Annotated in this window: 54 protein-coding genes and 1 pseudogene; 33 read left to right on the top strand and 22 right to left on the bottom strand. The window is 70.1% G+C overall.

Features of this window, described 5'->3' with window-relative positions; genetic code table 11:
- Positions 1 to 88: 88 nt before the first annotated feature.
- Both AB0B96_RS06475 and AB0B96_RS06470 read right to left on the bottom strand, forming a co-directional pair.
- Entirely contained in the window at positions 89 to 1216 is a 1128-nt protein-coding gene (locus AB0B96_RS06475) for an ArsA family ATPase (RefSeq protein ID WP_362896884.1), read from the bottom strand.
- Positions 1213 to 2217, bottom strand: coding sequence for an ArsA-related P-loop ATPase (locus tag AB0B96_RS06470; RefSeq protein WP_362896883.1), 1005 nt, complete (start codon positions 2215 to 2217; stop codon positions 1213 to 1215). Before AB0B96_RS06470 ends, AB0B96_RS06475 begins: the two co-directional genes overlap by 4 nt.
- Positions 2218 to 2619: 402 nt before the next feature.
- Between AB0B96_RS06470 and AB0B96_RS06465 the strand changes: the two genes are divergently transcribed.
- The 4 genes from AB0B96_RS06465 to AB0B96_RS06450 all read left to right on the top strand — a co-directional run bounded on the left by AB0B96_RS06465 (position 2620) and on the right by AB0B96_RS06450 (position 5215).
- On the top strand, positions 2620 to 2775 hold the full coding sequence (locus AB0B96_RS06465; protein ID WP_012887236.1) for a DUF4177 domain-containing protein: 156 nt from the start codon (positions 2620 to 2622) through the stop codon (positions 2773 to 2775).
- Positions 2772 to 3230, top strand: coding sequence for a RidA family protein (locus AB0B96_RS06460; protein WP_350942478.1), 459 nt, complete (start codon positions 2772 to 2774; stop codon positions 3228 to 3230). The genes AB0B96_RS06465 and AB0B96_RS06460 overlap by 4 nt, the downstream gene beginning before the upstream one ends.
- 354 nt (positions 3231 to 3584) lie before the next feature.
- Complete coding sequence (locus AB0B96_RS06455) at positions 3585 to 4421, top strand: NUDIX hydrolase (RefSeq protein ID WP_362896882.1); 837 nt, start codon at positions 3585 to 3587, stop codon at positions 4419 to 4421.
- Entirely contained in the window at positions 4418 to 5215 is a 798-nt protein-coding gene (locus AB0B96_RS06450) for an MBL fold metallo-hydrolase (protein ID WP_350942480.1), read from the top strand. Before AB0B96_RS06455 ends, AB0B96_RS06450 begins: the two co-directional genes overlap by 4 nt.
- Before the next feature lie 130 nt (positions 5216 to 5345).
- On the opposite strand, the gene AB0B96_RS06445 is transcribed toward AB0B96_RS06450, so the two are convergent.
- Positions 5346 to 6068, bottom strand: coding sequence for a Crp/Fnr family transcriptional regulator (locus AB0B96_RS06445; protein WP_362896881.1), 723 nt, complete (start codon positions 6066 to 6068; stop codon positions 5346 to 5348).
- Between the two features lie 45 nt (positions 6069 to 6113).
- Between AB0B96_RS06445 and nth the strand changes: the two genes are divergently transcribed.
- Both nth and AB0B96_RS06435 read left to right on the top strand, forming a co-directional pair.
- On the top strand, positions 6114 to 6833 hold the full coding sequence (gene nth, locus AB0B96_RS06440; RefSeq protein WP_362896880.1) for an endonuclease III: 720 nt from the start codon (positions 6114 to 6116) through the stop codon (positions 6831 to 6833).
- Between the two features lie 211 nt (positions 6834 to 7044).
- Positions 7045 to 7638, top strand: a complete 594-nt coding sequence (locus AB0B96_RS06435; protein WP_362896896.1) for a CoA pyrophosphatase — start codon at positions 7045 to 7047, stop codon at positions 7636 to 7638.
- Here the strand turns inward: AB0B96_RS06435 and AB0B96_RS06430 are convergent.
- Entirely contained in the window at positions 7588 to 8136 is a 549-nt protein-coding gene (locus AB0B96_RS06430; protein WP_362896879.1) for a HEAT repeat domain-containing protein, read from the bottom strand. The two genes, AB0B96_RS06435 and AB0B96_RS06430, sit on opposite strands and share 51 nt — an antisense overlap.
- Before the next feature lie 72 nt (positions 8137 to 8208).
- On the opposite strand from AB0B96_RS06430, the gene AB0B96_RS06425 reads away from it, so the two are divergent.
- On the top strand, positions 8209 to 9408 hold the full coding sequence (locus AB0B96_RS06425; protein ID WP_350942484.1) for a MarP family serine protease: 1200 nt from the start codon (positions 8209 to 8211) through the stop codon (positions 9406 to 9408).
- Between the two features lie 87 nt (positions 9409 to 9495).
- Here AB0B96_RS06425 and AB0B96_RS06420 read toward each other — a convergent pair whose 3' ends face one another.
- The 4 genes from AB0B96_RS06420 to acs all read right to left on the bottom strand — a co-directional run bounded on the left by AB0B96_RS06420 (position 9496) and on the right by acs (position 14074).
- Positions 9496 to 9936: a DUF309 domain-containing protein gene (locus AB0B96_RS06420; protein ID WP_362896878.1), complete on the bottom strand. Its 441-nt coding sequence runs from the start codon at positions 9934 to 9936 to the stop codon at positions 9496 to 9498.
- Complete coding sequence (locus tag AB0B96_RS06415; RefSeq protein ID WP_362896877.1) at positions 9933 to 10856, bottom strand: alpha/beta hydrolase; 924 nt, start codon at positions 10854 to 10856, stop codon at positions 9933 to 9935. The genes AB0B96_RS06420 and AB0B96_RS06415 overlap by 4 nt, the downstream gene beginning before the upstream one ends.
- Positions 10853 to 11320, bottom strand: coding sequence for a phage holin family protein (locus AB0B96_RS06410; RefSeq protein WP_350942487.1), 468 nt, complete (start codon positions 11318 to 11320; stop codon positions 10853 to 10855). The genes AB0B96_RS06415 and AB0B96_RS06410 overlap by 4 nt, the downstream gene beginning before the upstream one ends.
- Positions 11321 to 12088: 768 nt before the next feature.
- Positions 12089 to 14074 (bottom strand): acetate--CoA ligase, encoded by a 1986-nt coding sequence (gene acs / locus AB0B96_RS06405; protein ID WP_362896876.1) that lies wholly within the window; start codon positions 14072 to 14074, stop codon positions 12089 to 12091.
- A gap of 599 nt (positions 14075 to 14673) precedes the next feature.
- On the opposite strand from acs, the gene AB0B96_RS06400 reads away from it, so the two are divergent.
- The 8 genes from AB0B96_RS06400 to AB0B96_RS06365 all read left to right on the top strand — a co-directional run bounded on the left by AB0B96_RS06400 (position 14674) and on the right by AB0B96_RS06365 (position 22135).
- The gene (locus AB0B96_RS06400) at positions 14674 to 15465 is read left to right on the top strand and encodes an oxidoreductase (protein ID WP_362896875.1); all 792 of its coding nucleotides are present in this window, start codon (positions 14674 to 14676) and stop codon (positions 15463 to 15465) included.
- A gap of 1067 nt (positions 15466 to 16532) precedes the next feature.
- The gene (ssd, locus tag AB0B96_RS06395) at positions 16533 to 17579 is read left to right on the top strand and encodes a septum site-determining protein Ssd (protein ID WP_350942490.1); all 1047 of its coding nucleotides are present in this window, start codon (positions 16533 to 16535) and stop codon (positions 17577 to 17579) included.
- The gene (locus AB0B96_RS06390; protein WP_362896874.1) at positions 17576 to 18892 is read left to right on the top strand and encodes a TadA family conjugal transfer-associated ATPase; all 1317 of its coding nucleotides are present in this window, start codon (positions 17576 to 17578) and stop codon (positions 18890 to 18892) included. Before ssd ends, AB0B96_RS06390 begins: the two co-directional genes overlap by 4 nt.
- The gene (locus tag AB0B96_RS06385; protein WP_362896873.1) at positions 18853 to 19593 is read left to right on the top strand and encodes a type II secretion system F family protein; all 741 of its coding nucleotides are present in this window, start codon (positions 18853 to 18855) and stop codon (positions 19591 to 19593) included. The genes AB0B96_RS06390 and AB0B96_RS06385 overlap by 40 nt, the downstream gene beginning before the upstream one ends.
- 680 nt (positions 19594 to 20273) lie before the next feature.
- Entirely contained in the window at positions 20274 to 20831 is a 558-nt protein-coding gene (locus AB0B96_RS06380; protein WP_362896872.1) for a type II secretion system F family protein, read from the top strand.
- A 128-nt stretch (positions 20832 to 20959) separates the two neighbouring features.
- Positions 20960 to 21352 carry a DUF4244 domain-containing protein gene (locus AB0B96_RS06375; RefSeq protein ID WP_362896871.1) on the top strand — a complete coding sequence of 131 codons (393 nt, stop codon included), beginning with the start codon at positions 20960 to 20962 and terminating at the stop codon, positions 21350 to 21352.
- Positions 21353 to 21411: 59 nt separating this feature from the next.
- Entirely contained in the window at positions 21412 to 21744 is a 333-nt protein-coding gene (locus AB0B96_RS06370; RefSeq protein WP_362896870.1) for a TadE family type IV pilus minor pilin, read from the top strand.
- Between the two features lie 7 nt (positions 21745 to 21751).
- Positions 21752 to 22135, top strand: coding sequence for an Rv3654c family TadE-like protein (locus AB0B96_RS06365; protein WP_362896869.1), 384 nt, complete (start codon positions 21752 to 21754; stop codon positions 22133 to 22135).
- Between the two features lie 72 nt (positions 22136 to 22207).
- Here the strand turns inward: AB0B96_RS06365 and AB0B96_RS06360 are convergent, their stop codons facing one another.
- The gene (locus AB0B96_RS06360; protein ID WP_362896895.1) at positions 22208 to 24616 is read right to left on the bottom strand and encodes a DEAD/DEAH box helicase; all 2409 of its coding nucleotides are present in this window, start codon (positions 24614 to 24616) and stop codon (positions 22208 to 22210) included.
- 263 nt (positions 24617 to 24879) lie between these two features.
- Between AB0B96_RS06360 and AB0B96_RS06355 the strand changes: the two genes are divergently transcribed.
- The 4 genes from AB0B96_RS06355 (at position 24880) to AB0B96_RS06340 (ending at position 29567) form a co-directional block, all read left to right on the top strand.
- On the top strand, positions 24880 to 25230 hold the full coding sequence (locus AB0B96_RS06355; RefSeq protein WP_030916965.1) for an STAS domain-containing protein: 351 nt from the start codon (positions 24880 to 24882) through the stop codon (positions 25228 to 25230).
- 2 nt (positions 25231 to 25232) lie between these two features.
- Complete coding sequence (locus tag AB0B96_RS06350; RefSeq protein WP_350942543.1) at positions 25233 to 25679, top strand: ATP-binding protein; 447 nt, start codon at positions 25233 to 25235, stop codon at positions 25677 to 25679.
- 875 nt (positions 25680 to 26554) lie between these two features.
- A complete protein-coding gene (locus tag AB0B96_RS06345) occupies positions 26555 to 28885 on the top strand; it encodes a sodium-translocating pyrophosphatase (protein ID WP_362896868.1) in 2331 nt (776 codons plus the stop codon).
- Between the two features lie 208 nt (positions 28886 to 29093).
- Positions 29094 to 29567: a histidine phosphatase family protein gene (locus AB0B96_RS06340; protein ID WP_350942545.1), complete on the top strand. Its 474-nt coding sequence runs from the start codon at positions 29094 to 29096 to the stop codon at positions 29565 to 29567.
- A 109-nt stretch (positions 29568 to 29676) separates the two neighbouring features.
- Here AB0B96_RS06340 and serB read toward each other — a convergent pair whose 3' ends face one another.
- Positions 29677 to 30900, bottom strand: coding sequence for a phosphoserine phosphatase SerB (gene serB, locus AB0B96_RS06335; protein WP_350942546.1), 1224 nt, complete (start codon positions 30898 to 30900; stop codon positions 29677 to 29679).
- A 116-nt stretch (positions 30901 to 31016) separates the two neighbouring features.
- Here serB and AB0B96_RS06330 point away from each other — a divergent pair, with 116 nt between their 5' ends.
- Together AB0B96_RS06330 and AB0B96_RS06325 are read left to right on the top strand one after the other, a co-directional pair.
- Entirely contained in the window at positions 31017 to 31874 is an 858-nt protein-coding gene (locus AB0B96_RS06330; RefSeq protein ID WP_362896867.1) for a GNAT family N-acyltransferase, read from the top strand.
- Positions 31871 to 32740 (top strand): lysophospholipid acyltransferase family protein, encoded by an 870-nt coding sequence (locus tag AB0B96_RS06325; protein WP_362896866.1) that lies wholly within the window; start codon positions 31871 to 31873, stop codon positions 32738 to 32740. The genes AB0B96_RS06330 and AB0B96_RS06325 overlap by 4 nt, the downstream gene beginning before the upstream one ends.
- A gap of 25 nt (positions 32741 to 32765) precedes the next feature.
- Here AB0B96_RS06325 and AB0B96_RS06320 read toward each other — a convergent pair whose 3' ends face one another.
- The 4 genes from AB0B96_RS06320 to AB0B96_RS06305 all read right to left on the bottom strand — a co-directional run bounded on the left by AB0B96_RS06320 (position 32766) and on the right by AB0B96_RS06305 (position 36119).
- Entirely contained in the window at positions 32766 to 33446 is a 681-nt protein-coding gene (locus AB0B96_RS06320; protein WP_362896865.1) for a response regulator transcription factor, read from the bottom strand.
- A 245-nt stretch (positions 33447 to 33691) separates the two neighbouring features.
- Positions 33692 to 34231 (bottom strand): hypothetical protein, encoded by a 540-nt coding sequence (locus AB0B96_RS06315; protein ID WP_362896864.1) that lies wholly within the window; start codon positions 34229 to 34231, stop codon positions 33692 to 33694.
- 84 nt (positions 34232 to 34315) lie between these two features.
- Positions 34316 to 35380, bottom strand: coding sequence for an S-adenosylmethionine:tRNA ribosyltransferase-isomerase (locus AB0B96_RS06310; protein WP_362896863.1), 1065 nt, complete (start codon positions 35378 to 35380; stop codon positions 34316 to 34318).
- A 73-nt stretch (positions 35381 to 35453) separates the two neighbouring features.
- Positions 35454 to 36119 (bottom strand): SDR family NAD(P)-dependent oxidoreductase, encoded by a 666-nt coding sequence (locus AB0B96_RS06305; RefSeq protein ID WP_362896862.1) that lies wholly within the window; start codon positions 36117 to 36119, stop codon positions 35454 to 35456.
- A gap of 124 nt (positions 36120 to 36243) precedes the next feature.
- On the opposite strand from AB0B96_RS06305, the gene AB0B96_RS06300 reads away from it, so the two are divergent.
- The gene (locus AB0B96_RS06300; protein ID WP_362896861.1) at positions 36244 to 37374 is read left to right on the top strand and encodes a GAF domain-containing sensor histidine kinase; all 1131 of its coding nucleotides are present in this window, start codon (positions 36244 to 36246) and stop codon (positions 37372 to 37374) included.
- Between the two features lie 200 nt (positions 37375 to 37574).
- On the top strand, positions 37575 to 38225 hold the full coding sequence (locus tag AB0B96_RS06295) for a response regulator transcription factor (protein WP_362896894.1): 651 nt from the start codon (positions 37575 to 37577) through the stop codon (positions 38223 to 38225).
- A 49-nt stretch (positions 38226 to 38274) separates the two neighbouring features.
- On the opposite strand, the gene AB0B96_RS06290 is transcribed toward AB0B96_RS06295, so the two are convergent.
- The gene (locus tag AB0B96_RS06290; RefSeq protein WP_362896860.1) at positions 38275 to 38994 is read right to left on the bottom strand and encodes a hypothetical protein; all 720 of its coding nucleotides are present in this window, start codon (positions 38992 to 38994) and stop codon (positions 38275 to 38277) included.
- Between the two features lie 66 nt (positions 38995 to 39060).
- Here AB0B96_RS06290 and AB0B96_RS06285 point away from each other — a divergent pair, with 66 nt between their 5' ends.
- The 4 genes from AB0B96_RS06285 to AB0B96_RS06270 all read left to right on the top strand — a co-directional run bounded on the left by AB0B96_RS06285 (position 39061) and on the right by AB0B96_RS06270 (position 42133).
- Positions 39061 to 39855, top strand: a complete 795-nt coding sequence (locus AB0B96_RS06285; protein WP_350942557.1) for an ABC transporter ATP-binding protein — start codon at positions 39061 to 39063, stop codon at positions 39853 to 39855.
- Positions 39856 to 39968: 113 nt separating this feature from the next.
- Positions 39969 to 41042: an SPFH domain-containing protein gene (locus AB0B96_RS06280; protein WP_362896859.1), complete on the top strand. Its 1074-nt coding sequence runs from the start codon at positions 39969 to 39971 to the stop codon at positions 41040 to 41042.
- A gap of 77 nt (positions 41043 to 41119) precedes the next feature.
- A complete protein-coding gene (locus AB0B96_RS06275; RefSeq protein ID WP_350942559.1) occupies positions 41120 to 41875 on the top strand; it encodes a sulfite exporter TauE/SafE family protein in 756 nt (251 codons plus the stop codon).
- A gap of 30 nt (positions 41876 to 41905) precedes the next feature.
- Positions 41906 to 42133 (top strand): hypothetical protein, encoded by a 228-nt coding sequence (locus AB0B96_RS06270; protein WP_329088968.1) that lies wholly within the window; start codon positions 41906 to 41908, stop codon positions 42131 to 42133.
- Between the two features lie 297 nt (positions 42134 to 42430).
- Here the strand turns inward: AB0B96_RS06270 and AB0B96_RS06265 are convergent, their stop codons facing one another.
- From AB0B96_RS06265 to AB0B96_RS06245, 5 genes are all read right to left on the bottom strand, one after another.
- On the bottom strand, positions 42431 to 43342 hold the full coding sequence (locus AB0B96_RS06265) for a Rieske 2Fe-2S domain-containing protein (RefSeq protein WP_362896858.1): 912 nt from the start codon (positions 43340 to 43342) through the stop codon (positions 42431 to 42433).
- Positions 43343 to 43382: 40 nt separating this feature from the next.
- Entirely contained in the window at positions 43383 to 43937 is a 555-nt protein-coding gene (locus tag AB0B96_RS06260) for an HD domain-containing protein (RefSeq protein WP_350943540.1), read from the bottom strand.
- 101 nt (positions 43938 to 44038) lie between these two features.
- Positions 44039 to 46219, bottom strand: coding sequence for a molybdopterin-dependent oxidoreductase (locus AB0B96_RS06255; protein ID WP_362896857.1), 2181 nt, complete (start codon positions 46217 to 46219; stop codon positions 44039 to 44041).
- A gap of 174 nt (positions 46220 to 46393) precedes the next feature.
- Positions 46394 to 47224 (bottom strand): hypothetical protein, encoded by an 831-nt coding sequence (locus AB0B96_RS06250; RefSeq protein WP_362896856.1) that lies wholly within the window; start codon positions 47222 to 47224, stop codon positions 46394 to 46396.
- Positions 47211 to 47471 (bottom strand): hypothetical protein, encoded by a 261-nt coding sequence (locus tag AB0B96_RS06245; protein WP_350942563.1) that lies wholly within the window; start codon positions 47469 to 47471, stop codon positions 47211 to 47213. The genes AB0B96_RS06250 and AB0B96_RS06245 overlap by 14 nt, the downstream gene beginning before the upstream one ends.
- A gap of 466 nt (positions 47472 to 47937) precedes the next feature.
- Between AB0B96_RS06245 and AB0B96_RS06240 the strand changes: the two genes are divergently transcribed.
- The 5 genes from AB0B96_RS06240 to AB0B96_RS06220 all read left to right on the top strand — a co-directional run bounded on the left by AB0B96_RS06240 (position 47938) and on the right by AB0B96_RS06220 (position 51781).
- Positions 47938 to 48798 carry a helix-turn-helix transcriptional regulator gene (locus AB0B96_RS06240; RefSeq protein ID WP_362896855.1) on the top strand — a complete coding sequence of 287 codons (861 nt, stop codon included), beginning with the start codon at positions 47938 to 47940 and terminating at the stop codon, positions 48796 to 48798.
- A gap of 36 nt (positions 48799 to 48834) precedes the next feature.
- Positions 48835 to 49053, top strand: coding sequence for a DUF397 domain-containing protein (locus AB0B96_RS06235; RefSeq protein ID WP_350942566.1), 219 nt, complete (start codon positions 48835 to 48837; stop codon positions 49051 to 49053).
- Positions 49054 to 49296: 243 nt separating this feature from the next.
- Positions 49297 to 49503, top strand: a complete 207-nt coding sequence (locus tag AB0B96_RS06230) for a DUF397 domain-containing protein (RefSeq protein ID WP_350942567.1) — start codon at positions 49297 to 49299, stop codon at positions 49501 to 49503.
- A 273-nt stretch (positions 49504 to 49776) separates the two neighbouring features.
- Positions 49777 to 50883: a CapA family protein gene (locus tag AB0B96_RS06225; protein ID WP_362896854.1), complete on the top strand. Its 1107-nt coding sequence runs from the start codon at positions 49777 to 49779 to the stop codon at positions 50881 to 50883.
- 259 nt (positions 50884 to 51142) lie between these two features.
- Entirely contained in the window at positions 51143 to 51781 is a 639-nt protein-coding gene (locus AB0B96_RS06220) for a TetR family transcriptional regulator (RefSeq protein ID WP_362896893.1), read from the top strand.
- A 49-nt stretch (positions 51782 to 51830) separates the two neighbouring features.
- Here the strand turns inward: AB0B96_RS06220 and AB0B96_RS06215 are convergent, their stop codons facing one another.
- Complete coding sequence (locus AB0B96_RS06215) at positions 51831 to 52535, bottom strand: hypothetical protein (protein ID WP_362896853.1); 705 nt, start codon at positions 52533 to 52535, stop codon at positions 51831 to 51833.
- A gap of 169 nt (positions 52536 to 52704) precedes the next feature.
- On the opposite strand from AB0B96_RS06215, the gene AB0B96_RS06210 reads away from it, so the two are divergent.
- A complete protein-coding gene (locus AB0B96_RS06210) occupies positions 52705 to 53244 on the top strand; it encodes a hypothetical protein (RefSeq protein ID WP_350942572.1) in 540 nt (179 codons plus the stop codon).
- 151 nt (positions 53245 to 53395) lie between these two features.
- Here the strand turns inward: AB0B96_RS06210 and AB0B96_RS06205 are convergent.
- Positions 53396 to 53828, bottom strand: a pseudogene (locus AB0B96_RS06205) (hypothetical protein); the annotation flags it as partial.

The following is a 53828-nucleotide window of genomic DNA, read 5'->3' as shown; positions in this document are numbered from 1 at the left end:
CCGCTACGACAAGCTCGCCGCCCACTACCGATCAGCCGTGACCATCGCCTGTCTACTGCTCTGGCTCAGGTGATCCACAAAACAGGACCTAGCGGGCGGCCAGAAGCCGACCCACCTCGCGCAGTCCTTCCAGGTCGTGCACGTCCTGCGCCATCGCGGGGACCCGCGCGACGGGCACCGTGGGATGGGCGGAGACGAAGTGCTCCTCCTCGCGCTGCTCGCGGGCGGCCAGCTGCATTCGTCCGGCGTGCAACCGCAGCACGGCCGAGGTGAGCTCGTGCTCGCCGCGCGACTCCAGGTCCTCGGCGGCGGCGGTGCTCCGCGCCCCGGACAGCATGGAGGCGGGTGAGCGGTGCACCCGGTTGACCACGAGACCCGCGAGGGGCATGCGCTCCTCGGCGAGCCTCTCCACGAAGTAGGACGCCTCGCGCATCGCGTCGCGCTCGGGCGAGGCGACGACGACGAACGCCGTTCCCGGAGCCTGCAGAAGCCGGTAGGTCTGCTCCGCCCGAGCCCTGAAACCGCCGAAGACGGCGTCCAGCGCGGACACGAACGTCTGCAGGTCCTTGAGCACCTGCGCGCCCAGCAACTTGGTCAACGCCCCGGCGACGATGCCGAAACCGGCGTTGAACAGCTTGAACGCGCTGCGTCCCCCGGCCTTGGCGGGAAGCATGAGTAGCCGGATGAGCTTGCCGTCGAGGAAGCGGCCGAGCCGCTCGGGGGCGTCGAGGAAGTCGAGGGCGGAGCGGGACGGCGGGGTGTCGACGATGATCAGATCCCAGTCGTCCGACCGCCTGAGCTGGCCCAGCTTCTCCATCGCCATGTACTCCTGCGTGCCGGAGAAGCTGGACGACAGGGACTGGTAGAAGGGGTTCGTCAGGATCTGACGGGCTCGCTCGGGGTCGGCGTGCGCCTCGATGATCTCGTCGAAGGTCCGCTTCATGTCGAGCATCATGGCGTGCAGACGGCCCTCCCCCTCGATGTCCGTGACGGGCCTGGGGGTGTTGTCGAGTTCGGTGAGCCCCATCGACTGCGCGAGCCGCCGAGCGGGGTCGACCGTGAGCACCACGGCGGAACGACCCCGCTCGGCCGCGCGCAGTCCCAGCGCCGCGGCGGTGGTGGTCTTCCCGACACCGCCGGAGCCACAGCAGACGACGATGCGGGTGTTCGGGTCGTCGATGATCGCGTCGAGGTCGAGGAACGGGGGGGTCTTCACGCTGCTCCCTGGTTGCGGATCGCTTCCGCCAGCTCGTACAGCCCGGCCAGATCCACCCCGTCGGCCAGCAGCGGCAGGTCGTAGCGAGGGCGGGCGGCCTCGTCCAGCGCCAGTCTCTCCTGCCGCTCCAGCTCGGTGCGGTGGGCGTGCTCGGCGATCTCCTCGCTCAGGGCCTCGGCCACCGTGACCGCGGCGGAGCCGCCGTCGGTGAGCCCCGCGGCCTTGAGGCCGAGTGCCAGCTCGCTCGGGTCGAACCTGCCCTCGGCGGCGGCCTCCAGGACCGGGGCGGGGAGCAGCGACTCGCGGTTCATGTTGACGAAGATCCCACCGGGCGGAAGCCCGGCGGCGCGGAGCTCGCGCAGGCCGTCCAGGGTCTCCTGGACCGGCATCTCCTCCAGGAGCGTGACGAAGTGCACGGCGGTCTCCGGGGAGGATACGACGCCGTTCACCAGGTCGGCGTGGTTCTTGATCGGGCCGACCCTCGCCAGCCCCGCGACCTCGTTGGTGACGTTGAGGAAGCGCGCGATCCTGCCCGTCGGCGGCGCGTCAAGCACGACCGCGTCGTAGACCCTCCTGCCGTTCTTGCCCTTGCGCCGGACGGCCTCGCTCGTCTTGCCGGTGACCAGGACGTCGCGGAAGCCGGGGGCGATGGTGGTGGCGAAGTCGACGATGCCGATCTTGCTGAGCGCCCTGCCCGCCCTGCGCATGCCGTAGAACAGCTCGAGATATTCGAGCATGGCCTCCTCGGCGTCGACGGCCAGCGCGTAGACGTCCCCGCCGTCGGGCGCGACGGCGATCTTGCGCTCCTCGTACGGCAGCGGTGGCAGGTCGAAGACCCGGGAGATCCCCTGGCGGCCCTCGACCTCGACCAGCAGGACCTTTCCACCACCCGCCGCGAGGGCGAGCGCGAGTGCGGCGGCGACCGTGGTCTTGCCGGTCCCGCCCTTGCCTGTGACGACGTGAAGGCGTACGCCGTCCCAATCGGTGTCGCGAGCTCTCACCCTTCGAAGGCTACCCAACCGGTACTTGACAACTCCTCGGCGCCTTCCTCCGGAGGCCGCGCACCCGCACCGTTCCCCACCCGAGGAGGGCGGACCGGCCCGGATGGCCACCCGCTCGGGAGTGCCGCCGCCGAGCGGGCGTGCGACCGTTTTCCGCTGGTTGTCGGGGTGAAGCGGGTCGCGGGCGTCGGAGCCGGACCCGGCGCGCGGCCCGGTGAACCGTACGCCGCCGTCTCGCTAATCGATCGGATGCGGAAAGTAAATATGCAGATTCTCACAGCCTTCCGGGGGGACCGTCCTGATCGTCGGTCCGGGCCCGCCCGGGGACGGGTGAGGGAGGCGAGACGCCCGAGAGGGCGCGGTGGGCCGTTCGCCGCGAGCGGTCTCGCTAATGTGTCCCGCATGACGAAATGGGAGTACTCGACGGTGCCGCTGCTGGTTCACGCGACGAAGCAGATTCTCGACAACTGGGGGCAGGACGGCTGGGAGCTCGTCCAGGTCGTGCCTGGCCCCAACCCCGAGCAGCTGGTCGCCTACCTGAAGCGGCCCAAGCAGTGACAGGCGAGGAGAGACTGGCCGAACTCGGCCTGATCCTGCCGGAGGTGGTGCCGCCGCTGGCGGCGTACGTCCCGGCGGTACGTTCCGGCGGCCACGTCCACACCTCGGGGCAGCTCCCGATCGTGGACGGCAAGCTGATGGCGACCGGGAAGGTCGGCGCCGAGGTGGACGTCGAGGACGCCTACGCGCTCGCGAGGGTGTGCGCGCTCAACGCCCTCGCCGCGGTCGCGTCGGCGGCCGGGGGATTGTCGAACATCGTGCGGATCGTCAAGGTGGTCGGCTTCGTGGCCAGCGCCCCTGACTTCACCGGGCAGCCGCAGGTCGTCAACGGCGCGAGCGACCTGTTCGCCGCGGTGCTCGGCGACGCGGGCAGGCATGCCCGCAGCGCGGTCGGCGTCGCCGTCCTTCCGCTGGACGCGCCGGTCGAGGTCGAGGTGATCGCCGAGGTTCGCTGAAGGTCGTCAGGGGGTCCGGAGTCGAGAAGGGCCCCTGGCGACCCGGTGGGCTTCGCCGGCGGCGGCTGAGGTCTCAGGATGGACGAGGCTCGGCGGGGCCGTACGGGCGCGGTGAGGGCCCGTCGGAGCCGTGTGGGCGCGCCCGCCGGGCGGGGCGGCTCCGCGGGCCGGTGACAGCCCGCCGCATGCCGGTTTTTATCCGGATGAGGCTGCATCTGTCGTAGCAAGGTTGTTTTTATCTGGGTTTAGCCGGATGGAACCACGATTGTCTGAATGGTGCCGCGGTTGTCCGGGGCGGCGGCCGTGCCACATGATGGACCTGAAACCGAGTGATGTTCTGGTGGAGGGTGTCAAATGGGCGGTATCCCGCTCCCCGGTGAGCTGGGCGAACGTGCACGCGACATTCTGGCCGGGCGGGTGGCCCCCGTCCCGGCCAGGGACGCCGCCACCGTGGTCGTCCTCCGCGAGGACGCCGGCGGGCTGGAGGTCTACCTGTTGCGGCGCAGGGCGAGCATGGCCTTCGCCGCCGGGGCCTACGTGTTCCCCGGCGGGTCGGTCGACCCGCGCGACACCGACCAGGTGATCGCCTGGGCCGGTCCCCCGCCCGCCGCCTGGGGCGAGATCTTCCGCGCGGACGAGCGGACCGCGAGGGGCCTGGTGTGCGCCGCCGTACGGGAGACGTTCGAGGAGTCGGGGGTGCTGCTCGCCGGACCGTCCGCGGAGTCCGTCGTGTCCGACACCACCGGCGACGACTGGGAGGCCGACCGGCTCGCCCTGATCGGCAAGACCCTCTCCTTCGCCGACTTCCTCGACAGGCGCGGCCTGGTCCTCCGCGCCGACCTGCTCCGTCCCTGGACGCACTGGATCACCCCCGAGGTCGAGGTCAGGCGCTTCGACACCCGGTTCTTCGTCGCGGCGCTACCGCCGGGCCAGCTCACCCGCGACGTCGGCGGCGAGGCCGACCAGGTCGCCTGGGTACGGCCCGCCGACGCGCTCGGCCAGGGCGAGACCGGCCAGATCTTCCTGATGCCCCCGACGCACCGCACGCTCACCGAGTTGAGCGCCTACGAGAGGGTGCCCGAGGTGCTCGCGGCCGAGCGTGAGATCGTGACGTTCATGCCGGAGATCGCCGAGGTGGACGGGGAGATGCGCATCGTGCTCGACGACGACTACCGGTTCGGTGCGCGATGAGCGGGTTGCGGATCCCCCTGGAGGGGCCCGACGGCGCCGGCACGGACCACGCGTTCAACCTCCTCGCCCCCAACCCCTCCGAGATGACCCTGGACGGTACGAACACCTGGGTGATCGGCCTTCCCACGGGCGCGGAGGAGGTGTTCGTCGTCGACCCGGGACCGGACGACCACGAGCACCTTTCGCGGGTCGCCGGGCACCTGGCGGGCCGCCGGGTCGCCGCGATCCTGCTCACCCACGGCCACCACGACCACAGCGGCGGCGCCGCGACGTTCGCCGGCCTGGTCGGCGCGCCCGTCAGGGCGCTGGACCCCGCGCACCGGCTGGGCGAGGAGGGGCTCGGCGACGGAGACGTGCTCACGGCCGGGGACCTGGAGGTTCACGTCGTGGGCACCCCCGGCCACTCGTTCGACTCGCTCTGCTTCTGGCTGCCACAGGACCGGGCGATCCTCACCGGCGACACGGTGCTCGGCCGGGGTACCACCGTGATCGCCTCGGACGGCGACCTGGCCGACTACCTGCGCTCCCTCGACCTGCTGCGGGCGAAGGCCGAGGGGGTCGGGGCCGAGGCGCTGCTGCCCGGCCACGGTCCGGTGCTACCCGACCCGATCGGCGCCCTCGACGGCTACATCGCGCACCGGCGGCGGAGACTGGACCAGATCCGGGAGGCGCGGCGGCGGGGCGCGACGACGCCCTCGGAGATCGTCGAGATGGTCTACGCGGACGTGGACAGGGCGCTCCGGCCCTACGCCGAGATGTCGGTCCGCGCGCAGCTCGCCTACCTCGACGACTAGAGACGGTCCTCGACGGTCGGAGACGGTCGGACCGGCCTCGGAGGGCGGTCCGCTCCGTTGGGGGACCCCGTTCGGAACGGTCCTTTTTCCGGCGAACCACCCTCCGCGCGCACTTCCTGTCTCCGCCGGGTCAGCGCGAGCGGTTGTGCAGCCGCTCCAGGTCCATGATGACCACGGCCTTGGCCTCGATGCGCAGCCAGCCTCGCTGGGCGAAGTCGGCCAGCGCCTTGTTCACGGTCTCCCGCGAGGCGCCGACCAGCTGGGCGAGCTCCTCCTGGGTGAGGTCGTGGTGGACCCGTACGCCGTCGTCGATCCGCTGGCCGAAGCGGTCGGCCAGGTCGAGCAGGGCCTTGGCCACCCGGCCCGGCACGTCGGTGAAGACCAGGTCGGCCAGCACGTCGTTCGTACGGCGCAGGCGCTGGGCGAGGGCGCGCAGCAGGTGGAGGGCGACCTCGGGGCGGCCGGTCAGCCAGGGCCGCAGGTCGTCGTGTCCGAGCCCGGCCAGGCGGACGTCGGTCAGCGCGGTGGCCGACGCCGTACGGGGACGGGGGTCGAACAGGGACAGCTCGCCGAACATCTCGCCCGGGCCGAGCACGCTGAGCAGGTTCTCCCGGCCGTCCGGCGAGGTGCGGGAGAGTTTGATCTTGCCTTCGAGCACCACGTAGAGGCGGTCTCCGGTCTCGTTCTCGCTGAAGAGGGTCTGTCCCTTGGGCAGCTCCACCTCCGAGATGCTCGTGCGCAGCGCGGCGGCGCTCTCACGGTCGAGCGCGGCGAACAGAGGGGCCTTGCCCAGCACGTCGTCGGAGTTCACAGTGCCTCCTGTTTCACGGCTCACGCAGTCATTGTGACCCATCCCGCCGCGCCACTCTCCAGAGGGCCTTGAGCGTAGGCTGTCGGAGTGCTTCGCAACGTCAGCCCCGGTGGTGAATCCCAGCTTGCCCTGGTCCGTCGAGCTCGTCGAATGGATCGGATTCTGGTGGAAACCTATCCTGACGCCCACTGCGAACTCGACTTCCGTGATCCTCTCGAATTACTGGTCGCGACGATCTTGTCCGCCCAGTGCACGGACAAAAGGGTCAATACAGTCACTCCTACCCTTTTCGTAAAATATCCTACGGCGGAGGACTACGCAGGTGCCGACCGGGCCGAGCTTGAGGGGATCATCCGGCCGACCGGCTTCTTCCGCGCCAAGACCACCAGCATCATCGGCATGGCCCAAGCCCTGTGCGAGCGCCACGGCGGAGAGGTCCCCGGCCGCCTCAAGGACCTGGTGGCCCTGCCCGGAGTCGGGCGCAAGACCGCCAACGTCGTGCTCGGAAACGCCTTCGGGGTGCCCGGGATCACCGTCGACACCCACTTCCAGCGGCTCGTCCACCGCTTCCGCTGGACCTCGGAGACCGACCCGGTGAAGATCGAGCAGGTCGTCGCCGGGCTCATCCCGAAGCGCGACTGGACGATGATGTCCCACCGCCTGATCTGGCACGGCCGCCGGATCTGCCACGCGCGCAAACCGGCCTGCGGGGTCTGCCCGCTCGCCGCGCTCTGCCCGTCGTACGGCATCGGCCCCGTCGACGCGGCCCAGGCCGCCAAGCTGGTGCGTCCAGGGCCTTTCTCGTGATCTCCCCCCTGCCCGTCGCCGGATGACCACCCGGCCTGCGTCTCCCGGTGTCTCCCCGTGTCCTCCGGTGCCTCTTGGGTGTCTCCCGGTGTCGGTGGATCCGCGAAGGCCGGGAAGCGCGGGGCGGGGCATCGTGTTGCAGAGAACCGGAGGTGTGCCCGTGGAAGAGGTCCCAGGGTGGTTGGAAACGCTGACGGAGCGGGTCACGGGGATGTCGCCCGCACCGCTGCTCCGCCCTCCGGTGTCCGGGGGGCGGCGGGCGGCGGTCCTCCTGCTCTTCGGCGAAGGGCCGCTCGGCCCGGACGTGCTGCTCATCCAGCGCAGCTCGCGCGGGCGTACGCACGCGGGACAGCCCGCGTTCCCCGGGGGCGGGGTGGATCCCGAGGACGACGGCCCGATCGGTGCCGCGCTGCGCGAGGCGGGCGAGGAGACCGGTCTCGATCCGGCGGGCGTCCGGGTGCTGGGGACCATGCCCGAGCTGTATCTGAGCCACAGCGACAACCGGGTGACCCCGGTGCTGGGATGGTGGCACACCCCCTGCGCGGTGCACGCGGCCTCGCCCGACGAGGTGGAGTCGGTGGAGCGGGTCCCGATCCACGAGCTCGTCGACCCGGCCAACCGGATCGTCCTGCGCCACCCGAGCGGTCACCAGGGGCCGGCGTTCCGGGTGCGCGGGCTGCTGGTGTGGGGCTTCACCGCGGGAGTGCTCGACGGGGTGCTCGGCGGTTCCGGCTTCGAGCTTCCCTGGGACCGGTCACGGGTCGAGGACATCCCGCCCGACGTCCTCAACCTCGCGTCCCGTTGACAGGGCGAGGCCGAGGCGGGCCCAGTCGGCCACGTCCTCGTCGGGATCGAGGGTGAGCCGCCGCAGCGCGGCCAGACCCGTCGGGTCCGGCGGGCTGCCCATGATGTTCGGCAGCGCGTACGCGGCCCCGTACCTTATCCGGGGATCGTCGTGCTCGGCGAGGGCGATCACCGACGGCAGCGCGCGGCGGTCCCTGAGATGGCCGAAGGCGATCAACACCGAGTAGAGCACCAGGCAGTCGTCCTCCCGGACGGACATGGCCCGCAACACCGGCAGCGTCCGGTCGACGAAGCCGAGCCGTCCCAGGATGTCGACCCCGAGCATCCGCTCGGCGGCGGTCTTCCCCGAGCACAACCTCCGTGCCGCGGTGAAGGTCTCCAGATCGCCGCGTTCCTGCAGCTGGGTGATCGCGCGCCAGCGTGCCGCACCCTCCTGATCGCGTTCTCGCAGCGCGGCCTCGATGAGAGACTCCACCGCCGCCCCTCCGATCATCGCCATCTGGCCACGATAACCGCAGAGAGCTCACGGAAGGGGTGCACGCGCGGGGCGGTGGCTGGATACCGTAAGGGAGTGAGCGGTGATCTCCTCGATCTCATCCTGATCGCCCTGATGGTGGCCTTCGCGGTGTCGGGATACCGCCAGGGGTTCATCATCGGGGCCCTGAGCTTTGTCGGTTTTGTCGGTGGCGGCCTGCTGGGCATGTTCATCGCCCCACCCCTCGCCGGGGCGGTGGTCGACGGCGAGACCGAGCGTGCCCTGCTCGCGATCGTCATCGTCTTCCTCACCGCCACGGTCGGGCAGTTCGCCTCGTCCACGATCGGCGCGGTGGTCCGCAGCCATGTCACCTGGGAGCCCGCCAAGGTCGTCGACGCGGTCGGCGGCACCTTCGCCAGCGCCTTCTCCGTGCTGATCATCGCGTGGCTGATCGGCTCGCTGGTGGCGTCGTCGCAGTTCACGCTGATCAGCGAGCAGGTCAACAGGTCCCTGCTGCTGAGCACGGTCGACCAGACGCTGCCCAGCGCGGCCAAGGACCTGCAGGTGCCGTTCAAGAACTTCATCAACACCTCCGGCTTCCCCAAGGTGTTCGACGCCATCGGGGGCGGCCAGCTCGTCGACGTCTCGCCGCCCGACCAGAGCGTGGCGAAGGGCAACAAGCAGCTCACCCGGGCACGCCGGGGCATCGTGAAGGTGCAGGGCGTCGCCACGAGCTGCCGCAAGCACATCGAGGGCACCGGGTTCGTCTACGCCCAGAACAAGATCATGACGAACGCGCACGTGGTCGCCGGGGTCAACCAGGGCCTGCAGGTCACCGACTACCTCAACAAGACCCACCCGGCCAAGGTCGTGCTCTACAACCCCGACCGGGACATCGCCATCCTCCACGTCCCCGGGCTCAACATGCCGATCCTGCGCTTCGACGGCACCGCGCAGAAGGGTGACGACGCGATCGTCGCCGGATTCCCGCACGGCCACGGCTACACCATGAACGTGGCCCGCATCCGGGTGCAGCAGAAGGCGAAGGGCCTCAACATCTACGAGCGCAAGTCCGTCGTCCGCGACGTGTACGCCATCCGCGGCCTGGTCCGCCAGGGCAACTCGGGTGGCCCGCTGCTCACCACCGACGGCAAGGTCTACGGTGTCGTCTTCGCCGCGGCCCTCGACCAGCAGGAGACCGGCTACGTGCTCACCGCCGCGGAGGTCGCGCCGGACGCCGAGGACGGCTCCAAGCTCTTCAACCAGGTCGACACCCAGGAGTGCGACCAGAACTAGCCCGTCGACGAGAACCCGCGAACGGCTCCCGGAGCCCTTCGCGGACCGTCACGGCCTCGCCCTCACCGCCGCGCGGAGGGGCGAACGTCAGAGAAGGGCCTCGATCCTGGCGATGGCCACCTCAGCCTCCAGGTCGTCGAGCTCGTGGGCGGTCCTGGCGATCAGCTCGTACGGCATCCCGTAGCGGCTGATCCGGTCGGCGCCCCGCACGAACAGCGTCGCGGCCCCGCGCCGGTTGCCCCGCTGCAGGTGGGTGAGGCCGACGCAGATCTGCGCCAGTCCCTGCCAGAGCTCGCGCTCCTCCTCAGGGGAGTTCTTCCAGCGGCCCTCAAGCACCTCGTGGGCATGGAACGGCCGCCCCTCGCCGAGCAGGCGGCGCGCCTCGGAGATCGCCTCCTCGGCGCTCGGCGCGTAGTCGTCGGGGATGCGCTCCACGCCCTCGGCGCCGTGGGGCAGCGGGCGGCCGAACGCGTCGCGGGGGCGCTGGTTGCGCGGCCTGCCGTCGGGATCCCGGTCGCGTCGACTCATCGGTCGGGCTCCGGGTCGGACAGCCAGGCCACGAGTTCGGCGTCGAACTCCTCGGGGCGCTCCTCGTGCGGGAAGTGCCCGGCACCCTCGATGAGCCGCCACCGGTAGGAGGCGGCGACGTAGCGGCCGGAGCCCTGGGCGGTGCGCGGCAGGATGTGCCTGTCGAGCGCGCCGTGCAACTGCAGGGTCGGCGCGTTGACCTGGGTGCGCATGGTCTTCGCGTAGCGCCACCCGTCGGGGCGGAGCTGGGAGCGGCCGAACCAGCGGTGATACTCCAGCGCGCAGTGCGAGACGTTGCGAATGCGGAACGCGTCGCGATAGGTCTTCGCCACGTCCTCCTCAGGCCAGCCGGGCCCCGACCACTGATCGAGCAGCCGCCCCACCCTGGCGCCGGAGTCGGCGGTCAGACGCCGCTCAGGAAGCAGCGGCAGCTGGAAGCCCAGCGCGTAGCGGGCCGCCCTGAACTGGCCGAAGGGCTCGGTGAACAGCGTGGTGCGGAGACGCCGGGGGTGCGGTGCCGAGACCGGGACCAGCCGCAGGACCGCCTTGGGATCCGTCACGGCCATGGTCCAGGCGAGCAGCCCGCCCCAGTCGTGGCCGACGACGACGGCACCGGTCTCGCCCAGCGCCCGGATCAGTCCTGCCGCGTCGGCGGCCAGGGTGTGCAGGTCGTAGCCGCGCGGAGGCTTGTCGCTGGCTCCATAGCCCCGAAGGTCGACGGCGACGGCGCGATAGCCGGCCGCGGGGAGCGAGACGAGCTGGTTGCGCCAGCTCCACCAGAACTGCGGGAACCCGTGGAGCAGCAGCACGAGAGGGCCCGTACCGGCCTCCACGACGTGGAAGCGGGTGCCGCCGGCGTGGACGGAACGGTGGGTCCACGGGCCCTCGATCCTGACCAGGGACTCGTCGGGCCTGCTCACTGGCTCGGTCTCACCGGGTCGCGATGGCCGCCCGTCTGGCCGGCCGTGGCCACAGCCGTGTCGAGAGCGGGGTCGTGCCCGCCGCTCTTGATGGTCTTGAGCGAGCGCAGCGTCCGCTTCATCCCGGTCAGGCCCTTGAGCCGCCGTATGCCGATGAAGACCAGCAACGCGGCCACGATCAGGTAGAACACGGTGACGATCAGGAAGGCGAGCCAGGTCCACACACCTGCGGCGACCAGGGCGTAGGCGATCGTGAAGGAGGCGAGGATCAGGCACAGGTGCGCCATGAACGCCGCGGCGCCGAAGAGCCCGGCCGCCGTACCGACCCGTTTGGCGTCGAACCTGAACTCGGCCTTGGCGAGCTCGATCTCGGCGCGTACCAGGGTGGATATGTGGTCGCTGGCGGCGGCGACCAGCGCGCCCAGTGACTCCTCCTGTGGTTCCGCGGGCGGGATATGTGTCATGGACGATCTCCTATCGAGGGCCTTTGTCGAACATCATGCTGCGCGTCGAGGTGGTCGCGCACGCACACCCGCAGCGGAACCGGCGCCGCGAGCACGCCGGGGTGATCGCGTACGTGTCATCAAATACCTGCGTCATCAAGACTTCCGACTTTAGTCCTGAGGCGGAAGGGAGGCGTGGGGCTGCACCCCTTTGGTGAGGTCTCGGCTGTTCGGTGGTGAGAACCTGCACCGCGGGTCCGCCGCCGGGCGGACGGCACGTGAAGCCGCTGCGGGACCGTCGGACCCCTGACCGGGACGGCGACCGCCGGGGCGACTCCCGCCCCCTGAGGGAAGGAGCTCCCGGTTCCCGCGGGCTACGGCGGCCTTCGGCCGTGAAGATGATGTTCAACGGGCCGGGTGCTACCCCGGCGGCGGGCCGGTGAACATCGCCGGGCCGATGAGAGTCGACGAGAAAAGGCTTCCGGGCGAGAGGGACCCCGTCACCGCGGGGACCGGCGGGAGGGCCGGGAGACGCCGCCGTCACCGGAGCCTGTTGAAGGCCCGGCGACGGCGAGGGACCACGGGGAGCCTTTCGGCGAGACCACGTGAGACCACGTGAGACCACTGAAGGTCCGCGACGGCGACGTCGAGGGACCGGGAGACCGCGTGAGTTCGCCGGAGGCCCCCGGGGAGGGCTTCTCACGAGGGCTCGGAGTGCTCAAAAGCTCCGGGTGGGCCGTGTCTTCGGCGTCTTCGGCGTCTTCGGCCCACCCGGGTGTTCCGGTCGGCTCAGTCCTCGCTCTTGGCGCTGGGCAGCTTCTCCGAGATGAGGTTCATCACCGTGCTGTCGGCGAGGGTGGTGACGTCGCCGACGCTGCGGTTCTCCGCCACGTCACGCAGGAGGCGTCGCATGATCTTTCCGGAGCGGGTCTTGGGCAGCTCGGGGACGACGAGGATCTGGCGCGGCTTCGCGATCGGGCCGAGGGCCTTGGACACGTGGGCGCGCAGCTCGGCCGCGATGTCCTCGCCCTCCTCGGCGTTGCCGCGCAGGATCACGAACGACACGATGGCCTGCCCGGTAACCGGGTCGGTCGCGCCGACCACGGCCGCCTCGGCGACCTTCGGGTGGGAGACCAGCGCCGACTCGACCTCGGTGGTGGAGATGTTGTGCCCGGAGACGAGCATGACGTCGTCCACCCGGCCGAGCAGCCAGATGTCGCCGTCCTGGTCCCTCTTGGCGCCGTCGCCCGCGAAGTACATGCCCTCGAAGCGGGACCAGTAGGTGTCGATGTAGCGCTGGTCGTCGCCCCAGATGGTGCGGAGCATCGACGGCCACGGGTCGCGGATCGCGAGGTAGCCGCCACCGCCGTTGCCCACGCTCTGGCCCTGGTCGTCGACCACGTCGGCGGTGATGCCGGGCAGCGGGCGCATGGCCGCGCCGGGCTTGCCCTCGGTGACACCGGGCAGCGGGCTGATCATGACGGCGCCGGTCTCGGTCTGCCACCAGGTGTCGACGACCGGGGTACGGTTGCCGCCGATGTGCTCGCGGTACCAGATGTAGGCCTCGGGGTTGATCGGCTCGCCGACGCTGCCCAGGATCCGCAGGGACGACAGGTCGTACTTCGCGGGGATGTCGTCGCCCCACTTCATGAACGTACGGATGGCCGTCGGGGCCGTGTAGAGCAGCGTGACCCCGTACTTCTGCACGATCTCCCAGAACCGGCCCCGGTGCGGGGTGTCGGGGGTGCCCTCGTAGATGACGCTCGTCGCGCCGTTGGCGAGAGGGCCGTACACGATGTAGGAGTGGCCGGTCACCCAGCCGATGTCGGCGGTGCACCAGTAGACGTCGGTGTCGGGCTTGAGGTCGAACACCGCGTTGTGGGTGTAGGCGGCCTGGGTGAGGTAGCCGCCGGTGGTGTGCAGGATGCCCTTGGGCCTACCGGTCGTCCCGCTGGTGTAGAGGATGTAGAGCGGGTCCTCGGCGTCGTTCGGCCGTGCCTCGTGGACGTCGGACTGCCGGTCCACGACGTCGTGCCACCAGACGTCCTTGTCGGTCTGCTCCACGTCCTGGCCGGTCCGCCGCACGACGAGGACGTGCTCGATGCCGGGGCACTCCTTGACGGCCTCGTCCACGGTCGGCTTGAGCGCGCTGGGCGCGCCACGGCGGTAGCCGCCGTCGGCGGTGACCACGAGCTTGGCGTCCGCGTCCTGGATCCGTCCGCTGAGCGCGCTCGCGGAGAATCCGCCGAACACCACCGAGTGGATCGCTCCGATCCGGGCGCAGGCCAGCATCGTGATCGGCAGCTCGGGGATCATCGGCATGTAGATCGCGACCCGGTCGCCCTTGCCGACGCCCAGCTCGGTGAGTGCGTTGGCGGCCTTGGAGACCTCGCGCAGCAGGTCGGAGTAGGTGAGCGTACGGGTGTCGCCCTCGGGCTCGCCCTCCCAGTGGTAGGCGACCTTGTCGCCGCGGCCCGCCTCCACGTGGCGGTCGACGCAGTTGTAGGCGATGTTGAGCTCGCCGCCGACGAACCACTTGGCGAAGGGCGGGTTCCACTCAAGGGTGGTGTCCCAGCGCTTCGACCAGGTCAGGCGGTCCGCCTGCTTCTCCCAGAAGGCGAGGCGGTCCCGTTCGGCCTCCGCGTAGGCGTCGGCGGTCACGTTCGCGGCCGCGGCCAGGTCGGCGGGAGGTGCGAACCGCCGGGTCTCCCGCAGCAGGTTCGACAGCGTCTCCTGGGTCTCACGCGACTTGGAACCAGGGTTCTCCGGGGCCACTACGCACTCCTCACGTACTGCTATCGACGGTCGTGTCCCACTTCACCAGGCCACATGTGTCCGCCACAAGAGGTCTAGACAGGTCTGTACCAACCGGTGATGAGGGGCCATATACGGTCAAACGCCTCATTTCTAGGGAGTTCCACCCACGGAACGCTGCGTTTTCGACACCGTAGGAATGTGGACGGCGTTGTTCAACGTGCGGTGGCGAGGTGGTGCGCCGGACGGTGCCATGCGCTCGGTGAACGGTTCGCACGCCGTGTTTCCCGAGCCGCCTCCGGTAAGCCTCCTGAGCCTCCTGAGAGAGGGCTCCCTGCGAGGGCTCCCGAGGACGGGGTGCCCCGAGGAGATGTCTTCCCGGAGGTCTCGCGAAGGCCGCCTTCTCCCGCGAAGGCGGCCTTCCGAGGAGGTCTCCGTGGGTGGCCTCTCAGCGGCGAGGTCCTCAGAAAGGGTCTTCCCGGGCGGTCTCCCACGCATCTCACGGCCTCTCAAGGGTCGTTTCCCGCGGGGAGGCTCCTCCGGACGGGCGGAGACGCGACCCGAAGTGCCGCATGGTCTGGCCGAAGTCCCGCCGAACGGCCCCGATAGGGTCGGGCAGCGTGAGCGACCCATTGGCTGTCATCGCGGGAATGCCCGGAGTGTCCGAGGCGGTCACCGACGCGCGCAAGGCCGTCGACCGGCTCTACGGGCACCGCGTGCTGCGACGTAAGAGTCCGGAGGTGTCGGCCAGATCCGCGTTGCGCGGCGCACGCGCGTCAGCGGCCCTGGAGGGCGTGGACGTGCCCCTCGAAGCCATCCCCGAGGTCACCGATCCCGTGGTACAGGGCGCGCTGCGGGTCTCGGCCGAACTCGGGCGACTCGGCGCGACCTGGCGGTCGGCGCCCCGTCAGGTGCTGGCCAGGCTGCATACGCTCGCGGCCTCGGGGCTCGTCGGAGACGGCGGGGACACGGGGGACCTCGGCCGCCCCAGGGCCGTCGCGGAGGCGCCCGACCCGCTCGGCCTGGGGGCCGCCCCCGGTCCGCAGGAGACGGTGGCACGGGTGGACGGGCTGGTCCGGCTGGTTACGGCCTCGTCGAAGGCCCCCGCCCTGGTGCTCGCCGCCGTCGTACACGCGGAACTGGCCGTGCTGCGCCCGTTCGGTACGGCGGACGGTGTGGTCGCGCGGGCGGCGGAGCGGTTGACGCTCGTGGAGTTCGGCCTCGACCCGAAGTCGCTGGTCGCCGTCGAGGTGGGCCACCTCGAACTCGGCTCCGCCTACGGGGAGGGGTTGCGGTCATATCTGAGCGGTACCCCCGAGGGCGTCGCCGCGTGGGTGCGGCACTGCGCGTCGGCGGTCACGCTGGGCGTACGAGAGGCCACGGCGATCTGCGAGGCCATGCAGCGCGGCTGACCTCGGACCGGCCGTGAGCTCAGCGGGTCGGTGCGAGGGCAGTGGGGCCGGCGGGGGCGGGGCAGTGGGGCGGCGCGAGGACACTTGCCCGCGTCCCTGAGCCCGTCCGCGCATTCGCGTCCGACCTGCCCCGGGATCGGCTCGATCGCACCCGTGGCCTGCCCGCCTACTCACTCATCGGTGCCGCTGAGTGACGACTGACCGCGCGTTCGATCACCGAACGTCACTGATTGCGGACATCCGGCGGGATCGGCCGTACATACCGACGGCGCCCCTGGTGTGGGGGCGCCGTCGCCGACATGTCCCGACCGAGTTACCAAGCGTGCACCTGATAATCGCTGAAGCGGGGCAAGCCCGATTCAGCGCGCCTCCCGCGGCTGACGGCACGTGGGTACTCGGCGGCCATGCCCGGACAACTGGTCCGTAAAACCTTTGTACGTCCGATCCGCGCAGATGGGAACCCCTGGGAGCAAGACCTTTACGGATCAGGGGACATTAATGGACGAATCCCCTCTTATATCGTTTTATGCTCCGCTGCGCATGCCCGGTGTGGCGTTCGGCGGGTGCCGTGGCACCTCGGTGGCGATTACCGAGCGTCACCGTCGTTCGTGTGTGCGTGGCGCGCGCCTCGGCGGGACCGTGTCCGGAGACTGGACCGTTGCATTAAAAAAACTGGTGGAAATCCAGGATTACTCCTCGACGGAACTCAAGTTGATCGGGCAGCATGAGGTGTTATCTCCCCAAACCGGAGTAACTGCGCAGGTCGCAACACGACCCTCTCGCTGTGCTCCGGTCGGTTGTTGAAGGCTTTCTTCCGAAACGGGACCGGCTCTACCCCCCCAGAGCCGGACCGGTTGGCGACCCCCGCTCTCTCCCCCCCGGCGGGGGTCGCCCTTTTCTTCGAGCGCCCTCTGCCCCGGCGGCATGACTTCCCGACCTTCCGGCCGACGACCGGTTATCCACAGGCTCTCCCTGTCGGCAAGGGTTATCCACAGTGCGGCGTTCGGTTTCCCCTGAAGGGGAGGTCGTCGCGGAAAGTGGAGCCCCCGCACCCCAGGGAGGCATCCGTGGACCGTCCGCTGATCATCACCGAAGACCACGATCTGCTCGACGACCTGCTTCGTGTAGCCGCCGCGGCCGGAGCCGAGCTCGACGTCGCCCACGTGCCCGCGCACGCCCGGCCTTATTGGAACCGTGCTCCGCTGGTCGTCGTCGGGGGCGACGTGGCCGACGCCCTGGCCGCGACCGGTCCGCCACCTCGCTCCCGTGTCTTCCTGGCCACCCACACCTCCGAAGATCCCGACACATGGCGCAAGTGCGTCGCGGTCGGCGCTCAGGGCGTGCTGGAGTTGCCCGCCGCGGAGCGACAGCTGGTCGACGAGTTCGCCGACGCCGTCGAGCCGCCCGCGACACCCGGCTCCGTGGTGTGTGTCGCGGGAGGGCGGGGAGGAGCGGGAGCCAGCGTCCTGGCGGGTTCGCTGGCAATGGCCGCGTCCCGGCGGCGCATCCGCACCCTCCTCGTCGACGCCGATCCGCTCGGTGGAGGTCTCGACCTCCTCCTCGGCCAGGAGGAGTCCGACGGGGCGCGCTGGTCGGACCTGGTCGCCCGTGAGGGCAGGGTGAGCCATACCGCGCTCCAGGCGGCCCTGCCGACCTTCGCCGGGCTGACCTTGCTCTCCTTTCACCGGGGCGAGGTCGATCCGATCCCGGCCGAGGCGATGCGCTCGGTCCTTGAGGCGGGCCGCAGGGGCTTCGACCTGGTCGTCGTCGACCTGCCGCGCCACCTCGACGAGGCCGCGGTGGAGGCGCTCGGACGAGCCGCCACGACCCTTCTGGTCGTCACCGCAGATGTGCGCGGCGTGCTCGCCGCCGCCCAGGTGCTCGCCGGGCTGCGCGGGCACACGGGTGAGGTGCGGGCCGTCGTGCGCAGCGGGGTCCTGAACGACGACGTGGTGGCGGCCTCGCTCGGCATCCCGCACGGCGGCAGCCTCCCCGACCAGCCTCGTCTGGCCGCCGCGCTCGAGCGGGGGGACGTCCCCCCGCTCGGCCGCCGCACCTCTCTCGGGCGGTTCTGCTTCGCGTTCCTGCACGAGTTGTTCGGGCCGGACGCGTGAAGCGGGCCGACACAGCCGTGACGGTCTCGCCGGAGCTGGTGGAGGCGGTTCGCGTACGACTGGCCCGGACGGGCGTCGAGCCCAGTGCCGCGCACGTCGCGGTCGCGCTGCGAGCCGAGCGGGCGATGCTCGGTGACGCGGAGATCCTGGCGGTGGCCCGGGTCCTGTGCGCCGATCTCATCGGGGCCGGTCCTTTGGAGCCGTTGCTGGCCGAGGCCGAGGTCACCGACGTTCTGGTGAACGGCCCGCGCGAGGTGTGGGTCGACGACGGCGGTGGGTTACGCCTGACGTCGATCGTCTTCCCGAGCGAAGACGCTCTCCGGCGGCTGGCACAGCGCCTCGCCTCCGCCGCGGGCAGGCGCCTCGACGACGCGTGCCCGTACGTCGACGCACGTCTTGCCGGAGGTGTCCGGCTGCACGCCGTCCTTCCGCCCGTGGCGCCCAACGGCACCTGCCTCTCCCTGCGGCTCCCGCCCAGACGCACCTTCACCCTTCCCGACCTGGTCGAAGCGGGCGCGATCAGGGCCGACAGCGTCTCCGTTCTCACGGCGGTGATCGAGTCGAGGCTCGCCTTCCTGGTCACGGGCGGCACGGGTACGGGCAAGACGACGCTGCTCTCCGCCCTGCTCTCCCTGGCCCATCCCGGCGAGAGGCTGCTGCTCGTCGAAGACTCGGCGGAGCTGAGACCGCTTCACCCTCACGTCGTCCGCCTTGAGTCGCGCCCGGCCAACCTTGAGGGTGCGGGTGGTGTCGGCCTGCGCGATCTCGTCCGTCAGGCCCTGCGGATGCGCCCCGACCGGCTTGTCGTCGGAGAGGTGAGGGGAGCCGAGGTAGTTGATCTTCTTAATGCTTTGAACACCGGTCATGAGGGAGGTTGTGGCACCCTGCACGCCAACACCGCGACCGATGTGCCACCCCGTCTGGAGGCGCTGGGGTGCGCGGCGGGTCTCAGCCGGGAGGCGGTCCACAGCCAGATCGCCGCCGCCTTGGACGTTGTCGTCCATCTGGTTCGTGACCGTGCCGACGGACGTCGCCGGGTCGCCGAGATCTGCATGCTGGTCCGTTGCCCTTCGGGGCTGGTCGAGGCCGAATCTGCCCTCACCTTCGCTCCGGACGGGCAGGTGACCCCCGGCCCAGGTCTGCCGGCCCTCGCGGCCCGAGCCCCCGGCGTCGCCGATTCATGTCAGGCGGTGTCCGCGTCCTGTCACCGCCGGAGGGCTTCCCCGGACGCGCCGAGTGATCCGAGTGATCGGGACTTTGACGAGCCGAGGGCGTGGTCGGTGCCACGGTCGATGTCACGGCCGACGACATGATGGCGACCGCCCTGGTCCTCGCCGCTGTGGCGGCGTGGCTATGGATGGGGGCGGACCTTGGCGCCGCTCGCCTGCGCCGGATGAGGCGGCGCCGCCCGATCGTGCAGGGTTCCCTCCACGAGAGGTTCATCGCGCGGGCACGGCCTTCCAGGCGTGCGGACGCCTGGCGGATCGCGTCGATCGAGCTGTGCCAGGGGCTCTCCGCCGAGCTGGCGGCGGGACGGACGGCGGGCGAGGCGCTGGCGCGGGCCGTGGGGGCGGCGGGCTTTCCCGAGCCCGTGGCCCTGCGCCCGCTGGTCGCGGCGGCGAGAGACGGAGGTGACGTCCCCGCCGCTCTGCTGGCCGTGGCACCCGAACACGGCGGCGAGGCGTTCCGGGGGCTGGCCGCCTGCTGGAAGGCGAGCGTGACCGCCGGGGCGGGTCTGGCCGTTCTCGTCGACCGTGTCGCCGGTTCGCTCCGAGAGGCCCAGGCTCATCGTCACGAGGTCGCCGCCCAGCTCGCCGGTCCCCGCGCCACGGCCCGGCTGCTGGCGGCTCTGCCCGTTCTCGGTCTGCTGATGGCAGCCGGTCTTGGCATGCGCCCGCTGCACTTCCTTTTCGGCGGCCCGGCGGGTGCGGGCTGCCTGGCCGTCGGCCTCGCGCTCGACGCCTGTGGTCTGTGGTGGACCCACCGTCTGGTCACTCGTGCCCAGCGGATCTGACAGCCACGTGCCCAGAGGATCTGGCCGGTGAGTGCCCCGTGCGGGTTGCCCACCACCCTCGACCTGCGCAGGTCTCCCCACATCGCCCACCCCGGGTCCCAGCACGCCTTTCGGCCGCCAACAGGGAAGGAGCTCGTCTCCCTTCGTAGCACGCCTGCCGGACAAGGCCAGACCCGCAACCTCGGGAGGGCTGAGGCCCGTGTCCAGGGGTTAGGCCCGTGTCCAGGAGTGAGGAAGGCAGGACATGAGGCCAGGGGGGTTCAGGAAGCCGTGACGTGAGGCCGACGGAGGCGAAAACCAGGACATGGAGACGTGGGCAGAACGTGGAGACGTGGGGAGGAAAGGTGATGATCATCTTGCTGGCCGTGGTGCTCGCCGGAATCGCCGGCCGACTGTGGAGCACCCGGAGAGAACAATCCGACCGGCTCCGCCATGTGCGGAGTTCACCTCACCCGGCCGGGTTCCCCGGGGTGGGGCAGCCGACTGGGTTCCCTCGGGTGCGGCAAGAGGCGGAAACACCCGCGTTTTCCTCTGCTGCGGGGACGGTCCGAGGACCTGCGGAGGTGGACCGAGGACCTGCGGGGATGCTCCGAGAACCGAGAGAGGGCACGGTCCGGGAGCCGAGGGAGAGACGACGGCCGGGCCGGGGTGAACTCGCGACCGCCGTAGCTCCAGGGCTGGTGGCGTTCCTGACAGTGGGCGGCCTGCCGGGAGTGGTCATGGGCGTCGCCGGTTTCTGGATCGCACTGGTGGTCCTGCGCAGGCGGGAGCCACCCGAAGTCCGTGAGGAACGCCGACGGCTGACTGCGGATCTGCCGCTGGCGGCCGACCTCATGGTCGCCTGTCTGCGCGTCGGTCAGCCGGTCACCGGAGCCATCGATGTCACGGTGGAGGCGATCGGGGGACCGCTGGGCGAGAGACTGGCCTGGGTGAGTGGCCAGCTGAGGCTGGGAGCCGCGCCGGAGGACGCCTGGCGGGCTCTGGCCTCCGAGCGCCCGCTCGCCCTTTTGGCCCGTGCCATGAGCCGGGCCGCGTCGAGCGGCGCACCGGTGGCCGATGTCCTCACCAGGCTCTCCGACGATTCCCGCCGTGTCGCCCGCGCCGCGTCCGCGGCGGCCGCCCAACGGGTCGGGGTCCAGGCCGTCGCTCCCCTGGGACTGTGTTTCCTGCCCGCGTTCGTCTTCCTGGGCATCATCCCCGTCGTGGCCGGTCTCGCCGGTGAGGTGCTGCTCCCTTGAGTTATCCACAGACTTTTCCCCGCCGAGAGGGGTTATCCACAGAAAAGTGGTGCCGCCTGTGGATAGACGTCCAGAAATTTCCTCATTGAGAACCCGGAAAGGCCTCCATCCGTGGATGGAGGCCTTTCGTGCTGTCTAAGGCCTTTTTCGCTTGCCGAGCTGTGGATAACCGAACGCTCTTTCCCCAGAACGTGGTTCGGGTCGGCGGCGCCTCGGGCGTATGGAGAACCCTGACGGTACCGATGCCGGGCGGTGGGTCCGGTGGAGATCTCCAGGAGGAGCAGATGGCTCGAACGAGTGCTGTTCACGCGGGGCGCGACCGGTGGCGGTGGTTGCGCGCACAGTGGGCGTTGCTGGTCGCCGGCGCGCACCGTGATCAAGGCATGTCCACCGCCGAGTATGCGGTCGGGACGATCGCCGCCTGTGCTTTCGCCGCCCTTCTTTTCAAGGTGGTGACGAGTTCCGAAGTCCAACAGATGATCACAGGTCTGATCAATCGAGCGCTCACCGTGGCCGGATGATCCTCCCGGCACCGTTGACCTCCTCCCGCCGGTCAGGTTCCCGCCGGTCCAGGGGTTCGGTGACAGCGGAGACGGCCGCGGCGCTGCCCGCCCTCATGGTCGTTCTGGGAGCCGGGCTGTGGGCCGTGGCGGCGGTCGAGGCGCGGCTGGAGTGTGTGGACGCCGCGCGAGCCGGGGCCAGGGTCGCCTCGCGCGGCGAGTCCCTTGAGCGGGTTCGGGGCGGTGTCCTGTCCGTGGCTCCGCCGGGCGCCGTGGTCACGGTGACCCGGAGCGCGGAGGTGACACGGGTGGAGGTGTCCGCGAACGTCAAACCTCGATGGGGTGCCTCGCTTCCGAGCGTGACCGTTCATGCGACCGCGGTGTCCATCACCGAGCCAGGGCTGGAACGGTAGGCCGGGCATGGCCGGTATGAGGAGGGAGAGCGCGCAGCGGGGGTCGGCGACGATCTGGACGGTCGGGCTCATGGCGCTGGTCTTCGCGGTCGCGGTGGCGGTCGTGTTCGCGGGCATGGCCAGGGTCGCGCGCCATCGGGCGCAGAGCGCCGCCGACCTGAGTGCGCTCGCCGCCGCCCGACTCGCCTTCGCGGATCCGGATCGGAGCTGCCTGAGGGCCTCCTCGCTCGCCGCGGACAACAAGGCCAGGATCACCCGCTGCTCTCTCAGCGAGGGGGGTGTCGCGGATATCGAGGTGGTCATGGAGGTCTCGCTGCCGTTGAAAGGGCCGGTGTCGATCACCTCCAGGGCACGTGCGGGACCTGTTCACATCGTTGATCCAGGACCTTGACGGCGGATCGAGCAGAGCAGCGGTGAAGGGCATCGAGTAAAGCAGCGTTGAGTAAAGGCAGCGGGGAAGAGCTCATCCGCCGTCCGTCATCCCGGCGGCTCTCCCACCTGTCACATCCGAAGTGTCCTGAGTTTTCGGGGAAAGCGGGAGCACGTCCGCAGGGTCCAGGGGGAGCGTGGAGACGTTCGTGGGCTCTTGCGGGAGCGGGGAGGTATCCGGGGGGTCCGGGAGGAGCGAGGGCATGTCCGTGGGCTCAGGGGAGAGCAGGACGGCGAGAAGCCGGAGGGCTCCGGCCTTGTCGAGAGGTTCGTTGCCGTTGCCGCACTTGGGAGACTGGATGCACGACGGGCAGCCGCGCTCGCACTCGCAGGAGGCGATGGCCTCGCGGGTGGCCGTGAGCCAGTCGCGCGCGCGGGCGTAACCGCGTTCGGCGAAGCCGGCGCCGCCCTCGTGGCCGTCGTAGACGAAGACGGTGAGCACCCCGGTGTCGGGATGGAGTTCGGTGGAGACGCCTCCGATGTCCCAGCGGTCGCAGGTCGCGAAGAGCGGCAGCAGGCCGATGGAGGCGTGTTCGGCCGCGTGCGCGGCGCCGCCGAGGTCCAGGCCCTCCTCGGCGAGGGGAAGGATCGCCGCGGTGGGCAGCGTCCACCAGACGGCCCGGGTCCGTAGCGTGCGCGGGGGCAGGTCGAGAGGTTCGTCCCCCATGAGTTCACCGCTCTGGGCTCGGCGCTTGAGATAGGCCACGACCTGGCTCGTCACCTCGACCGCGCCGAAATGGAGCTCTCCCTGACCGAGAGGGTGCGAGCGAAGGGACTCGATGACCGAGATATCGGTGACATCCCTGGCGAAGGTCGTGTAGTCGGGGGTTCCCGCCTCGACCAGCGCGACCCCCGCCTCCAGATCGAGTTCGGCCACCAGGAACGTCTCTCCCTGGTGCACATAGACGGCGCCGGTGTGCACGGCCGAGTGGGCCGAAGGTTCGTCCACGGTGCCGAGCAGCCGTCCGGTGGACATCTCGACGACCTGAATGGGCGCGGCGCCCGCCCCTCTGATGTCGGCGAGGTCGGTGGCGCGCTCCCGGCTGGTCCAGAACCAGCCTGTGGCGCGTTCCCTGAGCAGGCCGTCCCCGACCAGATCGGCGAGCACCTCCTTGGTGGTCGGGCCGAAGATGTCCAGTTCGTCGTGGGTGAGCGGGATCTCGGCCGCTGCCGCGCACAGATGGGGGCCCAGCACGTACGGGTTGCCGGGGTCGAGCACGATCGTCTCCACGGGACGGCCGAACAGGGCTTCCGGATGGTGGACGAGATAGGTGTCCAGGGGGTCGTCCCTCGCGACCAGCACCGCCAGCGCGTCCTGCCCGTCTCGCCCCGCCCGCCCGGCCTGCTGCCAGAGAGAGGCGCGGGTCCCGGGCCACCCCGCGATGAGCACGGCGTCCAGCCCGGAGACGTCGACGCCGAGTTCCAGCGCGTTGGTCGTCGCGAGGCCGAGCAGTTCGCCGGAGCGCAGGGCCCTTTCCAGGTTCCTGCGATCTTCGGCGAGGTATCCGGCCCGATAGGCCGCGACCTTGCCGGGCAGCTCCGGGGGCGCCTCCCCGTCGATGACGAGGTCCTGGAGCTTGGCCCGGGTGGTGAGGGCCACGGTCTCGGCGGCCCTGCGGGAACGGACGAAGGCGAGGGTCCGCACGTCGGAGGCGACGAGATCGGCCAGGAGATCCGCGCTCTCGGCGGTCGCGGGGCGCCGGACCGGGGCGCCACCCTCGCCGCGCAGATCGGTCAGGGGTGGCTCCCACAGTGCGAAGGTGGTCGCGCCCCGAGGAGAGGTGTCCGTGGTCACCTCGGCCATCTGGAGGCCTGTCAGGCGCTGCGCGAAGACTCCGGGCTCGTTGGCCGTCGCCGAGGAGAGCAGAAACGCCGGGCGGGAGCCGTAACGCGCGCAGATCCGGCGCAGGCGGCGCAGGATCTGCGCGACGTGGGAGCCGAACACGCCCCGGTAACCGTGGCACTCGTCCACGACGACCATTCGGAGCCGCCGCCAGAAGAGCGACCACTGAGCGTGACGGGGCAGCAGGCCGCGGTGAAGCATGTCCGGGTTGGTGAGGACGTAGTTGGCGTGCTTGCGCACCCATGCCCTCTCCTCGAAGGAGGTGTCGCCGTCATAGGTCGCGGCGCGGAGGCCGGGAGGGTCGAGCTCGCGCAGCGCGCGGAGCTGGTCGGCGGCGAGTGCCTTGCTGGGCGACAGATAGAGGATCGTGCCGCCGTCGAGCGTCGAGGAGAGTGCCGGGACCAGGTAAGAGAGGGACTTGCCCGACGCCGTCCCTGTGGAAATGATCACGTTTTGGCCACGGTGGATCAGATCCGCGGCCTCGGCCTGATGTGGCCACAGGCCGGAAATACCGAGGTTCGCCCAGCGCGTAACCAGCCGCTGGTCGACCCAGTCGGGCCATCGGGTATCACCGGCCTGACGTGCGGGAACGTGCTCCACATGGGTGACACGCGCCCGACGTGCGGGAACGTCGAGGAGGCGGCTGAGGGCGGTGCCCGCGCTGAGGGGCGAGGATGAGGGCGGGGTCACTGGTTTCCAGTCTCACATCTGTGGGCAGAGTCGCCGGGAATCGTGATTTCGTATAGACACTGAGCGTACGCATGGTTGAATGCCGCGCGTCGGGGCTTGTCGTCCGGGGGTCACCCGGTCCCAGGAAGGCATGCTCGAATCGGTACTTTCGCAGGCAAGGCGCTGGAGGATCTGTGGATCTGAAGTTGGACCACCATTCCGAGGACCGTCTCACCATCGTTGAGGTTGAGGGTGAGATCGATGTCTACACCGCGCCCAGATTGCGTGAGCTCCTGATCGACCTGGTCAACAAGGGGAATTTCCACCTGCTCGTCAACATGGAGAAGGTCGACTTCCTTGACTCCACGGGCCTTGGTGTCCTGGTCGGCGGGCTCAAGCGAGTTAGGGCGCACGATGGCTCACTGGAGCTTGTCTGCACCCAGGAGCGCATCCTGAAGATTTTCCGGATCACTGGACTGACGAAGGTCTTCGGGATCTACGCCTCGGTCGACGAGGCCAAGGAAGCTCACGGTCGAGACAAGTAGTCGTGGCTACCGTCGAGCTGACGTTCAGCGCTCTCCCCGCGCATGTGCGGACGGCACGCCTGGTGGCCACGGCCATCGCCAGGCGTACCGGCGTACAGGAGTCGTTGCTGGACGAGGTACGGCTCGCTGTTGGAGAGGCGTGCTCGCGGGCTGTGGAGGCACATCGCCTCCACTGTCCGGGAGAGCCGATCCGGATCGAGCTACGTGATGACTTAGGGCGTTTTGAGGTGACAGTCACCGACTCCGCCCCTAGTGATGAGCTGGAGCATGATCGGGCCCTTCTGGGGTTCGACGATCCGTTCGGGCAGCTTCCCGATGACCTGATGGCCGGTTTCGGCATCGCGGTCATCGCGGGGCTGGCCGACGACGTTCAGGTCTACCCAAGCCAGAAGGGCATGTGCATCCGCATGAGCTGGCCGGCGGCGACGAACGGAATGTCTCCGGTCTGAAAAGCAGACTTCGACAGCCGGGCGTGTCCATATGGACACGCCCGGCTGTTCTTGTTGGGAGTGCGCGGCCACAAGATCGTCTGTGATGACATCCGTGCCGGGGTCGCCATCCGCCCGTCTCGCCCGTCTCGCCCGTGTCGTCCGTGGTGTGGCGGTCATCGACCCGAGGTGTGTTCGTTGGAGACGTGTCCGGAGGCCGGATGATCTCGCCCCGCCAACGGGCCGCCGATGGCGCTCGCCGGGCCCGCCTCGCCGTTCGCCGGGGCTGAGAGCCGAGGCGGGGAGAGAGGCCGCCGAGACCCGGCGCGGCGACGTCGTTCCGCCTGCCTCGCCGTATACCGGGGCCGCGGGTTGGGGGCTGAGGGTGGGGAGAGGGGCCGCCGAGACCCGGTGCGGCAAGATCATCCCGGCCTGCGCCGCCGTTCACCCGGCTGAGAGTTGAGGGCGGGGGGAGGGGGCCCGGAGGATCGTCCGTGATGTCCGGTGGGCGAGCCCGGCCGTTCCCCGAGGAGATTTCAATTTCGGTCAAAACTTAACCTGGCTGTTTCTTGACTGAAACTGGGAGGAAACAGGAGCTGAGGGGTGGATGTGACGGATGAAATGACCCCATAAGCAGGTCGGCTGTCAAAGGGGGCCGCTCGTGTCGTCAATTGGGCGGGGGCAGAGGCTTCATATCCGCGTCGTCGCTGCGTAGACTCCCGGGACCGGCCAAGGTTTATCCTTCGGAGCGGCCCGTCACGCGAGCCGTACTCCGCGGGGGTCTGCAACTGGAAGCGGCACTGCCCACCATCCCGGAGTGCGCCGCCTCAGCCACCTGACAATCACCGCAGCGCACTCCGGGCAGGACGTGTTCCCGTCTTGCCAAGGAGAGTCGGATGTCTGTGCTCCATCTCGCCGCTGCGGAGCCAGCGGTTTCCCTAAGTGGTCACCACTTCACCATCGTCATCGTGGTCGCCGCCGTCGCCCTGCTCGCACTCGCCGTCGCCGGCACACTGGTGCGGGAGGTGTTGTCCGCCGACCAGGGCACCGAACGTATGCAGAACATCGCGAGAGCCGTCCAGGAGGGGGCTTCCGCGTATCTTGCGCGGCAGTTCCGGACGCTCGCGCTATTCGTCATTTTGATCCCGTTCCTGCTGTACCTTCTCCCGGCCGAGACGACCAGCGTGAGGATCGGCAGGTCGGCGTTCTTCGTCGTCGGCGCGCTGTTCTCGGCGTTGACCGGATTCATCGGCATGTGGCTCGCGGTCCGCGGCAACGTCCGTGTCGCCGCCGCCGCCCGCACGTCCGGTGAGAAGGTCGCCATGCGGATCGCCTTCCGCACCGGTGGCGTGGCCGGAATGATCACCGTTGGCCTCGGCCTGCTCGGCGCGGCCGTGGTGGTGATCACCTACGGGGGCGAAGCCCCGGCCGTGCTGGAGGGCTTCGGCTTCGGTGCCGCGCTGCTCGCGATGTTCATGCGAGTCGGCGGAGGCATCTTCACCAAGGCCGCCGATGTCGGCGCCGACCTCGTCGGCAAGGTCGAGCAGGGCATTCCCGAGGACGACCCGCGCAACGCCGCCACCATCGCCGACAACGTCGGCGACAACGTGGGTGACTGCGCGGGCATGGCCGCCGACCTGTTCGAGTCCTACGCGGTCATGCTGGTCGCCAGCCTGATCCTGGGCCGGGTGGCCTTCGGCGTCGAGGGACTGGTGTTCCCGCTGATCGTGCCCATGATCGGTGTGATCACGGCGATCATCGGCATCTTCGTCACCGCCCCGCGCGCCGGCGACCGCAACGCGATGGCCGCGATCAACCGGGGCTTCTTCATCTCGGCGGCCATCTCGGCGGTCCTCGTCGCCGGCGCGGCCTACCTCTACCTGCCGGCCAGCTTCTCCGGTCTGACCAATGTGAGCCCGGAGATCGCCGCGGTCACCTCGGACCCGCGTCTGATCGCGATCGGGGCGGTGCTCATCGGCCTGGTCCTGGCGAGCACCATCCAGATCCTCACCGGCTACTTCACCGAGACGAACCGCCGCCCGGTGCAGGACATCGGCGAGAGCTCCCGTACGGGCCCCGCCACGGTCATCCTGTCCGGCATCAGCGTCGGTCTGGAGTCGGCGGTCTACTCCGCGCTGATCATCGGAGCCGCCGTCTACGGAGCCTTCCTGCTTGGCTTCGGCAACGTCACGATCGCGCTGTTCGCCGTGGCGCTGGCGGGCACCGGCCTGCTGACCACGGTCGGCGTGATCGTGTCGATGGACACCTTCGGTCCCGTCTCCGACAACGCCCAGGGCATCGCCGAGATGTCCGGCGACGTCGAGGGCGAGGGCGCTCAGGTCCTCACCTCGCTGGACGCCGTCGGTAACACCACCAAGGCCATCACCAAGGGCATCGCGATCGCCACCGCCGTGCTCGCCGCGACCGCGCTGTTCGGAGCGTTCCGTACGGCGGTCGAGGGCGAGCTGGTGGGTGCGACGGCGAGCGTGAAGGAGGCGCTGGGCTCGTTCAGCGCGTTCAGCCTGAGCGTCGACTCCCCGAACGTGCTGGTCGGTCTGATCATCGGCGCCGCGGTGGTGTTCATGTTCTCCGGCCTGGCGATCATGGCGGTCGGCCGCGCGGCCGGACGGGTGGTCTTCGAGGTGCGCGAGCAGTTCCGTACCAAGCCGGGCATCATGGCGGGGACGGAGCTCCCCGACTACGGCAGGGTCGTCGACATCTGCACCCGCGACTCGCTGCGGGAGCTGGCGACGCCCGGCCTGCTCGCCGTCCTCACCCCGATCGCCGTCGGTTTCGCCCTCGGGTACGCCCCGCTCGGCGCGTTCCTGGCCGGTGCCATCGCCTGCGGCACGCTCATGGCGGTGTTCCTGGCCAACTCCGGTGGTGCCTGGGACAACGCCAAGAAGCTGGTCGAGGACGGCCACCACGGTGGCAAGGGCTCGCCGGCCCACGAGGCCACCATCATCGGTGACACCGTCGGCGACCCGTTCAAGGACACCGCGGGACCGGCGATCAACCCGCTCCTCAAGGTGATGAACCTCGTGGCGCTGCTGATCGCCCCCGCCGTGGTGACCTACGCCGACAACCCGACGCTGCGCATCGGCATCACGGTGGTCGCGGTCGGCATCGTCGTCGCCGCGGTCGTCTTCTCCAAGCGTCGTTCGGCGGGCATCGCCCCGACGGAGGAGAGCAACTCCGACCGGGAGCCGGAGCAGGTCTCCAGCTGAGCGAACGTTCGACGGAAACGTTCGACGGAAACGTTTGACGGAGGGGTGCACGGGCCACGTGCACCCCTTCGGCGTGTGCGGGCCACCCCGGTGGGAAACTGGCCCGTATGGAACAGCAGCCTTCCGGAGGCAAGACACTCGTCCTCATCCTGCTGGCGATGGCCGCGATGTTCGCGGTGATCGTGGGTCTGGCCGTGTGGGCGTCGCGATGACCGCGCGCACGCTCGTCGTCCTGCGCCACGCCAAGGCGGCTCACACCTCCGGCCTCGCCGACAGGGAGCGTCCCCTCACCGATGTCGGCGAGCGCGACGCCCTCAAGGTCGGCGCGGCCCTCGTCGGTATGGACCTCACCCCCGACCTGGTGCTCTGCTCGCCGTCGGTACGGACCAGGCGGACCGCCGACCTGGCACTCCCCGGTGCGGAGACCCTCATCGAACCGGCCATATACGAGGCATATCCCGACGAGTTGCTCACGCTGATCCGGCGGAGCGATCCCGAGGTGCGCACGCTGGTCCTGGTCGGCCACAACCCCGGGGTTCAGGAGCTTGTCATGCAGCTCACCTCGGCCGACGGCGACGCCGGGTTCCCGCCCGGCGCGTTCGCCGTCATCGGGGTCGACGGCGAGTGGGCCGAGCTCGACACCGGCCGCGGCATCGTCCACTGGACCCCCAGGAAGCACTGAGAACCCACGCGAGAGCTGAGACACGAGCGACCGTCTCAGCTCTTCGGCGACGCCTCGGGACAGCCGTACGGTGATCGCGTTCGCGGGTGGCCCACCCCACCGATCACGGTCAACGTTCGGCGGCGGTGACACCGTCCTCGGCGTCGGCGTCCTCCACCTCGGCGCGCGGGATGCCCAGCAGGTAGAGGATCGAGTCGAGGTAGGGGACGTTGACCGCGGTGTCGGCGGCGCGGCGGACCACCGGCTTGGCGTTGAACGCGATGCCGAGACCGGCCGCCGCGATCATGTCCAGGTCGTTGGCGCCGTCGCCGATGGCCACGGTCTGGCTGATCGGGATCCCCGCCTCGCGGGCGAAGCGCTCCAGTGCCCGCGCCTTGCCCGGCCGGTCGACGATCTCGCCGACGACCCGCCCGGTCAGCACGCCGTCGACGACCTCCAGGGTGTTGGCCGCGGAGTAGTCGATCCCGAGGTCCTCGACGAGGGCGTCGGTGAGCTGCGTGAACCCGCCGCTGACGATCGCGAACCGGTAGTCGAGCCGCTTGAGCGTCCGTACCAGCGTCCGGGCGCCGGGAGTCAGCACGAGCTCCTTGCGTACCTTCTCGAAGACCTCCTCGGAGAGGCCCTCAAGCTGCGCGACCCGGCGGCGCAGCGACTCGGCGAAGTCGAGCTCACCGCGCATCGCCTCCTCGGTGACCCGGGCGACCTCCTCCAGGCAGCCGGCGTGCGCCGCGAGCAGCTCGATCACCTCGGCCTGGATGAGCGTCGAGTCGACGTCCATCACGATCAGGCGCTTCGCCCTGCGGTGCAGGCCGGTCCGCTGCACGGCGACGTCGACCTGCTGGGCGTGCGCCTCGACGGCCAGCTCCGCCCTGAGGGTGTCGGGGTCGGCGCCGGAGAGCGAGAGCTCGATGCAGGTCACCGGATAGCTGGACAGGCGCTCGATCCGGTCGATGTTGGCACCGGCCGCGGCGATCCGCCCCGCGATCCCCGCCATGGCGGCGGGCTGCAGCGGTGAGCCGAGCACGGTGACGTCGAGCCGCCCCCTGCGCCGCTTCTCCTTCGAGTCGGAGCCGGTGGACAGCTCCACGTGGAGTCCGAGGTCCTCCGCGGCCCGCTCGACGGCGGTCCAGAGGGCCCCGAGGGTGCCGCCGGTGCCGGTCGGCGTGTCGCCCGCGTACGAGACGAGGACGCCGAGGGTGAGCCGGCCGCGGATGACGACCTGCTCCACGTCGGCGACGATGACGGGGAAGCCGGCCAGGACCGAGAAGAGGCGTGAGGTCACGCCCGGTCGGTCGGGGCCGTTCAACGTGATCAGAAGCGTGCGCTGGTTCATCGGTTCCTACGGTACTTGGCTCCGGATTCGACCGTGAATGTGGTTCATCATCCGGACGCCTGGAGTTCGCGGGTCCCTCAGGTCCCGCGTCATCTGCGGATGTCTTCATGAACCTCATGACGACCCTTCCCGTGGAGTCGCGCCTCGCCCGCTACCGTGTCGGGCTGGCCGCTACCGCCGTCGAGATGCGCGAGGCCCAGCGCCTGCGCCACCGCGTCTTCTCCGAGGAGATGGGCGCCCGGCTGGACAGTCCCATCACCGGCCTGGACGTCGATCCGCTCGACGCCTACTGCGATCACCTCCTGGTGAGGTGCGACGACACCGGTGAGGTCGTCGGCACCTACCGGCTGCTCGGCCCCCGCAGGGCCGACCGCCTCTACTCCGACTCCGAGTTCGATCTCAGCGCGCTGGCCGGTATCCGAGGGAACATGGTCGAGACCGGCAGGGCCTGCGTACACCCGGAACACCGGGGTGGCGCGGTGCTCGGGCTGATGTGGGCGGGCATCGCCCGCTACATGACGGCCGGGGGGTACGGCTGGCTGGCCGGGTGCTGCTCGGTGCCGGTGGCCGACGCGGCCGGGATCATGGAGCGGGTGCCGCTCTCACCGCCGGGCTACCGCGTCACGCCGCACCTTCCCTGGCGGGCGGGCCCGGTCTCCGGCTCTCCTCGCCGGAGAGGGAGGTCGGGTCCCTCGGCCGCCTCCGGGTCCGTGCCGGTCTTCCCGATCGGCGCCGAAACGGCGCGGTCACCGCGGGAGGACGCCTCGAAGCGTACGGCCGCCACGAGCCCCGCCATCGACCGGGGACGGGCGACGCTGCCGCCGTTGCTGCGCGGGTACGTGCGGCTGGGCGCCTGGGTCTGCGGCCCGCCCGCCCACGACCTCGACTTCGGTACGGCCGACTTCTTCGTCCTGCTCTCGATGGCCGAGGCCGACCCCCGCTACCTGCGCCACTTCCTGGGAGCCGCATCGTGAGCCCGTGGATACCCGTGGCGCCGTGCACGCCCGCCGGCTGCCTGTTCCCGCCGGGATCGAAGGCCGAGGCGCCGCGCAGGGCGCTGCGACTCGCGGCGGTCGGGCTGGTCGTCCTGGCGGGAGTGGTCCTCACGCTCGTGGCCCGTGGACTCGGTACGACGAACAGGATCCGGCTGACGAGCGCCTGGTCCCGGCTGGTGCTGCGGGCGGTCGGCGTACGGATCGAGGTAAGGCGGGGGTTCGCGTTCATGGCCGGCTCGGTCGCCGGGCCCTGTCCGGTCGTCGACGGATCGTCCGGGGCCGCTCCGCTGGTCGTGGCCAACCACGTGTCGTGGCTGGACCCGCTCGTGATGGCGGCGGTCCTGCCGTGCCGGGTGCTCGCCAAGCAGGAGGTCCGGGCGTGGCCGGTGGTCGGCCTGCTCGCGACGGGCTCGGGCGCGTTGTTCATCGACAGGGACCGGCTCTCCGCGCTGCCCGGGACCGTCGCCGACGTGGCCGCGGCGCTCGCCGACGGTCATCCGGTGGCGGCCTTCCCCGAGGGGACGACCTGGTGCGGGCGCGGGATGGGCTCGTTCAGGCCCGCCGTGTTCCAGGCGGCCCTGGACGCGGGGGCCCCGGTCAGACCGGTCGCGATCAGATATCTGGAGGGGGAGGACGTCCTGGCCAGTGGACCCGTCTATGTCGGTGACGACCTCCTGTGGGCGTCGATCCGCCGCGTGGTGGCCGTCCGGCGGTTGACGGTGGAGGTGACGATGCTGCCCCCCGTGCGGGGACGCGACCGCGGGGAGCTGGCCTGGACGGCCGAGTCGTCCGTCGCCTCTGTGCTGGTCGCCGGGGCCGCGCACGGTGTTCCCGCCGCGGCCTGATCCGATCTCGGAGCCCTGGCCCCGGCTAGGCCGAACCCAGGTATGTGATGACGGCCGCCACCCTGCGGTGGGTGTCGGGACTGTTCTCCAGGGCCAGCTTCATGAAGATCGAGTTGACGTGTTTCTCGATCGCGGAGACCGACAGGTGCAGGGCGCGGGCGATTCCTCCGTTGGACAGGCCGTGCGCCATCTCCCTGAGCACGTCCAGTTCCCTGGGGGTGAGCTCCGCGGGCGGGGGGCCGCCGCGTACCCCGCGCTTGGCCAGCAGGCCCTCCACCACCTTGGGGTCGATCACCGAGCCGCCTCCCGCCACCGACCTGATCGCGCCGAGCAGCTCGTCGATGTCACCGACCCGGTCCTTGAGCAGGTACGCACGACCCTCGGTGCCGTCCCTGAACAGATCCAGGGCGAACATCGCGTCGGAGAACTGGGAGAGCACCACGACCCCGATGTCCCGTGAGGCGGCGCGGATGCGGTGCGCCGCGTCGATGCCCTCCATTCCCGGGCGGACGAGATCGGCCGAGCCCGGCATCCGGATGTCGGTGACGACCACGCCGGGGCGCAGCCGTCTGGCGGCGTCGAGCAGGTCGTCCGCGGTGCCCACGGCGGCGACCACCTCGATCTCGCCGGAGGTCTCCAGGAGCCTGCGGGTGCCCTCACGCACCAGGTAGTGGTCCTCGGCCAGGACGACTCTCAGTTCAGCCATGGATCGCGCACCGTCCGGAACTCGCCATGGGGAGATCCTGCACGGTGCGCGGACGCCGTGTATATGAGGTTGCCCGCACTCGTCGCCGTCGCCGTCGTCGGGATCCGGGAACGGAGCCGGTGGCGGGAGCGAGCGGAACGAACCGAAACCGGTGGCGAGATCGGAACCAACCGGATCCGGACCCGGGAACGGGAGCGGAGCGGGAGAGGCGGATGATCAGCAGGTGGGAGGTACGGAACGCTTGGTCAGCGGAGCACCCGGGTCTTCACCCGCACGTACTTGATGTCGGTGCCGATGTCGATGCCGTAGATGTCGAAGGTGTCCAGCCCGCCCGCGGGGACGTCGATCGAGACCGAGCCGAAATTGGCGGTCGCGGTGCCGCGGGCACCGTTCTTCAGCCAGACCTTGACCTTGAGGGTGGCCGTTTTGCCGGGGTTCAGGGTGTCGAGCAGACAGCCCACCTCGCGCCCCGAGATCTCGCAGTACGAGCCGGCGGGCTTGCCGACGATGCGGATCTTGGAGATGTGCGGGGAGAGACGGCCGCCGACGTAGGCGATGTCGGTGTACCACTTGCCGACGTTCTTGATCTTCAGCGTGTAGACGTACGAGTCGCCCGCCCAGGCCCTGCGCGGGTAGAGGACGGTCGTCTTCAGCGGTGCGAGCGGCGGGCCCGCGACCTTCTGCGGTGCGGTGATCGGGGGGGCCGAGGCGTTCGCGGTCGCGGGGGTGAGCAGCATGCCTCCCGCCAGGGCGATGGCGGCGATGGCGGCCAGGTGCCGGCGCATTTTTACTCCAGTCGGATTTCGTCCCGTTGATTACGGATCATCATGGGAGATCCGACTTGTAAACCTCTTGCGATTGACTATCCGCTAACCGGTGATCAGGTGGACATCGCCGAATTCGTGCCAGAGATAGCCCTCTCCGAGCGCCTCCGCGTACGACCGCGAGAGCAGATCGCGGCCGGCGATCGCCGACAGCATCAGCAGGTGGCTGGAGCGCGGCTCGTGCAGCCCGGTGAGCAGGCCGTTCACCGCCCTCACTCCGACCTCGGGGGTGACGATGTGCGAGGTCCAGCCGTCCGCGGCCCGGACACGGCCGGTGGCCAGCGCGGACGTCTCCAGCGCCCTGACCACGGTCGTGCCGACCGCGATCACCCGGCCGCCCGACTCGCGAGCGAGCTCCACCTGCCGCGCGGTGGCCTCGGGCACCTCGAACCGCTCCGGATACGGTGGCTCGTCCTTCTCCGGAGACGCCACCCCCGTGTGCAGGGTGATCGGCGCGATCCCGACCCCGCGCGACACCAGGGAGGTCACCAGCCCGGTGGTGAACGGCCGCCCCGCGCTGGGCATCTCCGCGCTGCCCGGCCGCACGCCGAACACGGTCTGGTAGTCGGCGAGCGGCCAGTCCCTGTCCACGTACGAGTACCGGATCGGCACGCCGTACCGGCGGAGGTAGCCCGTGACCTCCCGGTCCAGCCTCGCCCGCCACAGCCGCGGCGTCTCGCGTCCCAGGAGCCGCAGGGTCGCCCCACCCGGCAGCGGCAGCCACTCCCCGTCCGCACCGCCCCGGTAGGGCTCACCGGCCGTCTCGGTGCTCCCGGGGCCTCCGGCGAGGCCCGTCCGCTCCCTGAGCCTGCGGAGTTCGACCAGCCAGGTACCGTCCTCACGCTCGGTGGAGAAATGCACCGCGAGCCGATCGAGCCGGACGGCCGCGGGAAGCGTGCCGGAATTGTTCACCACGAGCAGGTCGCCGGGGCCGAGCAGACCGGTAAGGTCGGCGAACGCGTGGTGCCCGATCTGTCCGGTGCCCCGCTCCGAGACCAGCAGGCGCACCCCGTCACGGGCCAGCCCTCGGGCCTCCGGGGGCTCGTGCGCCTCCAGTTCGCGCGGGAGCACGAAGTCCGCGGCCATCGCGTCCGCCACGGGCGCGCTCACGTCCCCTCCCCGTACGCACGCACGGATTCCGCCGTCGTTCTCACAGGTCCTCCTCGTTCGGTGCCCCGCCCGTTCATCCGTGCCTCACCCGGCCGCTGTCCGGGCGGTCGGCGATCAGCCGCAGCAGGGTGGGAACGACGCTTTCCGGGGCCGGGGCCTGTTCGGCCTCCTTGGCGCCGACGGCGTCGGCGAGCATGGCGGTGGACATCTCGCCCGGATCGACCCACCAGACCGCGACGTCGGGTTCCTCGACGGCCAGCACGTGGGAGAGCCGCTCCAGGGCGGCCTTGGTCGCGCCGTATCCGCCCCAGCCCTCGTACGCCTCCACCGCCGCGTCGGAGGAGATGTTCACGATCGCGCCGCGCCGCTCCCTGAGCCCGCGCAGGTTCGCCTGGATCAGTGCCAGCGGGGCCAGCACGTTGGTCTGGAACAGCTCCTGGAGCGTGTCGAGCGGGTATCCGGCCAGCGGTGGCAGCGGGACCGCGCCCAGCCCTGAGGCGTTGTTGACCAGCAGGTCCAGCCCGCCGTGTTCCTGTACGGCCCGCGCCAGCCGATCCCGGTGGGCGGGGTCGGCGACGTCTCCGGCCAGGGCGAGGGCGCCGAGCTCGTCCGCGGCGGATCGCAGCGCGTCCTCACCCCGCGCGGTGAGGACGAGCCGCCAGCCGTCGGCGGCGAGGGAGCGGGCGAGTGCCAGGCCGAGGCCGCGGGAGGCGCCGGTGATGAGTGCGGTCTTCGTCATGCCTCGACGCTAGGAGCCGCGCGCCCGCCGTACATCGGCCGCCGGACCTGGCCGGAGGTGGGCCGATGGGCTTAGGACCGATGGAGTAGGCGGCGGGCGTCCGCCGCCGCCTAGAGTCGGTCTCGTGAACTCCGAGAGCGAGGACAGGGACGCCGTGCTGCACGCGGTGAGCTCGGCCGTCCTCGCCGTGACCAGGCACCTGTCGGTGCGCGAGGTGCTCCAGGTGATCGTGCGGTCGGCGCGGCGGTTGCTGGACGCACGCTACGCCGCGCTGGGCGTGCCCGACGACCAGGGGGCGTTCGCCGAGTTCGTCGCCGAGGGCATCTCCGACGAGCAGTGGGACGCGATCGGGCCCATGCCCCGCCAGCACGGCATGCTCGGCGCGATGCTGCGCGAGGGCACGCCGGTCCGGCTGCCCGACATCCGCAGGGACCCCAGGTTCGAATACTGGCCGCGGGCCCATCCGGTGCTCAAGGACTTCCTCGGGGTGCCGATACTCGACGGGGACGAGGTGCTCGGCATCATCTTCCTGTCCAACAAGCGGGCCCCCGGAGGCTTCACCGAGGCCGACCAGCGGCTGCTCACCATGTTCGCCGCGCACGCCGCGATCGCCCTCACCAACGCCCGCCTGTACGAGCGCGGCCGGGAGCTCACGCTGGTGGAGGAGCGCACCCGGATGGCGAGGGAACTGCACGACGCGGTGACCCAGAAGCTGTTCTCGCTGCGCCTCACCGCGCAGGCCGCCGCGTCGCTGGTCGTCGACGATCCCGTACGGGCGCTGCGGGAGCTCGGCCAGGTGGAACGGCTGGCGGGAGAGGCACTGGCCGAGTTGCGCGCGGTGATCGTGGAACTCCGCCCGGCCGACCTCGACCGGCACGGCCTGGCCGAGACGCTCCGCAAGCACGTCCGTCTGCTCGACCGGCTGCACCCGGCCTCGTTCTCGTTCGAGGAGTCCCCGGTGTGCGAGCTCGAACCGGTGATCGAGGTGGCCGTCCTGCGGGTGGCCCAGGAGGCGCTGCACAACGCCTCAAGACACTCGGCTGCGCGTGTGGTCGAGGTGCGGCTGGGCTGCGAGGGCGGGCACGTGGTTCTTGAGGTGAGTGACGACGGGGCCGGTTTCGACGTGACCGCCGCCGCGGGGAGAGGGCTGGGAATCGCCTCGATGGGCGACAGGGCGCAGGCCGTCGGCGGCGACGTGCGGGTGACCTCGGAGCCGGGACGGGGCACACTCGTCCGGCTGGAGGTGCCCGCGTGACCCGTGATGCGGAGAAGGATGATCGTTCGACCCGGCGTCCGGGGGAGTCTGCCGTGGGCGGTCCCGACGATGGTCGTCCGGTCCGTCGACCGGGTGAGTCGCCGGAGTCGGCCGTACGCGGTCCTGACGGTGGTCGTCCGGTCCGTGGCCTGGGCGGGTCCTCGGGGTCGGCTGTACGCGGTCCTGACGGCGACGACCGGGTGATCCGCGTCCTGATCGCCGACGACCACCCGGTCGTGAGGCAGGGCCTTCGCACCTTCCTGGACCTGCAGGAGGATCTCGACGTGGTCGGCGAGGCCGCCGACGGCGCCGAGGCGGTCGCCCTGGTGGAGTCTCTCGCCCCCGACGTGCTGCTGCTCGACCTGAAGATGCCGGTGCTCGACGGGCTCGGCGCGCTGCTGCTGCTGGGCGAGCGAGGGCTGTCGCCGAGGGTGCTCGTGCTGACCTCGGTGAGCGACAGGGGCGACGTGGCTCCGGCGATGCGAGCGGGTGCGGCGGGCTTCCTCTACAAGGACGTCGAACCGGTCGCGCTCGTGCGCGCGATCCGGGCGGTGTACGGCGGCCAGGTGCTGCTCGCCCCCGAGGCGGCCGAGGCGATGCTGGCCGGTCCCGAACCCGTCCGGGCCGCGCGGGAGGGCGGACAGGAGGACAGGTATGTGGCGCCGCTGACCGATCGGGAGCGCGAGGTGCTCGCGTTGATCGCCTCGGGCCGTTCCAACCGGGAGATCGCCAGGCAGCTCGCGGTGGCGGAGAAGACGGTGAAGACCCACGTCTCCAGCGTGCTGATGAAGCTGGGCGTGCAGGACAGGACCCAGGCCGCTCTCTACGCGGTGAGAAACGGTCTGGCCTGACGGCGGTGTCCCGGTGGCCGGATCCTCGGACCGGCCCTCGGGCCGGCCCTCAGACCAGCTCGGTGATGGCGTGGTGGGCGACCACCCTGGCCCGGCGCACCGCGCGGTCGAGCTCACGCAGGGCCTCACCGCGTACGGCGATCTGGCCCGAGGTGAGCCCGCGGTCGTCGGCGACGCGGAGCACCGCGGCGAGGCGGGCGGCGAGGGCGGCGACCCGGTGGGCCCTGGCGGGGTAGCCGGGGGCCAGGCCGTCGTCCACGATCTCCAGCCGCCGGTGGCCCTGGGCCGGACCCTCCACGCCGAGCAGGGCGTCGGTGGCCACCCGCATCGCGCGGGTCAGCTCGTGCTCGGCCTCGGCGAGGGAGGGCAGGTCGGGGGCCGTGGTACGGGCCTCCAGCACGGTCCAGCGAACCCCGGCGTACGATGACCCGCGGCGGTCGTTTACCGGGATCAGGCCGAGACATCTGTCGGGAAGCACGGCTGTCGCCGCCTGCCCGGCCTCGATGGCCGCGGAGTTGAAAGGGGGCGGTCCGGTGAGACCGAGTGGGTCGCCCGCGACGGGAAGGGCCAGTCGCAGCGATTTCATGCCCTCGATCCGCAGGTCGGCGAGGAATCCGCGGAGGGCGAGGTCGCCGGTCTCACCGGCGACGAGTTGGGGGCCTGCCTGCCGCTCCACGCGGTCGGCGGCCTCGTCGAGGCCGACCTGTCCGGCGAGCCAGGCGTTGCCCCAGCAGACCAGGGTGGCCGAGATCGGTGAATCAGGGTGCACCGATCCACGATATGCGCTTGTCCTGCAATAGGTTTTGTTCGAGCGATTCACAAGGAGGCGTAAGGGATGGGCGGTCAGGTGCTTCGGCTACAGGACGTCACCGTCCGCAGGGACGGAGCGGTCCTGTTGCGGGAGATCGACTGGACCGTTCACGAGGACGAGCGGTGGGTCGTCATCGGCCCCAACGGCGCGGGAAAGACGACGTTGCTGCAGGTGGTCGGGGCGATGCTGTTCCCCACCGAGGGCGTCGTCGAGATCCTGGGCGAGCGGCTCGGCCAGAGTGACGTCTTCGAGCTGCGGCCCCGCATCGGGCTCGCGAGCGCCGCGCTGGCGGAGAAGGTGCCACCGGACGAGAAGGTCATCGATCTGGTTCTCACGGCCTCGTACGCCATCCTCGGCCGCTGGACGGAGGAGTACGACTCCCACGACGTGACGCGTGCCGTCGAGCTGATCGACCAGCTCGGCTGCGCCCACCTGATCCGGCGCCGCTTCAACACGCTGTCGGAAGGGGAGCGCAAGCGGGTCCAGATCGCCCGCGCGCTCATGCCCGACCCGGAGCTGCTGCTGCTGGACGAACCCGCCGCGGGCCTCGACCTGGGCGGGCGCGAAGACCTGGTGCGCCGCCTGGCGACCTTCGCGCACGACCCGAAGGCGCCGACCATGGTGCTGGTCACCCACCACGTGGAGGAGGTGCCCAGTGGGTTCACCCACGCCCTGCTGCTCCGGCACGGCTCGGTGGTGGCCCAGGGCCCGATCGACCAGGTGATGACCGCGGAGAACCTGTCGCACACCTTCAGCGTCCCGCTCACCCTCGATCGGGGGCGCGAGGGCCGCTGGTACGCGCGGGCGCACCAGCTCTGAGGGGAACCCGAGAGGTTCCGAGATCGTTTCGGTTGTTCAAAGGCCGTTGAAGGGAAAAGCAAATATCCTGCCGGGTCAAGAGTTCCACGTGACTCGACCGCCCGGGGTGGTTCATGGAAGCGCTTGTCGCCGCACTCGTCATCGTGGTCGTGGCGGCGTTCGCCGTCCATCGGATGGTTCGCGTCGTGCCGCACGCCACGGCGGGTGTCGTGGAGCGGTTGGGGCGCTACCACAGGACGCTCGGTCCCGGGCTGAACCTCGTGGTGCCGTTCATCGACCGGATCAAGGACATGGTCGATCTTCGTGAGCAGGTCGTCGCCTTCCCGCCGCAGGCGGTCGTCACCTCCGACAACCTCGTCGTCTCGGTCGACACGGCCGTCTCCTTCCAGGTGACCGACGCCCGCGCGGCGACCTACGAGATCGCCAACTTCCTGGTCGCCGTCGAGCAGCTCGTCGCCACCACGCTGTGCGACGTGGTCGGTGGGATGGATGTGGACCGCGTGCTGGCCTCCCGCGAGGAGATCGGCGCCGAGCTGCGCCGGGCGCTCGACGACGCGGCGGGCGGGTGGGGGCTGAGGGTCGGCCGGGTCGAGGTGAAGACGATCGACCCGCCCGTCTCGATCCAGGAGGCGATGGAGAGGCACTCCCGCGCCGACCACGACAGGCGGGCCGCGCTGCTCACGGCCGAGGGGGAGAAGCAGACGGCCGTCCTCGCCGCCGAGGGGCGGAGAAAGGCCGCCGTACTGGCCGCTCGCGGCGAGGCGGAGGCGACCGTGCTCAGGGCGCGGGCCGACGCCGAGGCCAGGGCGACGCGGGCCAGGGCGGAGGCCGACGCGATCGACATGCTTTTCCGCGCCGCCCGTGACGGCAGGCCCGACCCGGAGCTTCTCGCCCACGAATACCTGCGGGCGCTCCCCGAGCTCGCCAAGGGGGACGCGGGCAAACTGTGGATCGTCCCGCCGGACCTGAGACAGACCCTCGAAAGCCTCGCGGACCTTCTCCCGGACGGGGACGAGCCCTCCGGAGAGTCCGACGGAGGTGTGCCTTCGGGCGGTTCGGTCAGGGAGGACGGGCCGGGCGGACACCGACCTTCGGGCGAGGAAGAGGTGCCGGACACGTGGGAGCCCTCGGTCAAGGGAACCTCGGTCAAGGGCGGTCCCGTTAAGGACACCCCCGCCATCGGGTGATCCCGATCTCCTCCTACCATCCGGTGAGGGCCGTGCACCTGCCTATGGGCGCGAGCCTGACGAGTGAGGGGAAGCGCATGACACCGTGGGAGGCGGTCGCGATCTTCGTGGCCGGCGTCGGGGCGGGGGGCATCAACGCCGTCGTCGGTTCCGGGTCTCTGATCACGTTCCCGACGATGGTCGCGCTGGGCATGCCACCGGTCATCGCGAACGTCTCCAACACCGTGGGCCTGGTCCCGGGGTCGATGACCGGCGCGTTCGGCTACCGGGAGGAGCTGAGGGGGCAGCGCCCGCGGCTGATCAGGCTGGGGGTTCCCGCGCTGGTCGGTGCGCTGATCGGCGGGGTGCTCCTGCTGTACCTTCCCGCGGAGACGTTCGACGTCGTCGTGCCCGTCCTGATCGCTCTGGCGTGCGTGCTGGTGGTGATCCAGCCAAGGCTCAACGGCTGGCTGAGCGCCCGGCGGGAGCATCCCCATCCGCACGGCGGCCCCTGGCTCTGGGGCGGCGTTCTTGTGTGCGGCATGTACGGCGGCTACTTCGGCGCGGCCCAGGGGGTGCTGCTCATCGGGCTGATGGGCAGTTTCCTCGACGAGGGCCTGCAGCGGATCAACGCGGCCAAGAACGTACTCGCGCTGCTGGTCAACGCGTGCGCCGCGCTGCTGTTCATCGTGGTCGCGGAGGTCGACTGGCTGGCGGCCCTGATGGTGGCGCTGGGCGCCGCGATCGGCGGTTTCCTCGGCGCGAAGATCGGCAGGCGACTGCCGGCCCCGGTGCTGCGCTGGTTCGTGGTGTGCGTCGGGATCGTGGCGATAGTCAAACTGGTGTACGGGTGAACCTGCCTGCTACCGGGTACTTATTCAGGTATGAAAGGTGACAAAGTCGAGGTTGTCATCGACGCAGGAGACAGTTCCCGTACCTACGAGGTCAGCGCCACCAGAGCGGGGCGCCGCGTTGAGGTGGCCAACGCCCGAGGCGGCGTTGTCGAGGTGAGCGAGGTCACCCGGAGCGGAACGGCCGTGCGCACCGCCCGCTTCATGTCCAGCCGTATTCTCGCCCTGGTCGAACACCCCGCCGACGGCAAGCCGGCCTAGGCCGGGCCGACGGCGGTAGCCGGTTCTCGTCACGCCCGGGTGAGATGTACGGTCACGCCTGGGCGGGGCGTCCGCCCGGCCCCGGGTTCTCCGCGCCCGGACACCTCGCCGGGTTCCCGGCGAGGTCCTGGAGACGGACGCGGGTGTCCCCTCGGTTTTCCGGTCAGGTCCGCGCGACCGGGCGCGGGTGTCCCCTCGGTTTCCCGATCAGGGCTGCGCGACCGGACGCGAAGGTCACCTCGCTTTCCCGGTCGAGTCCGCGCGGCCGGGCGCGGGTTCGTCCCCGCGGGTGCCCGGTCAGGTCTGCGCGGGGCGGACCTGGAGCACCCCGTCGCGGCGGATCCGGGTCTCGAAGGACGGCTGGGGAGCGGTGGCCGGGCCGTGTACGACGGCTCCGTCGGAGAGCCTGAAGGTGCTCCCGTGCCATGGGCAGACCACGCAGGCGGTCCCCTCCTCCGAGATCAGACGCCCCTGGTGGAGCGGGCCCGCCAGGTGCGCGCACTGGTCGGCGAGCACCGTGACGTTCGCGCCGACGCGCAGCACGAACAGATCGATGTAACCCAGCCTCCGCGTCACCGGGCGCCCGTCCGGCAGGTCGCCGACGTCGCACAGGTCGTGCCAGCCCAGCGGGACCAGGTGGGCGACGGACTCGGCGTGGTTCGCCCCGGCCGCCTGCCGGTAGGCGAGGTGGCCGCCGAGGTAGCCGCCCACGCTCGCGGCCCCCAGGCCGGCGAACGACAGCACCCGCCCGGTCCGGTCGCGCCCGGCCATCCGCAGCACCAGCGAACCCGCGTAGAGCCCGAGAGCGGTCAGGTTGGCGATCGCGTGCACGAACCCCACCCGTTGCTGCTCGCGGTGGAGCGCCGACCAGTCGGTGATGCCCGCCGCCATCGCGGGCATCGCGGCCGCGAGCCCGCCCGCGACCAGCATCCGCGACGCCCGCGGATCGGAACGGGTCACGTCGAGCACCGCCGTCGCCGTCCAGAGACCCAGGCTGACGTTGGCGAGCGGTGGATGCAGCGGTTTGCCGATCGGCACCCCGTGCAGCAGGTCACGCAGCGGTCCTGGACCGATCCGCCGGCGCACGGCCTTGGCGAGCACGCGGATCGGTCTGTCGGCCTTGGGCGAGCGTTCGATCCGATCGGTGAGCTCGACCCCGGGCACCAGACGCCTGGTCCGACGCCCTGTTTTGACAGTTTCCTTCACCATTGCCCCCTCCTAGACCATAGGGACCTACCCGAGAACGGCGTTATGCACGCGCCAAATGCCCTCGGCTGACGGAGAGGGCGATGATCTCGGTGGCGTAGGCGCCCAGTGTCGCCGATCCCTCCTCGATGATTTTCACCTTCTCCAGCACCTGCTCGGCCGTCACCTTGTACAGCGACCAGGTGCCGCCCTCGTTGTGGTGGTTCGCCATGATGGGGGCGATCCGGTCGAGGGCCTTGGCGAATTTGGCCTCCGGTGTCCTGCGTTCCTCGAACTCGTCCCAGAGCTCGCGCAACCGCGCGGCCTGGTCGCAGGGGAGCAGCCCGAAGATCCGGTCGGCGGCCTTGCGCTCGATGTCCAGCTGGGCCTCGACGGCCGAGGCGTCGTAGATGAACGTGTCTCCCGCGTCGATCTCGACGATGTCGTGGACGAGCAGCATCGCGACGACCCTGTCGAGGTCGGTGCCCGGTGGCGCGTGCTCGGCCAAGACCATCGCCAGCATGCCCACGTACCAGGAATGCTCGGCGTCGTTCTCACGCCGCGACCCGTCCATGAGGGTGTTGCGGCGGACGATGCGTCTGAGCTTGTCGATCTCCATGGCGAAGGTGAGCTGAGCGTGCAGACGGTCCTGTGCTGGAGGGGTGGTCACGCGCGCAAGCCTAATGCGCGTCGATCCCGCTTTTCCGAGCGATCATGGGATCACGCCCGGCCGAGGGTGACGGGAACCCCGTTGAACACGGCGTTTCCCGAGGGTATGTCCACGACGGAATCATCTGTCAGCGTGTTCGCGTTCACTCCCGCGTGCTTGGCGGCCACCGGTTGCGAGGTGCCGGAGTGCCCCCATCCGTGGGGCAGGCTCACCACCCCCGGCATGATCGTGTCGGTCGGCTCAAGCGGCACGACCAGCTCTCCGGCGGCCGAGCGCACCACGGCGTGCTCGCCCAGCCCGAGCCTGCTCACGTCGTCCGGGTTGATCTGCAGGGTGCACCGGTTGGTCCCGCCGACCAGCGGCCCCACGTTGTGCAGCCAGCTGTTGTTGGAACGCAGATGGCGCCGCCCGATCAGCACGATCTCCGCGGGCGGGACGGCGAGCCGCTCGCGCAGCCGCGCGGCGTCCTCGACCAGCTGCGGCGGGGCGAGCTCCACCCGTCCCGAGGCCGTACGGACGATCTCCGCCAGCCGGGGCTTCAGCGCTCCCAGGTCGATGCCGTGCGGGCTCGCCAGGAGAGTGGCCAGGGAGAGTCCGTACGGTCCGAGCCTGAGCATGGCGTCCAGCCGCCTCTCCGCTCCGCTGCCACCGTCCAGGGAGGCGCGCAGCTCGGCGGGGTCCGCGCCCTCCACCGGAGATCCGGGCGTCTCGACGGCCCTTCGGAGCATCCGGTCGAGGATCAGCTCGTCGAGCAGGGCCGGATCGGCGTCCGCGCCCTGACCCGAGGCGATCATCGCCAGCCGTGCCATGATCTCGGCCTCCGACGGACGTCCCGGCTCCAGCGGCAGGACCGGCGGGGAGAACCTCGCGTAGTTGCGGACCGCGAAGGCGAGCAGCGTCAGGTCGTAGTGCGGCGACTGCGTCACGCGCGGCGGCGGCAGGATCACGTTCGCGTGCCGGGTGGTCTCGTTCAGGTACGGGTCCACGCAGACCATGAACTCCAGGTCGCGGAAGGCCCGGTCCAGCCGGGGTCCGCCCGGCGCCGACAGCACCGGGTTGCCGGCCACCACGACCAGCCCTCTGACCTGCCCCTCTCCCGGCGTCTCGATCTCGTCGGCGAGGGTGGCCACCGGGATCTCGCCGTTCGCCTCCGGTAGCCCCCGGACGCGGCTGTGCCAGCGTCCCGTGACGTACGGCCTGCTCCGGCGGCCGTTCTCCACGGCGGTCTTCGCGAACATCACCCCGCCGGGACGGTCGAAGTTGCCGGTCAGGATGTTGACGACGTCGACCAGCCACTGCGCGACGGTGCCGAACTCGGCGGTGCAGGTGCCGATGCGGGCGTAGACGGCGGCCGTCGGGGCCGCCGCCAGCTCACGTGCCAGCCGTACGATCTCCCCGGCCGGTATCCCGCACATCGGGGCCACGACCTCGGGGGCGAAGTCCCGCGCCAGCCGCCGTACCTCCTCCAGCCCGTCGATCCCGATGCCGCCGATGTCGGCGCCGACCGAGGTGAGGTCCTCGGCGAGGAGGGTGTGGACGATGCCGAACAGCAGGTAGGCGTCCATGCCCGGGCGTACGAACAGGTGCTCGTCGGCGAGGGCGGCGGTGCGGGTGCGGCGCGGGTCGACGACCACGAGTTTGCCGCCGCGTCCGCGCAGCGCCTTGAGACGGCCGGGGAAGTCGGGGGCGGTGCAGAGCGAGCCGTTGGACTCCAGCGGGTTGGCGCCGAGCATCAGCAGGTGGTCGGTGCGATCCAGGTCGGGCACCGCGATGGCCATCGGGTCGCCGAGCATCAGACCGCAGGAGACGTGCTTGGGCATCTGGTCGACGGTGCTCGCGGAGAAGACGTTGCGGGTGCCGAGGGCGCGGATCAGCGGCCCGCCGTACAGGGCTCCCGCCATGGAGTGGGCGTTCGGATTGCCGAGGTAGACGGCGAGCGAACCGCGGCCGTGGGCGTCGATCACCCTGCCGAGGCCCTCCTCGACCACGCGGAACGCCTCCTCCCAGGACGCCTCGCGCCACTCCTCACCCGTACGGATCATCGGGACGCCGAGCCGGTCGGGGTCCTCGTCGAGGCGGCCCAGGCTCGCGCCCTTGGGGCAGACGAACCCCCTGGAGAAGGGGTCGTCCGGGTCGCCCTTGACCGAGGTGACGTGTCCGGCGTCGTCGAGGGTGAGCCGGAGGCCGCAGACGGCCTCGCAGAGAGGGCAGGTCCTGTGAGCTGTTCTCATCGGCGCTCCTGGGTTCGGCGAATGAACTCATCATGGCCGTCGGTCCGGCACAGGGAAAGCCCCGGAGCGTGGCTTGGATTCACGTGGTCGTCGCGACATCTCGATCCGAGAAGTCGCGACGACCCCTTGAAACCGCCTGGGCTCCGGGGCTTTCCTTCGCGGCCGGGTGGAGGTTCACGCGGCCTGTCGTCGCCTCCCGGGAAGCTCGCCGGGTCCGGGGAACTCGCCGGGTCCGGAGAACGGGACGGTGGCGCGGTGGATGTCGGGCTCCTCCTCTGTGGTGCGGCGGGCCTGTCGGGGGTGGCCGGTCTCCGTGGTCCGACCGGCCTGCGGGGCGTGGCCGGCCTCCACGGCACGGTGGGCTTCTGCCGTATGGAGGGCGGCCTCTGTGGCACGGTCGGTCTCCGTGGCGTGGCCGGCCCGCAGGCACACCCAGTTCGTCCGCCCGTAGAGCCGGTCGAGACCCACCGGGGGACCGAAGACCTCGCCCCCACGGACGATCTCGACCGTCAGCAGGTTCCCCCACCTGAGGTGCCGGGACACCACGGCGTCGCGGGCGTAGCACGCCGCCGCGATCTCGGCGGAGAAGGCGTCGAAGTCCTCGGCGCAGGTTCCCGCCCTGGCGAGGACGAGCGCCTTCTCCCCGGCGGCGGTGGGGGTGATCCACAGGATCAGCGGCAACCGGCCGAAGCGGGTGTGTATCCCGGTCTCCGCGCACGCCCGCTGGAGGCGGTGCCGGGAGACCAGGCACCACACGTGTGCCGTCACCCACTTTCTCCCGAAGCCGGAGGCCACGGGGGTGACGGCGGCGCAGACCACGACGAGAAACGGCCACCAGTCGCCCTCGCGGAGCGAGAGGGCCACGGTGACCGTGAGGAACGAGGCGGCGGCGAGCAGCGCGACCTCCGTCCGCCAGCGCCACAGCCGGACGACGAGGCCCGCACGGCTGGGCGGCCGGCCGCCGGGGTGGCCGTAGCGGCTGCCGCGGAGATCACGCCGCGACATCGCCGCCCGCCCCCTTGTCGTGGACGGGCGCCAGGGTGAGGGCGGGAGCGGCCGTCCGCTCGGCCTTGAGGAGGTCGAACCGCGGCTCGCGGTAGTGCCTGGCCCCGAAACCGGTCCGGGTCACGCTCCAGCCGAGCCGGTAGGCCCACTCGTCCTGGTCCATGCAGAGCTCTCGGTCGGTCACATAGATCAGGTCGAGAATGAAGGTCTTGATTCCGTGGGTTCTGTTGGTACGGTGGAAGGACATAGGAGACTCCCTTCGTGGCTTTGACGCGGAGTTCTTGTGCCAACCGGGTCGGTGGCCGCCGACCCGGTGTTTTTTGTGTCCGATCAGGACACTCTCGTGAGTGCGTGCGACTTTGGGCCGTCGCCAGCCGATTACCGCTGCTCCCCCTGTCGGCCTCCCCGTGTCAACTCCGTTTCTTCGAAGACGGCGCCGTTGCCGAAGAGCCGCGTGTCTGTTTCACACCCGCGGCTCACGAATGCCCTCGAAGACGCCCTCCGGATGATCGCCGGTGGCTCCCCCGATCTTGCGAGGACCTTCCTGTTCTGATAGTCGCTCAGCATAGATTTGGCTGCAAGACTTGCCGTAAGGAAAAAAGCAATAAACTTCCGCAGATGCACTGCAACCATCAGTGTAATTTGCACTACTATTCATCGAGTTCCTGTTGAGGCCGTGACAGCCGCTCGCCCGTCATGGTGAGGAGGTCGTGATGTCGGAACGTGGCAGTCCAGCACTCCGTCAGCGCCGGTTGGGCATGGAGCTGCGCCGGCTCCGCGAAGGCCTGAACATGACGGGTGACGAGGTGTCCGGTCGCCTGGGGTGGTCGACCGCGAAGGTCAGCCGGATAGAGACCGCCAAGACGCTGGCCAAGGAGGCGGACGTCGAGGCGCTCGCCGACCTTTACGGCGTCGACGAGCGGCTCAGGGAGACCCTGGTCGCGCTACGGCGTGAAGCCTCCAGGAAGGGCTGGTGGGAGAGATATCGAAATTCCGTTCCCGATGACTACATCACGCTCATCGGGATGGAGGCGGAGGCCACTGAGATGCGTAACTGGGAACCCCAGATCGTGCCGGGGCTTCTCCAGACAGAGGAATACGCTCGTGCGGTCATCTCGGTGGGGCAGCATGCGAGCCAGGTGCCGTCGAGTTGGTTCCAGGATCGGGTCGAGGTGCGGATGGCGCGTCAGCGTACGTTGCTGTACGACTCCAGGCCGCTGACCCTGCTGGCGGTGTTCAACGAATCCGTGTTGAAAAGTCAGTACGGTGACGCTCGCGTCATGCGAGATCAGCTGCGACACCTGATCGAGGTTTCGGAGCTGGAACACGTAGATATGAGAATTCTTTCCAAGGATGTTCCGCCACCGGTGTCCACGGGACCGTTCGTGCACCTCACCTTTTCCGATTTTCCGGACATAGTCTACCTTGAATCGCTTTTCGGTGGACGGTACGTGGATGATGTGGAAAAAGTGTACGGGTATGAGCGTGCCTTTGAGCATTTGATGGAACGAGCTCTTCCAGAGGCCGGCTCGCAGGAGCTGATCAAAGAAGTAAGCGAGCATTGGGGCAGGTAGCGACCGGTCTGCCAACCGGCGACTACCGTCATTTTTATGGAAAGAAAAATGAACGCGACTGATTTCAGCGGTGCGATGTGGAAGAAGAGCGCGCACAGCTCTCCGAACGGCAATTGCGTCGAAGTGGCGACGCTGAGCGGAGGCGGCGTAGGGGTCCGGGACAGCAAGAACGGATCCGGGCCCGTGCTGGTCTTCACTCCCGATGAGTGGAAGGCATTCGTCGGCGGAGTGAAGGACGGAGAGTTCGACATATAGCAGAAGCGGCTCCAGTGCTCACCTGGAGAAAAAGAGCCGCTCCGCTGCGATTACCGCGTTTCATTGTCTCTGCTCACCGGATGGATTGACCGCCCGCCGGTGGAGCAGGGGAGAATCATCGCACACCGGGGAAGCGCGTCGGACATGGTGTCCTATCTGGACACGTCCAATACCTTGCACGTTTTCCATCACGCCTTCATTCTTAAGGTGCCCTATGGCCACCTATGGGAGAGGAGGTGAGATGTGTCCGATATTGACCAATATGGAGTGATTTGGCGAAAGAGCAGGCTCAGTGCCGCGAGTGGCAACTGCGTTGAGGTGGCTCGCCTGGCCGGCGAGGGGTTCGCGGTCAGGGACAGCAAGGACAGGCGCGGACCGGTGCTGCTCTTCGGCGGGACCGAGTGGAGCGAGTTCGTCGCGGCGGTGAAGAGCGGAGACTTCGATCTCTGAGTGACCGTCCTTTCAGGACCGGGGGCTTGCCCAACGGCGGGACAGCCCCCTTTCGTGTTCCAGGGAACAGTTCGGAACGGTCACGTGAGGCCGTAGGGCCCGCGGTCTCCGGGGAGAAACGAGCCGTGCGAGGACAGGCGGCCCCGGAACACCCTGTCCGGGGACGGCCCGCGACGCCGGGCATCGGCGACCGGCTCCGGCTTTTTCGCGGAAACGAATCCGGCGGCGCGAGTTGTGACACGGGGATGGACGAGATGGCATCCTCGGATACCGATGGACACGTACACAGCTCGCCGCCTCGCCCTGGTCGCCGCGGTCACCGCCTCAGCCGTGCTTCTCGCGGCCTGCTCCGCGGCCGAGTCGGCCGCCCCCGAACCGTCCTCCGACGCCGTGAAGAAACCCACCGAACCGGCCGAGGCCACCCCCACGCCCGAGCGTAAGCCGTACACCATCTCCTTCGGCGGGGATGTCCACTTCGAGGGCGTGCTGCGAAACCGGCTGAACGCCGATCCGAAGACCGCGCTCGGCCCGATCGCCAAGGTGCTGAGAAGCTCCGACCTGGCGATGATCAATCTGGAGACGGCGATCACCACCGGCGGCACCCCGGCCCCCGGCAAGCAGTACACCTTCCGTGCCCCGGCGACGGCGCTCACCGCGCTGAAGGCGGCCGGGGTGGACGTCGCCTCACTCGCGAACAACCACGGCATGGACTACATGCAGAGCGGGCTGACGGACTCTCTCGCCGCCATCAAACGGTCCAGGTTCCCGGTCGTGGGTGTGGGCAGGAACGAGGCCGAGGCGTACAAGCCGTGGCGGACGACCGTGAACGGCAACCGCGTCGCCATCATCGGCGCTACCCAGGTGCTGGACGCGGAGTTCATCCAGGCGTGGACGGCCTCGGGCGACCAGGGCGGCCTCGCCTCGGCGAAGAACGAGGCGAGACTGCTCCAGGAGGTGCGCAGGGCGCGCAAGAACTCGGACACCGTGATCGTCCATCTGCACTGGGGTACCGAGCTGCAGAAGTGCCCCAACGAGGCGCAGCGCGGCCTGGCGCCCAAGCTGGTCGCGGCCGGCGCGGACGTCGTCGTCGGCGGCCACGCGCACATCCTGCTCGGTGCCGGATACCTGAAGAACAGCTACGTCAGTTACGGTCTGGGCAACTTCGTCTTCTACAACTGGGGACCGGAGACCGGCAGGACCGGTGTGCTCACCTTGACGATCAACGGCCGCAAGGTGCTCAAGGACCAGTGGACCCCGGCCACCATCCAGGGCGGGGTGCCGGTCCCGATCACCGGGACCGGGCGGCAGCAGGCGGTCGCGGACTGGAAGGCGCTGCGCGGCTGCACCGGCCTCGCCGCCAGGCCCACCCGCTCCGAGTGACTCGGAGCGGGCCCGGCGGAGGTTCCGGACATCTCCCGATATTCCGGAGGAGGTGCGGAACAGGTTCCGGGCGTCTCGTGTGGCAGGAGGGCGTGACGCCGGTGGAGGAGCCAGGTGACGTCCCACCGGCACTCACACACCGCCTCACATGCGGCGTTGCGCGGTTCGTCCGGTCCACCCCGGGGTGGAGAAAACTCGTGATTGGTGAATAACTACTGACCCTGACGTGTCAGAGGGGCAAGATGGTGTGGTGTCCACCATGTCCTGCGAGGAGCACGGAGAGGCTCCACTGCGGCGCCAACCCACCCAGCGACGGAGCGCGCGACGTGTCGAGCGGATGCTCGACGCATGCGCCGACCTGCTGGACGAGATCGGCTACGACGCGCTCTCCACCACGAGGATCGCCGAGCGCGCGGGGGTCGCGATCGGTTCGGTCTACCAGTTCTTCCCCGACAAGCGAGCCATCACCCAGGCGGTGACCCGGCGCCACGTGGAGGGGTTCGTCTCCCGTATCGGCAGGCGCTTTCTGCTGGAGGACTACGAGGGCTGGTGGGACGCGGTCGACGCGATCATCGACGAGTACGTGGAGATGCACAGGACCGTGCCGGGTTTCCGGTCCCTGCACTTCGGCGACGTGGTCGACCTCAACCTGCTCGACGCCTCGTCGGAGAACAACACGGTGATCGCCGGACGGTTGCGCGGTCTCCTCCTGCAGGAGTACGGGCTGGCCGACAGCGAGGAGTTCGACCTGGCGATCCTCGTCGCGGTCGAGGCCGGGGACGCCGTGCTCAAGCTGGCCTTCCGGCGCGATCCGAACGGCGCTCCGGAAATCGTGGCCGAGGCGAAGCGCCTCATCCGGGGCTATCTGAACCGTCAGTTCGCCCGCGTCTCGGTCTGAGAGTCATCGCCCCCCTGACGAAGCGCGAGCCGCGCGAAGGGGCGAGCCGTCACCGCGCCCGTGTTCCGGGCTGAGGGAATACGGGCTGAGGGGATACGGAAGGGGAAGCCTCGACGGGGGATGTGCCGGTGCCCTCCGGCAGGCTCTCGACGCCGAGCGCGTCCGGTGCGGTGAGCGCGTCCGGCGCGGCAGGCACGTCCTCCCCCTCCCGGTGTCGTCCGCCCCGGCGTTCGAGCTGGGACCACCGCTCGGGGAAGGCGGCCTCAGGGCGCCCCTGCGCCGTCAGCCCCTGCCGCGCGGGCTCCGGTACGCCCTGCCCCGGCGTTTCCCGCCCTCGCGTGCCACGTTCCCGAGTATCCGGTCCCTGTCCCTGCGGGACGCGTTTCCTGACGACGTGTCCGCGCGCACGCGGCCGCTCGTCCTGCCGCCGTTCCGTACCCGCCACTGGAACGGGAGCGACCGCGGACAGTCCGGGTGGCCGTGTCCTCGGCTCCGCGCGAGACCTCCCCGAGGAATCACACGACTCACGGCGGGACGAGATGATCGGCTGGAGCCGCCTCTCCCGGTGGTTTCGTTCGACTTTCCTGATCCGGGCGGCGAGCCTCTCGCCACGGATGCGGTTCTCCAGGGTGACCAGCTCCCGGTGTGCCTGCCCGATCGCCTCCATCTTGACCGAGAGGTATCCGGCGGACCCGGGAACGACCACGGAGAAGGCCAGAAGGAGCATCAACGTGAACGATGTCTGCTTGGACATGCCCATCGCGACCCCTTCCCGTGACCCGCTCCTCTGTCAGTAATCGTTGGTCATATGCCCGTTTTGCTGGGAAAAAACGCGTAGCGTAGTCGTTCGTTTGCCCAAGGTAACGTTGCCAATACCTGCCGTTGGCCGTACGCGGTCGAGCGTCGCTCGGTACTCTCGCGATGTGGCGCATGTGACACGTGAGCAACTTGATCGATTGCTTGAGCAGGCACTTCTGGCCGACGATCACGAAGACCTGGCCCGGCGACTCGAAGACCTGGTCGAGACGTACGCGTCCGGCGACATATCACGGGCGGCGATCCTCGTGCTCGCCGCCGAGGAGTGGCGGCAGGCCGGACAGCCCGCCCGGGCCTTCGACTGCTTCCAGCGGGCGGTGGACGACGGCGGCGAGGTGAGCGTCGATCCCCGGGCGGGGATCGCCGACACCCTCTTCGAGCTCGAACGGCCCGACGAGGCGAGGGAGGTGATCGCGGCGATCCGCGCCGTCGGTGACGTCACCGCGGCCACCGCCCTCACGGTCGCCGAGACCCTCGTCGCCTACGGCGACCTCGGAGAGGCCCATCAGTGGGCGACCGAGGGGGCGCACCGGGCGGTGGAGGGCAGCGGCGAGCACATCGCCCTGCTCAGAACCCGCTACCGGATTCGCGTGGACCTCGGTCTCCCGGAGGACGACCTCGACGCCCTCCTGGACGCCTCGCACTGACGGCGCCCCGGTCCCGCCGACCTGACATGCGGCGGGGGAGGGCCGTGCCCCGTGAGGCACGGCCCTCCCCCGCGATGGTTCGGCGGTGGATCTATGCCGACCCGCGGGCTGATCCGCGGATCGGCGGCCGGTCCACCTGCCGGCTCCGCATTTACTCCACGTTGAGGTTCGGGAGCGTTCCCTCGGGCGCGGGAAGAACGGGAGCCGCTGCGGCGCTCTGCACCGTGGTGCCGCTCGTGCCGCCTTCCGTCGTGGCCTCGCCGGCCGCGGGAGCGTCCGGCGGCACGGGGGCCTCCGGGCGCGCGGCGGCCGGCGGCTCCACCGTGGGCATGTTCGCGGCGGGTGCGTCGGCGGTGGGTGCGTTCGCGGTCGGCATGTCCGCGGTGGGTGCGTCGGCGGGCACGTTCGCGGTGGGCATGTCCGCGGTGTGGGTGTCCGCGGTGGGTGCCTCGGTGGCGGGTGTGTCCGCGGTGGGCATGTTCGTGGTGGGTGCCTCGGTGGTGGGCGCGTCGGCGGTGGTTGCGTTGGCGGCGGGCGCCTCGGCAGCGACCGCGTCGGCGGTGGACGCCTCGGTGGAGGGCGCG

It is taken from the genome of Streptosporangium sp. NPDC049046 (assembly GCF_040649155.1).
Taxonomy (GTDB): domain Bacteria; phylum Actinomycetota; class Actinomycetes; order Streptosporangiales; family Streptosporangiaceae; genus Streptosporangium.
The sequence above is the reverse complement of the archived record's forward strand: the minus strand, read 5'-3'. Positions and strand labels throughout refer to the sequence as shown.

What these genes read in the sequence shown, in the direction of transcription:
- AB0B96_RS06465 (WP_012887236.1), top strand. Translation starts at nt 2,620, where the DNA reads ATGACGAAATGGGAGTACTCGACGGTGCCGCTGCTGGTTCACGCGACG.
- AB0B96_RS06455 (WP_362896882.1), top strand. Translation starts at nt 3,585, where the DNA reads ATGGGCGGTATCCCGCTCCCCGGTGAGCTGGGCGAACGTGCACGCGAC.
- AB0B96_RS06450 (WP_350942480.1), top strand. Translation starts at nt 4,418, where the DNA reads ATGAGCGGGTTGCGGATCCCCCTGGAGGGGCCCGACGGCGCCGGCACG.
- AB0B96_RS06445 (WP_362896881.1), bottom strand. Translation starts at nt 6,068, where the DNA reads ATGGGTCACAATGACTGCGTGAGCCGTGAAACAGGAGGCACTGTGAAC.
- AB0B96_RS06435 (WP_362896896.1), top strand. Translation starts at nt 7,045, where the DNA reads ATGTCGCCCGCACCGCTGCTCCGCCCTCCGGTGTCCGGGGGGCGGCGG.
- AB0B96_RS06430 (WP_362896879.1), bottom strand. Translation starts at nt 8,136, where the DNA reads ATGGCGATGATCGGAGGGGCGGCGGTGGAGTCTCTCATCGAGGCCGCG.
- AB0B96_RS06420 (WP_362896878.1), bottom strand. Translation starts at nt 9,936, where the DNA reads ATGAGTCGACGCGACCGGGATCCCGACGGCAGGCCGCGCAACCAGCGC.
- AB0B96_RS06410 (WP_350942487.1), bottom strand. Translation starts at nt 11,320, where the DNA reads ATGACACATATCCCGCCCGCGGAACCACAGGAGGAGTCACTGGGCGCG.
- AB0B96_RS06365 (WP_362896869.1), top strand. Translation starts at nt 21,752, where the DNA reads ATGGCCGGTATGAGGAGGGAGAGCGCGCAGCGGGGGTCGGCGACGATC.
- AB0B96_RS06345 (WP_362896868.1), top strand. Translation starts at nt 26,555, where the DNA reads ATGTCTGTGCTCCATCTCGCCGCTGCGGAGCCAGCGGTTTCCCTAAGT.
- AB0B96_RS06340 (WP_350942545.1), top strand. Translation starts at nt 29,094, where the DNA reads ATGACCGCGCGCACGCTCGTCGTCCTGCGCCACGCCAAGGCGGCTCAC.
- serB (WP_350942546.1), bottom strand. Translation starts at nt 30,900, where the DNA reads ATGAACCAGCGCACGCTTCTGATCACGTTGAACGGCCCCGACCGACCG.
- AB0B96_RS06330 (WP_362896867.1), top strand. Translation starts at nt 31,017, where the DNA reads ATGACGACCCTTCCCGTGGAGTCGCGCCTCGCCCGCTACCGTGTCGGG.
- AB0B96_RS06320 (WP_362896865.1), bottom strand. Translation starts at nt 33,446, where the DNA reads ATGGCTGAACTGAGAGTCGTCCTGGCCGAGGACCACTACCTGGTGCGT.
- AB0B96_RS06315 (WP_362896864.1), bottom strand. Translation starts at nt 34,231, where the DNA reads ATGCGCCGGCACCTGGCCGCCATCGCCGCCATCGCCCTGGCGGGAGGC.
- AB0B96_RS06305 (WP_362896862.1), bottom strand. Translation starts at nt 36,119, where the DNA reads ATGACGAAGACCGCACTCATCACCGGCGCCTCCCGCGGCCTCGGCCTG.
- AB0B96_RS06285 (WP_350942557.1), top strand. Translation starts at nt 39,061, where the DNA reads ATGGGCGGTCAGGTGCTTCGGCTACAGGACGTCACCGTCCGCAGGGAC.
- AB0B96_RS06280 (WP_362896859.1), top strand. Translation starts at nt 39,969, where the DNA reads ATGGAAGCGCTTGTCGCCGCACTCGTCATCGTGGTCGTGGCGGCGTTC.
- AB0B96_RS06275 (WP_350942559.1), top strand. Translation starts at nt 41,120, where the DNA reads ATGACACCGTGGGAGGCGGTCGCGATCTTCGTGGCCGGCGTCGGGGCG.
- AB0B96_RS06270 (WP_329088968.1), top strand. Translation starts at nt 41,906, where the DNA reads ATGAAAGGTGACAAAGTCGAGGTTGTCATCGACGCAGGAGACAGTTCC.
- AB0B96_RS06265 (WP_362896858.1), bottom strand. Translation starts at nt 43,342, where the DNA reads ATGGTGAAGGAAACTGTCAAAACAGGGCGTCGGACCAGGCGTCTGGTG.
- AB0B96_RS06260 (WP_350943540.1), bottom strand. Translation starts at nt 43,937, where the DNA reads ATGGAGATCGACAAGCTCAGACGCATCGTCCGCCGCAACACCCTCATG.
- AB0B96_RS06255 (WP_362896857.1), bottom strand. Translation starts at nt 46,219, where the DNA reads ATGAGAACAGCTCACAGGACCTGCCCTCTCTGCGAGGCCGTCTGCGGC.
- AB0B96_RS06250 (WP_362896856.1), bottom strand. Translation starts at nt 47,224, where the DNA reads ATGTCGCGGCGTGATCTCCGCGGCAGCCGCTACGGCCACCCCGGCGGC.
- AB0B96_RS06245 (WP_350942563.1), bottom strand. Translation starts at nt 47,471, where the DNA reads ATGTCCTTCCACCGTACCAACAGAACCCACGGAATCAAGACCTTCATT.
- AB0B96_RS06240 (WP_362896855.1), top strand. Translation starts at nt 47,938, where the DNA reads ATGTCGGAACGTGGCAGTCCAGCACTCCGTCAGCGCCGGTTGGGCATG.
- AB0B96_RS06235 (WP_350942566.1), top strand. Translation starts at nt 48,835, where the DNA reads ATGGAAAGAAAAATGAACGCGACTGATTTCAGCGGTGCGATGTGGAAG.
- AB0B96_RS06225 (WP_362896854.1), top strand. Translation starts at nt 49,777, where the DNA reads ATGGACACGTACACAGCTCGCCGCCTCGCCCTGGTCGCCGCGGTCACC.
- AB0B96_RS06220 (WP_362896893.1), top strand. Translation starts at nt 51,143, where the DNA reads ATGTCCTGCGAGGAGCACGGAGAGGCTCCACTGCGGCGCCAACCCACC.
- AB0B96_RS06215 (WP_362896853.1), bottom strand. Translation starts at nt 52,535, where the DNA reads ATGTCCAAGCAGACATCGTTCACGTTGATGCTCCTTCTGGCCTTCTCC.